This is a genomic window from Pseudomonas sp. VE 267-6A (assembly GCF_024126555.1).
Taxonomy (GTDB): Bacteria; Pseudomonadota; Gammaproteobacteria; order Pseudomonadales; family Pseudomonadaceae; genus Aquipseudomonas; species Aquipseudomonas palmensis.
In genome coordinates this window covers 283,303-332,183 of record NZ_JAMYBY010000003.1, presented here as the reverse complement: position 1 = coordinate 332,183, position 48,881 = coordinate 283,303, and the positions used below count along the sequence as shown (strand labels likewise).

General features: G+C 59.1%; 55 protein-coding genes, 4 tRNA genes and 1 rRNA gene (1 of these 60 running past the window's edge). 58 read left to right on the top strand and 2 right to left on the bottom strand.

Annotated elements, in window-relative coordinates:
- Positions 1-36 precede the first annotated feature (36 nt).
- The 51 genes from rrf to bfr all read left to right on the top strand — a co-directional run bounded on the left by rrf (position 37) and on the right by bfr (position 36,843).
- Positions 37-152: ribosomal RNA gene (rrf, locus tag NJH59_RS05085) — 5S ribosomal RNA — on the top strand.
- 168 nt (positions 153-320) lie between these two features.
- Positions 321-1,280, top strand: coding sequence for a bifunctional biotin--[acetyl-CoA-carboxylase] ligase/biotin operon repressor BirA (gene birA, locus NJH59_RS05080; protein WP_043861944.1), 960 nt, complete (start codon positions 321-323; stop codon positions 1,278-1,280).
- On the top strand, positions 1,270-2,016 hold the full coding sequence (locus tag NJH59_RS05075) for a pantothenate kinase (RefSeq protein WP_043861943.1): 747 nt from the start codon (positions 1,270-1,272) through the stop codon (positions 2,014-2,016). Before birA ends, NJH59_RS05075 begins: the two co-directional genes overlap by 11 nt.
- 7 nt (positions 2,017-2,023) lie before the next feature.
- On the top strand, positions 2,024-2,446 hold the full coding sequence (locus NJH59_RS05070) for a hypothetical protein (protein ID WP_043861942.1): 423 nt from the start codon (positions 2,024-2,026) through the stop codon (positions 2,444-2,446).
- A gap of 143 nt (positions 2,447-2,589) precedes the next feature.
- Positions 2,590-2,674: transfer RNA gene (locus NJH59_RS05065), tRNA-Tyr, on the top strand.
- A gap of 23 nt (positions 2,675-2,697) precedes the next feature.
- Positions 2,698-2,771, top strand: a tRNA-Gly gene (locus NJH59_RS05060).
- Positions 2,772-2,797: 26 nt separating this feature from the next.
- Positions 2,798-2,873: transfer RNA gene (locus NJH59_RS05055), tRNA-Thr, on the top strand.
- An 85-nt stretch (positions 2,874-2,958) separates the two neighbouring features.
- Complete coding sequence (gene tuf, locus NJH59_RS05050) at positions 2,959-4,152, top strand: elongation factor Tu (protein WP_253086476.1); 1,194 nt, start codon at positions 2,959-2,961, stop codon at positions 4,150-4,152.
- Positions 4,153-4,205: 53 nt separating this feature from the next.
- Positions 4,206-4,281, top strand: a tRNA-Trp gene (locus tag NJH59_RS05045).
- Between the two features lie 45 nt (positions 4,282-4,326).
- Positions 4,327-4,695 carry a preprotein translocase subunit SecE gene (gene secE, locus NJH59_RS05040; RefSeq protein ID WP_058540796.1) on the top strand — a complete coding sequence of 123 codons (369 nt, stop codon included), beginning with the start codon at positions 4,327-4,329 and terminating at the stop codon, positions 4,693-4,695.
- A gap of 9 nt (positions 4,696-4,704) precedes the next feature.
- Positions 4,705-5,238: a transcription termination/antitermination protein NusG gene (gene nusG, locus NJH59_RS05035; protein WP_043861939.1), complete on the top strand. Its 534-nt coding sequence runs from the start codon at positions 4,705-4,707 to the stop codon at positions 5,236-5,238.
- Between the two features lie 119 nt (positions 5,239-5,357).
- A complete protein-coding gene (rplK, locus tag NJH59_RS05030) occupies positions 5,358-5,789 on the top strand; it encodes a 50S ribosomal protein L11 (RefSeq protein ID WP_028944937.1) in 432 nt (143 codons plus the stop codon).
- Entirely contained in the window at positions 5,789-6,484 is a 696-nt protein-coding gene (rplA, locus tag NJH59_RS05025) for a 50S ribosomal protein L1 (protein ID WP_043861938.1), read from the top strand. The genes rplK and rplA overlap by 1 nt, the downstream gene beginning before the upstream one ends.
- Before the next feature lie 200 nt (positions 6,485-6,684).
- The gene (rplJ, locus tag NJH59_RS05020) at positions 6,685-7,185 is read left to right on the top strand and encodes a 50S ribosomal protein L10 (protein ID WP_043861937.1); all 501 of its coding nucleotides are present in this window, start codon (positions 6,685-6,687) and stop codon (positions 7,183-7,185) included.
- A gap of 78 nt (positions 7,186-7,263) precedes the next feature.
- Positions 7,264-7,629 (top strand): 50S ribosomal protein L7/L12, encoded by a 366-nt coding sequence (gene rplL, locus NJH59_RS05015; protein WP_043861936.1) that lies wholly within the window; start codon positions 7,264-7,266, stop codon positions 7,627-7,629.
- A 219-nt stretch (positions 7,630-7,848) separates the two neighbouring features.
- Positions 7,849-11,922 carry a DNA-directed RNA polymerase subunit beta gene (gene rpoB, locus NJH59_RS05010; protein ID WP_043861935.1) on the top strand — a complete coding sequence of 1,358 codons (4,074 nt, stop codon included), beginning with the start codon at positions 7,849-7,851 and terminating at the stop codon, positions 11,920-11,922.
- Positions 11,923-11,986: 64 nt separating this feature from the next.
- Positions 11,987-16,186, top strand: coding sequence for a DNA-directed RNA polymerase subunit beta' (gene rpoC / locus NJH59_RS05005; protein WP_054916698.1), 4,200 nt, complete (start codon positions 11,987-11,989; stop codon positions 16,184-16,186).
- Between the two features lie 203 nt (positions 16,187-16,389).
- The gene (gene rpsL / locus NJH59_RS05000) at positions 16,390-16,761 is read left to right on the top strand and encodes a 30S ribosomal protein S12 (RefSeq protein WP_003186084.1); all 372 of its coding nucleotides are present in this window, start codon (positions 16,390-16,392) and stop codon (positions 16,759-16,761) included.
- Positions 16,762-16,881: 120 nt separating this feature from the next.
- Positions 16,882-17,352, top strand: coding sequence for a 30S ribosomal protein S7 (rpsG, locus tag NJH59_RS04995; protein WP_008089143.1), 471 nt, complete (start codon positions 16,882-16,884; stop codon positions 17,350-17,352).
- 30 nt (positions 17,353-17,382) lie between these two features.
- A complete protein-coding gene (gene fusA / locus NJH59_RS04990) occupies positions 17,383-19,530 on the top strand; it encodes an elongation factor G (RefSeq protein ID WP_043861933.1) in 2,148 nt (715 codons plus the stop codon).
- A 30-nt stretch (positions 19,531-19,560) separates the two neighbouring features.
- Positions 19,561-20,754 (top strand): elongation factor Tu, encoded by a 1,194-nt coding sequence (tuf, locus tag NJH59_RS04985; RefSeq protein WP_043861932.1) that lies wholly within the window; start codon positions 19,561-19,563, stop codon positions 20,752-20,754.
- A gap of 143 nt (positions 20,755-20,897) precedes the next feature.
- Positions 20,898-21,209, top strand: coding sequence for a 30S ribosomal protein S10 (gene rpsJ / locus NJH59_RS04980; RefSeq protein ID WP_003186070.1), 312 nt, complete (start codon positions 20,898-20,900; stop codon positions 21,207-21,209).
- Positions 21,210-21,290: 81 nt separating this feature from the next.
- A complete protein-coding gene (gene rplC / locus NJH59_RS04975) occupies positions 21,291-21,926 on the top strand; it encodes a 50S ribosomal protein L3 (RefSeq protein WP_043861931.1) in 636 nt (211 codons plus the stop codon).
- 12 nt (positions 21,927-21,938) lie between these two features.
- Positions 21,939-22,541 (top strand): 50S ribosomal protein L4, encoded by a 603-nt coding sequence (rplD, locus tag NJH59_RS04970; protein WP_010220305.1) that lies wholly within the window; start codon positions 21,939-21,941, stop codon positions 22,539-22,541.
- Positions 22,538-22,837 carry a 50S ribosomal protein L23 gene (gene rplW / locus NJH59_RS04965; RefSeq protein WP_009397515.1) on the top strand — a complete coding sequence of 100 codons (300 nt, stop codon included), beginning with the start codon at positions 22,538-22,540 and terminating at the stop codon, positions 22,835-22,837. The genes rplD and rplW overlap by 4 nt, the downstream gene beginning before the upstream one ends.
- Before the next feature lie 14 nt (positions 22,838-22,851).
- Entirely contained in the window at positions 22,852-23,676 is an 825-nt protein-coding gene (gene rplB / locus NJH59_RS04960; RefSeq protein WP_078481646.1) for a 50S ribosomal protein L2, read from the top strand.
- A gap of 16 nt (positions 23,677-23,692) precedes the next feature.
- The gene (gene rpsS / locus NJH59_RS04955) at positions 23,693-23,968 is read left to right on the top strand and encodes a 30S ribosomal protein S19 (RefSeq protein ID WP_002555486.1); all 276 of its coding nucleotides are present in this window, start codon (positions 23,693-23,695) and stop codon (positions 23,966-23,968) included.
- Positions 23,969-23,979: 11 nt separating this feature from the next.
- A complete protein-coding gene (rplV, locus tag NJH59_RS04950; protein WP_003103908.1) occupies positions 23,980-24,312 on the top strand; it encodes a 50S ribosomal protein L22 in 333 nt (110 codons plus the stop codon).
- A gap of 13 nt (positions 24,313-24,325) precedes the next feature.
- Positions 24,326-25,012 carry a 30S ribosomal protein S3 gene (gene rpsC, locus NJH59_RS04945; protein ID WP_010220308.1) on the top strand — a complete coding sequence of 229 codons (687 nt, stop codon included), beginning with the start codon at positions 24,326-24,328 and terminating at the stop codon, positions 25,010-25,012.
- Positions 25,013-25,024: 12 nt separating this feature from the next.
- Positions 25,025-25,438, top strand: a complete 414-nt coding sequence (rplP, locus tag NJH59_RS04940) for a 50S ribosomal protein L16 (protein WP_003255479.1) — start codon at positions 25,025-25,027, stop codon at positions 25,436-25,438.
- The gene (gene rpmC, locus NJH59_RS04935; RefSeq protein WP_002555481.1) at positions 25,438-25,629 is read left to right on the top strand and encodes a 50S ribosomal protein L29; all 192 of its coding nucleotides are present in this window, start codon (positions 25,438-25,440) and stop codon (positions 25,627-25,629) included. Before rplP ends, rpmC begins: the two co-directional genes overlap by 1 nt.
- Positions 25,630-25,631: 2 nt before the next feature.
- Positions 25,632-25,898 (top strand): 30S ribosomal protein S17, encoded by a 267-nt coding sequence (gene rpsQ / locus NJH59_RS04930; RefSeq protein ID WP_008374160.1) that lies wholly within the window; start codon positions 25,632-25,634, stop codon positions 25,896-25,898.
- 23 nt (positions 25,899-25,921) lie between these two features.
- On the top strand, positions 25,922-26,290 hold the full coding sequence (gene rplN, locus NJH59_RS04925; protein WP_002555479.1) for a 50S ribosomal protein L14: 369 nt from the start codon (positions 25,922-25,924) through the stop codon (positions 26,288-26,290).
- Positions 26,291-26,301: 11 nt separating this feature from the next.
- Positions 26,302-26,616 carry a 50S ribosomal protein L24 gene (rplX, locus tag NJH59_RS04920; protein ID WP_008374158.1) on the top strand — a complete coding sequence of 105 codons (315 nt, stop codon included), beginning with the start codon at positions 26,302-26,304 and terminating at the stop codon, positions 26,614-26,616.
- Between the two features lie 20 nt (positions 26,617-26,636).
- Entirely contained in the window at positions 26,637-27,176 is a 540-nt protein-coding gene (rplE, locus tag NJH59_RS04915; RefSeq protein ID WP_043861930.1) for a 50S ribosomal protein L5, read from the top strand.
- Between the two features lie 13 nt (positions 27,177-27,189).
- A complete protein-coding gene (gene rpsN, locus NJH59_RS04910; protein WP_043861929.1) occupies positions 27,190-27,495 on the top strand; it encodes a 30S ribosomal protein S14 in 306 nt (101 codons plus the stop codon).
- A gap of 208 nt (positions 27,496-27,703) precedes the next feature.
- Positions 27,704-28,096: a 30S ribosomal protein S8 gene (gene rpsH, locus NJH59_RS04905; RefSeq protein WP_010220313.1), complete on the top strand. Its 393-nt coding sequence runs from the start codon at positions 27,704-27,706 to the stop codon at positions 28,094-28,096.
- 12 nt (positions 28,097-28,108) lie between these two features.
- Positions 28,109-28,642 carry a 50S ribosomal protein L6 gene (gene rplF, locus NJH59_RS04900; protein ID WP_043861928.1) on the top strand — a complete coding sequence of 178 codons (534 nt, stop codon included), beginning with the start codon at positions 28,109-28,111 and terminating at the stop codon, positions 28,640-28,642.
- Positions 28,643-28,652: 10 nt separating this feature from the next.
- Positions 28,653-29,003 carry a 50S ribosomal protein L18 gene (gene rplR, locus NJH59_RS04895; RefSeq protein WP_043861927.1) on the top strand — a complete coding sequence of 117 codons (351 nt, stop codon included), beginning with the start codon at positions 28,653-28,655 and terminating at the stop codon, positions 29,001-29,003.
- A gap of 3 nt (positions 29,004-29,006) precedes the next feature.
- Positions 29,007-29,507 (top strand): 30S ribosomal protein S5, encoded by a 501-nt coding sequence (rpsE, locus tag NJH59_RS04890; RefSeq protein ID WP_043861926.1) that lies wholly within the window; start codon positions 29,007-29,009, stop codon positions 29,505-29,507.
- A 2-nt stretch (positions 29,508-29,509) separates the two neighbouring features.
- Entirely contained in the window at positions 29,510-29,686 is a 177-nt protein-coding gene (rpmD, locus tag NJH59_RS04885) for a 50S ribosomal protein L30 (protein WP_010220317.1), read from the top strand.
- 3 nt (positions 29,687-29,689) lie between these two features.
- Positions 29,690-30,124, top strand: coding sequence for a 50S ribosomal protein L15 (gene rplO, locus NJH59_RS04880; protein ID WP_010220318.1), 435 nt, complete (start codon positions 29,690-29,692; stop codon positions 30,122-30,124).
- Positions 30,125-31,456: a preprotein translocase subunit SecY gene (gene secY, locus NJH59_RS04875; protein ID WP_043861925.1), complete on the top strand. Its 1,332-nt coding sequence runs from the start codon at positions 30,125-30,127 to the stop codon at positions 31,454-31,456. It begins immediately after the preceding gene.
- Positions 31,457-31,484: 28 nt separating this feature from the next.
- Positions 31,485-31,601 carry a 50S ribosomal protein L36 gene (gene rpmJ / locus NJH59_RS04870; protein ID WP_002555468.1) on the top strand — a complete coding sequence of 39 codons (117 nt, stop codon included), beginning with the start codon at positions 31,485-31,487 and terminating at the stop codon, positions 31,599-31,601.
- A gap of 131 nt (positions 31,602-31,732) precedes the next feature.
- Positions 31,733-32,089, top strand: coding sequence for a 30S ribosomal protein S13 (rpsM, locus tag NJH59_RS04865; RefSeq protein ID WP_043861924.1), 357 nt, complete (start codon positions 31,733-31,735; stop codon positions 32,087-32,089).
- Positions 32,090-32,119: 30 nt separating this feature from the next.
- Positions 32,120-32,509: a 30S ribosomal protein S11 gene (gene rpsK, locus NJH59_RS04860; RefSeq protein WP_002555466.1), complete on the top strand. Its 390-nt coding sequence runs from the start codon at positions 32,120-32,122 to the stop codon at positions 32,507-32,509.
- 15 nt (positions 32,510-32,524) lie between these two features.
- A complete protein-coding gene (rpsD, locus tag NJH59_RS04855; protein ID WP_043861923.1) occupies positions 32,525-33,145 on the top strand; it encodes a 30S ribosomal protein S4 in 621 nt (206 codons plus the stop codon).
- A 22-nt stretch (positions 33,146-33,167) separates the two neighbouring features.
- Positions 33,168-34,169: a DNA-directed RNA polymerase subunit alpha gene (rpoA, locus tag NJH59_RS04850; RefSeq protein WP_003186012.1), complete on the top strand. Its 1,002-nt coding sequence runs from the start codon at positions 33,168-33,170 to the stop codon at positions 34,167-34,169.
- A 43-nt stretch (positions 34,170-34,212) separates the two neighbouring features.
- Positions 34,213-34,599 (top strand): 50S ribosomal protein L17, encoded by a 387-nt coding sequence (gene rplQ / locus NJH59_RS04845; RefSeq protein ID WP_002555463.1) that lies wholly within the window; start codon positions 34,213-34,215, stop codon positions 34,597-34,599.
- A gap of 175 nt (positions 34,600-34,774) precedes the next feature.
- Positions 34,775-36,223, top strand: a complete 1,449-nt coding sequence (locus NJH59_RS04840; protein ID WP_078481647.1) for a catalase — start codon at positions 34,775-34,777, stop codon at positions 36,221-36,223.
- Positions 36,224-36,378: 155 nt separating this feature from the next.
- Entirely contained in the window at positions 36,379-36,843 is a 465-nt protein-coding gene (gene bfr, locus NJH59_RS04835; RefSeq protein ID WP_043861921.1) for a bacterioferritin, read from the top strand.
- A gap of 99 nt (positions 36,844-36,942) precedes the next feature.
- Here the strand turns inward: bfr and uvrA are convergent, their stop codons facing one another.
- Complete coding sequence (uvrA, locus tag NJH59_RS04830; RefSeq protein WP_043861920.1) at positions 36,943-39,777, bottom strand: excinuclease ABC subunit UvrA; 2,835 nt, start codon at positions 39,775-39,777, stop codon at positions 36,943-36,945.
- Between the two features lie 129 nt (positions 39,778-39,906).
- On the opposite strand from uvrA, the gene NJH59_RS04825 reads away from it, so the two are divergent.
- Both NJH59_RS04825 and NJH59_RS04820 read left to right on the top strand, forming a co-directional pair.
- Entirely contained in the window at positions 39,907-41,301 is a 1,395-nt protein-coding gene (locus NJH59_RS04825; protein WP_054916437.1) for an MFS transporter, read from the top strand.
- Between the two features lie 9 nt (positions 41,302-41,310).
- Positions 41,311-41,826, top strand: coding sequence for a single-stranded DNA-binding protein (locus NJH59_RS04820; protein ID WP_043861918.1), 516 nt, complete (start codon positions 41,311-41,313; stop codon positions 41,824-41,826).
- 174 nt (positions 41,827-42,000) lie between these two features.
- On the opposite strand, the gene NJH59_RS04815 is transcribed toward NJH59_RS04820, so the two are convergent.
- Positions 42,001-42,573 carry a hypothetical protein gene (locus NJH59_RS04815; RefSeq protein ID WP_123753530.1) on the bottom strand — a complete coding sequence of 191 codons (573 nt, stop codon included), beginning with the start codon at positions 42,571-42,573 and terminating at the stop codon, positions 42,001-42,003.
- A gap of 193 nt (positions 42,574-42,766) precedes the next feature.
- Between NJH59_RS04815 and fdnG the strand changes: the two genes are divergently transcribed.
- From fdnG to selA, 5 genes are all read left to right on the top strand, one after another.
- Entirely contained in the window at positions 42,767-45,832 is a 3,066-nt protein-coding gene (gene fdnG, locus NJH59_RS04810) for a formate dehydrogenase-N subunit alpha (protein WP_253086475.1), read from the top strand.
- Positions 45,832-46,779 (top strand): formate dehydrogenase subunit beta, encoded by a 948-nt coding sequence (gene fdxH, locus NJH59_RS04805; RefSeq protein ID WP_043861915.1) that lies wholly within the window; start codon positions 45,832-45,834, stop codon positions 46,777-46,779. Before fdnG ends, fdxH begins: the two co-directional genes overlap by 1 nt.
- Positions 46,776-47,429 carry a formate dehydrogenase subunit gamma gene (locus tag NJH59_RS04800; protein WP_088514373.1) on the top strand — a complete coding sequence of 218 codons (654 nt, stop codon included), beginning with the start codon at positions 46,776-46,778 and terminating at the stop codon, positions 47,427-47,429. Before fdxH ends, NJH59_RS04800 begins: the two co-directional genes overlap by 4 nt.
- Complete coding sequence (gene fdhE / locus NJH59_RS04795; RefSeq protein WP_253086474.1) at positions 47,426-48,346, top strand: formate dehydrogenase accessory protein FdhE; 921 nt, start codon at positions 47,426-47,428, stop codon at positions 48,344-48,346. Before NJH59_RS04800 ends, fdhE begins: the two co-directional genes overlap by 4 nt.
- 103 nt (positions 48,347-48,449) lie before the next feature.
- Positions 48,450-48,881 carry the beginning of an L-seryl-tRNA(Sec) selenium transferase gene (gene selA, locus NJH59_RS04790; protein ID WP_054916432.1) on the top strand. 993 nt of this gene lie beyond the right edge of the window, so 432 of the gene's 1,425 nt are visible here — the first part of the coding sequence; its start codon is at positions 48,450-48,452; its stop codon lies off the right edge, out of view.

Sequence of the window (48,881 nt, the reverse complement as noted above, 5' to 3'; positions counted from 1 at the left end):
GGAGTGTCTGAACAAGACCTTCTGGCAACAGAATTTCTTGACGACCATAGAGCATTGGAACCACCTGATCCCATCCCGAACTCAGTAGTGAAACGATGCATCGCCGATGGTAGTGTGGGGTTTCCCCATGTGAGAGTAGGTCATCGTCAAGATTAAATTCCGAAACCCCTATCTGCATCTGCAGGTAGGGGTTTTGTCTTTTTGGGCCGAAAAAAGCTGCGATCACGCAGCTATTTCTCCGTAAGGACGCGTCCTACAACAGGTATGCAATCCTTCAGCGCATAGCTATCATGCGTGCCTCATTGTGAGTCGAGATTGGCATGCTGAAGTTGTTGAAACTCCTCAAGGATGGTCGATTCCATTCCGGCGAGGCCTTGGGTGCTGCCCTGGGCATCAGCCGCAGCGCCGTGTGGAAGCAATTGCAGCATCTCGAGGCTGAATTGAGTCTGCCGGTGTACAAGGTGCGAGGGCGGGGCTACAGATTGGCTGCGCCCTTGTCGCTGTTGGACGTCAGCGCCATCGAGAGTGCCGGCACAGGCCGGCTCTGGCCAATGCACATCCATGAAGAGATTGACTCGACAAATGCCGAAGCGTTGCGCGCGATCAGTGCCGGTCGCCAGGCACCCTTTCTGGTTCTGGCTGAGCATCAGAGCGCAGGGCGCGGTCGCCGTGGCAGAAACTGGTCAAGCCCCTTTGCGCAGAATCTCTATTACAGCCTGGTGCTGCGTATCGACGGTGGCATGCGGCAACTGGAAGGCCTGAGCCTTGTGGTGGGTTTGGCGGTCATGCGTACCCTTCAGTCCGTCGGAGTGAATGCTGCGGGCTTGAAGTGGCCAAATGATGTGCTGGCCAACGGTCGCAAGATCGCAGGTATTCTTCTTGAGCTTGTGGGGGATCCCGCTGATGTCTGTCATGTGGTGCTGGGTATTGGCGTGAACGTGAATATGCAGACCAACAGCGAGGTCGATCAGGCATGGACATCCGTCCGGCTCGAGACAGGGCAGCAGGTTGATCGCAACCAGCTGGTTGCGCTGCTCAATGAGAATCTGCAGGTTTACCTGGAGCGACATCGTCAGTCGGGTTTTACCGACTTGCAGGCGGAGTGGGAGCAAGGGCACCTGTGGCAGGGGTGTGCAGTATCGTTGATAGCCGGCGTCACCAGGGTCGACGGCGTTGTGCTCGGTATCGATCGTCAGGGCGCGCTGCGTCTTCAGGTCGAAGGTGTTGAGAAGAGCTTTAGTGGTGGTGAGCTCAGTTTGAGGTTACGCGATGATTCTTGAGCTCGATTGCGGTAACAGTTTTATCAAGTGGCGGGTTATCCGTACCGACGCATCGGTTGTTGGCGGCGGCATCGTCGATACCAACCAGGCGCTGATCGAGGCTGTTGAGGCGCTTGCGGGCGATACCCCGGCCCGTTGCCGCCTGGTCAGTGTGCGTACAGAAGAAGAGACCGATCATCTTGGTGATGCCCTGGTGAAGGCGTTCGGGCTGTCGATAGTGCGCGCGCGCTCGGCAACTGCATTGGCCGGGGTTACCAATGGCTATGACGATTACGAGCGTCTTGGGCTCGATCGGTGGCTGGCTTTGCTTGGCGGGTACCATCTGGCCAGAAGGGCATGCGTGGTCATTGATCTGGGGACTGCTGTCACATCGGATTTCGTATCGGCGCAGGGGGAACACCTGGGAGGTTTCATCTGCCCTGGGATGCCATTGATGCGCAATCAATTGCGTACCCATACCCGGCGTATCCGCTATGACGACGAGTCCGCCGAGCGTGCATTGTCGAGTCTGCAGCCTGGGCGCTCTACCGTCGAGGCGGTAGAGCGCGGCTGTACGCTCATGCTGCATGGATTTGTGTTGACTCAGCTCGAGCAGGCGCGCTCATTGTGGGGTGAGGATTTTACCCTGTTCATTACCGGTGGCGACGCAGGCCTGTTGCACCAGGTGGTACCGCAAGCCCGAATCGTTCCCGACCTGGTGTTCGTAGGCCTGGCGATGGCCTGTCCGCTGGAGTGAGGTGTGTATGCGCTGGTTGTTTCTGTTATTGCTGGTCCTCAATGTCGTCTACTACGTCTGGCACCAGCAGGAGGCACCGTTGAGGGCGAAAGAGGTGACATCGCTGTCGCTCTACAAGGGAAGTCAGCAGGGTATTCGTCTACTCAGCGAGTCTCGCGAGGCGCCATCGCAGAAGGACGATGAGTGTCTCTACCTTGGGGCATTGGCTAGCCCCGAGCTACTGAATAGCCTTCGTCAGCGTCTGATCAGCCTGGATATCCGGGCGCGCAAGGTAGTGGGGAGGCTGCCCGACAGTCAGGGGTGGTGGCTGCAGATAGCGCCTGAAAGCCGTCGCTTGCTGGACGCAACGGTGCTCGCCGGACTTTCCCATGATTTCAAAGACTTAAAAGATAAAATAATGTTGTGCGAAGGCGTTGCAACTATCGAATAGTTTGCATAGAATGGCGCCCGCTCCACAGCGATGACCACTAGGTGGTAACGCAGTGAAGCAGTTGTCAAAGTAGCTAACCTCAAGATTTTAATGAGAAAAAGCTTGACAGCAGGACGGCAAGAGTAGAAAATGCCGGCCACATTGGAGGGGTTCCCGAGCGGCCAAAGGGATCAGACTGTAAATCTGACGTCTACGACTTCGAAGGTTCGAATCCTTCTCCCTCCACCAGTTTAGCGAGAGCTGCAAGCTCCGCGGGTATAGTTTAGTGGTAGAACCTCAGCCTTCCAAGCTGATGATGCGGGTTCGATTCCCGCTACCCGCTCCAGGTTTGCTGTTGTTGCACAGTGTTACGCTCTTGTAGCTCAGTTGGTAGAGCACACCCTTGGTAAGGGTGAGGTCAGCGGTTCAAATCCGCTCAAGAGCTCCATATGACAAGGCAGATATGAAAATATCTGCCTTTGTTTTAATGGTCGGTTTGATCTGCTTATTACTTCTACCGGGGGACAGTCTCGATGGCTAAGGAAAAGTTCGAACGTAACAAGCCGCACGTGAACGTCGGCACCATTGGTCACGTTGACCATGGTAAGACGACGTTGACCGCCGCGCTGACTCGCGTTTGCTCCGAGGTTTTCGGTTCTGCCAAGGTTGACTTCGACAAGATCGACAGCGCCCCGGAAGAAAAAGCACGTGGCATCACCATCAATACTGCGCACGTCGAGTATGACTCGAACATTCGTCACTATGCGCACGTTGACTGCCCGGGCCACGCCGACTATGTAAAAAACATGATTACCGGTGCTGCTCAGATGGATGGCGCGATCCTGGTTTGCTCGGCCGCTGATGGTCCGATGCCGCAAACCCGTGAGCACATCCTGCTGTCCCGTCAGGTTGGCGTTCCGTACATCGTGGTCTTCCTGAACAAGGCTGACCTGGTAGACGACGCTGAGCTGCTGGAGCTGGTCGAGATGGAAGTTCGCGACCTGCTGTCCACCTATGATTTCCCAGGCGACGATACCCCGATCATCATCGGTTCGGCTCGTATGGCGCTGGAAGGCAAAGACGACAACGAAATGGGCACCACCGCTGTCAAGAAGCTGGTTGAGACTCTGGATACCTACATCCCAGAGCCTGAGCGCGCTATCGACAAGCCGTTCCTGATGCCAATCGAAGACGTATTCTCGATCTCGGGTCGTGGTACCGTTGTTACCGGTCGTATCGAGCGTGGCATCGTCCGCGTTCAAGACGCCCTGGAAATCGTTGGTCTGCGTGACACCACCACCACCACCTGCACCGGTGTTGAGATGTTCCGCAAGCTGCTGGACGAAGGTCGTGCTGGCGAGAACTGCGGCGTGCTGCTGCGCGGCACCAAGCGTGACGACGTTGAGCGTGGCCAGGTTCTGGTCAAGCCAGGTTCGGTCAAGCCGCACACCAAGTTCACCGCAGAAGTCTATGTTCTGAGCAAGGAAGAAGGCGGCCGTCACACTCCGTTCTTCAAAGGCTACCGTCCACAGTTCTACTTCCGTACTACTGACGTGACTGGTAACTGCGAGCTGCCAGAAGGCGTTGAAATGGTAATGCCGGGTGACAACATCCAGATGACTGTCACTCTGATCAAGACCATCGCGATGGAAGACGGTCTGCGCTTCGCTATCCGTGAAGGCGGTCGTACCGTCGGTGCGGGTGTAGTAGCAAAGGTTATTGAATAAGTAGTTGATTTCTCTCGATCAGGCCGGCATAATGGTCGGCCTGATAAGCTTTTAGGTCAGTAGCTCAATTGGCAGAGCGACGGTCTCCAAAACCGTAGGTTGGGGGTTCGATTCCCTCCTGACCTGCCAGATTCACCTTGTGTGTCTGGCTTTCTTTTCACAGGATCCTCCTAGATGACTCCCAAGTCTGAAGCCCAAGACTCTCGTTTTGATCTGCTCAAGTGGCTGGCTGTTGTCGCTTTGGTGGTGGTAGGCGTGGTCGGAAATCAATATTACTCCGCTTCGCCGATTCTGTATCGCGTTATTGCACTCCTCGCTCTTGCTGCTGTTGCTGGCTTTGTTGCCTTGCAGACTGCAAAGGGCAAGTCGTTCTTTGCGCTGGCAAAGGAAGCTCGCACCGAGATTCGTAAAGTCGTATGGCCAACCCGCCAAGAGACCATGCAGACCACCCTTATTGTGGTGGCTGTTGTCCTGGTCATGGCGCTGCTGTTGTGGGGGCTCGATTCCCTGCTCGGCTGGTTGATTTCCTTGATTGTTGGCTAAGGGTGTCCTGTGGCTAAGCGTTGGTATGTTGTGCATGCTTACTCGGGTTACGAGAAGCATGTGATGCGCTCGCTCATCGAGCGCGTAAAGCTGGCTGGCATGGAAGATGGCTTCGGCGAGATTCTGGTCCCCACTGAAGAAGTGGTTGAAATGCGCAATGGCCAGAAGCGCAAAAGCGAGCGTAAGTTCTTCCCGGGCTACGTGCTGGTTCAGATGGACATGAACGAAGGGACTTGGCACTTGGTCAAGGACACCCCTCGCGTCATGGGCTTCATTGGTGGTACCGCAGACAAGCCTGCACCCATCACCGATAAAGAAGCCGAGGCCATTCTGCGTCGCGTTGCCGATGGCAGCGACAAGCCGAAGCCGAAAACGCTGTTCGAACCAGGTGAAGTGGTTCGTGTTGTAGACGGTCCGTTTGCTGATTTCAACGGCACGGTCGAAGAGGTTAACTACGAGAAGAGCCGGCTCCAGGTAGCGGTGCTCATCTTCGGTCGCTCTACTCCGGTGGAGCTTGAGTTCAGCCAGGTCGAAAAGGTCTAGCAGAACGACGCATCCCATACCCCGCAGCCCTATGTGCTGCGGGGTTTTGTCGTCACTGGGATAAAACGCAAGTAATCCGGGGAGCCATCTGGCGCTTGTACCCGATATTGGAGTAGCTCATGGCTAAGAAGATTCAGGCTTACATCAAGCTGCAAGTAAAGGCCGGCCAGGCCAACCCAAGTCCACCCGTCGGCCCAGCACTGGGTCAACACGGTGTGAACATCATGGAATTCTGCAAGGCCTTCAACGCCCGTACCCAGGGTCAAGAAGCCGGCCTGCCGACTCCTGTGATCATCACTGTATACAGTGACCGTAGCTTCACTTTCGAAACCAAAAGCACCCCTGCTTCGGTTCTGCTGAAGAAAGCAGCTGGCCTGACCAGCGGTTCTGCGCGTCCGAACACCGTCAAAGTCGGTACTGTGACCCGTGCTCAGCTGGAAGAGATCGCAAAAACCAAAAATGCTGATCTGACCGCTGCTGACATGGAAGCGGCCGTGCGTACCATCGCCGGTTCCGCTCGCAGCATGGGCCTCAACGTGGAGGGTGTGTAATGGCTAAGCTGACCAAGCGCCAAAAGGCTATCGCTTCGAAAATCGAAGCGGGCAAAGTCTACAACTTCGAAGAAGCAGCAGTGCTGCTGGCCGAACTGTCTACCGTGAAGTTCAGCGAGTCCTTCGACGTAGCCGTTAACCTGGGCGTTGACCCACGTAAATCCGACCAGGTCGTTCGTAGCGCTACCGTGCTGCCACACGGCACTGGCAAGACCGTACGTGTTGCCGTGTTCACCCAGGGTCCAGCTGCCGAGGCCGCTCTGGCTGCCGGCGCTGACCGTGTAGGCATGGACGATCTGGCTGCCGAAATGAAAGGCGGCGACCTGAACTATGACGTCGTTATTGCCTCCCCGGACGCAATGCGTGTTGTAGGTCAGCTGGGTCAGGTTCTGGGTCCTCGCGGCCTGATGCCTAACCCTAAAGTTGGCACCGTAACTCCAGACGTAGCCACCGCGGTCAAAAACGCCAAGGCTGGTCAGGTTCGCTACCGTACCGACAAAAACGGCATCATCCACACTTCCGTTGGCAAGATCGGCTTTGAAGCCGTCAAGCTGAAGGAAAACGTTGAAGCCCTGATCGCTGATCTGAAGCGTATCAAGCCAGCTTCCTCGAAAGGTATCTACGTCAAGCGCGTTACCCTGAGCACCACCATGGGCCCAGGTCTGGTAATCGATCAAGGTTCCCTGAACGCGTAAGACCGCGATGGGCGCGAGCAATTGCGCCCGTCAGCAAAAATTGGGGTCCCTGCCTGGCGGGGGCTATCCAAGACCGTAGGCGGCGCAAGCCTTAAACCTCAAGCCTACGCAGATGGTGCCCCTGATTCCTTACCGAGTCAGACACCAAAACGACATTCGGCTTCGGCTGGATGAAACGGTAACAAGCAGGAGTTTTACCCGTGGCAATTAAACTCGAAGACAAGAAGGCCATCGTCGCTGAAGTCAACGAGGCTGCCAAAGTCGCTCTGTCCGCTGTCGTGGCTGATGCCCGTGGTGTGACTGTAGGCGCAATGACCGGACTCCGTAAAGAGGCTCGTGAAGCTGGCGTTTACGTACGTGTTGTACGTAACACCCTGCTCAAGCGCGCTGTTGCCGACACTGAATTCAGTGTCCTCAACGACGTGTTCACCGGCCCTACCCTGATCGCGTTCTCCAACGAACACCCGGGCGCTGCTGCTCGTCTGTTCGCTGAGTTCGCCAAGGGTCAGAGCAAGTTCGAGATCAAGGCAGCTGCGTTCGACGGCAAGTTCCTTGCCGCAAACCAGATCGACGTGTTGGCTTCCCTGCCGACCCGCGACGAGGCCATTGCGAAGCTGATGAGCGTGATCCAAGGCGCGACCAGCAAGCTGGCTCGTACTCTGGCAGCCGTTCGCGACCAGAAAGAAGCTGCTGCTGCCTAAGGCACCGCAAGCCCTTTCGAAATCATACGTTTAATTTGATGGCTGCGTAGGCTGTCACCCCAATACAGGATTTAAGTCATGTCTCTGACTAACGAGCAAATCATCGAAGCAATCGGCCAGAAAACCGTTCTGGAAGTTGTTGAGCTGATCAAAGCAATGGAAGAAACCTTCGGCGTTACCGCTGCTGTTGCCGCTGCTGGCCCAGCTGCTGCCGCTGCCGTTGTTGAAGAACAAACCGAGTTCAACGTTGTTCTGGTTGCCGCTGGCGACAAGAAAGTAAACGTGATCAAGGCTGTTCGTGAACTGACCGGCCTGGGCCTGAAAGAAGCCAAGGAAAAGGTTGATACCGCTCCTCAAGTCGTTGCTGAAGGCGTTTCGAAAGAAGCCGCTGACAAAGCCAAGGCTGACCTGGAAGCAGCAGGCGCTACCGTCGAACTGAAGTAATTTCGACTGTGCGTCTCCAGCCCGAGCGACAAGCGAAAGGCTGATGGCTGGTGGCTTTTGCCACCGGCCTTTTTCCGTTATTGGCAGCCGATCAGGTCGGCGCCGATGACGAGCGGTAACCACCGATGACGGTGGCGCAAACCATGGGGTTTGCACGATTTTCTGGCTGCTCCCGTCGGGAGAAGCCAAACAAGCAGGTGACCAAGCTGGGGAACGCTGATGGCTTACTCATACACTGAGAAAAAACGTATCCGCAAGGACTTTAGCAAGTTGCCGGACGTCATGGATGTGCCTTACCTCCTGGCCATCCAGCTGGATTCGTATCGTGAATTCTTGCAGGCGGGAGCGACTAAAGATCAGTTCCGCGACGTGGGCCTGCATGCGGCCTTCAAATCGGTTTTCCCGATCATCAGCTACTCCGGCAATGCTGCCCTGGAGTACGTTGGCTATCGTCTGGGCGAACCGGCCTTTGATGTCAAAGAATGCGTACTGCGCGGGGTAACCTACGCGGTACCGCTGCGCGTGAAAGTCCGCCTGATCATTTTCGACAAAGAATCGTCGAACAAAGCGATCAAGGACATCAAAGAGCAAGAAGTCTACATGGGTGAAATCCCCCTGATGACTGAAAACGGTACCTTCGTAATCAACGGTACCGAGCGTGTTATCGTTTCCCAGCTGCACCGCTCGCCAGGCGTGTTCTTCGACCACGACCGTGGCAAGACGCACAGCTCGGGCAAGCTGCTGTACTCGGCGCGGATCATTCCTTACCGCGGCTCGTGGCTGGACTTCGAATTCGATCCGAAAGACTGTGTATTCGTCCGTATCGACCGTCGTCGCAAGCTGCCGGCTTCCGTACTGCTGCGCGCGCTGGGCTACACCACCGAAGAAGTACTGAACGCGTTCTACACCACCAACGTATTCCACGTGGCGGGCGAAAAGCTCAGCCTGGAACTGGTGCCACAACGCCTGCGTGGTGAAATCGCGGTCATGGACATCCATGACGACAGCGGCAAGGTGATTGTCGAGCAGGGTCGTCGTATTACCGCTCGCCACATCAACCAGCTGGAAAAGGCTGGTGTCAAATCCCTGGACGTGCCGCTGGAATACGTTCTGGGCCGCACCACCGCCAAGGCGATCGTGCACCCGGCTACCGGTGAAATCCTGGCCGAATGCAACACCGAGCTGACCACCGAAGCACTGGTGAAGATCGCCAAGGCTCAGGTCGTTCGCATCGAGACCCTGTACACCAACGACATCGACTGCGGTCCGTTCATCTCGGATACCCTGAAGATCGACTCCACCAGCAACCAACTGGAAGCGCTGGTCGAGATCTATCGCATGATGCGTCCTGGCGAGCCGCCAACCAAGGATGCCGCAGAGACCCTGTTCAACAACCTGTTCTTCAGCGCCGAGCGTTACGACCTGTCGGCCGTTGGTCGCATGAAGTTCAACCGTCGTATCGGTCGTACCGAGATCGAAGGTTCGGGCGTACTGAGCAAGGAAGATATCGTCGAGGTCCTCAAGACCCTGGTCGACATCCGTAACGGCAAAGGCATCGTCGACGACATCGACCACCTGGGTAACCGTCGCGTGCGCTGTGTCGGCGAAATGGCCGAGAACCAGTTCCGCGTTGGCCTGGTGCGTGTAGAGCGCGCGGTCAAAGAGCGTCTGTCGATGGCTGAAAGCGAAGGCCTGATGCCGCAAGACCTGATCAACGCCAAGCCGGTAGCGGCGGCGGTGAAGGAGTTCTTCGGTTCGAGCCAGCTGTCCCAGTTCATGGACCAGAACAACCCGCTGTCCGAGATCACCCACAAGCGTCGTGTCTCGGCACTCGGCCCTGGTGGTCTGACCCGTGAGCGCGCAGGCTTCGAAGTCCGTGACGTACACCCGACCCACTACGGCCGCGTGTGCCCGATCGAGACCCCTGAAGGTCCGAACATCGGTCTGATCAACTCCCTGGCGGCCTATGCCCGCACCAACCAGTACGGCTTCCTCGAGAGCCCGTACCGCGTGGTGAAAGAGGGTGTGGTTACCGACGACATCGTGTTCCTGTCGGCGATCGAAGAAGCTGATCACGTCATCGCACAGGCTTCGGCCACGATGGACGCGAAGAAGCAGCTGATCGACGAGCTGGTAGCGGTCCGTCACCTGAACGAATTCACCGTCAAGGCGCCGGAAGACGTCACCCTGATGGACGTCTCGCCAAAGCAGGTAGTTTCTGTTGCCGCGTCGCTGATTCCGTTCCTCGAGCACGACGACGCCAACCGTGCGTTGATGGGTTCGAACATGCAGCGTCAGGCTGTACCGACTCTGCGCGCCGACAAGCCGCTGGTAGGTACCGGCATGGAGCGCAACGTTGCGCGTGACTCCGGCGTTTGCGTCGTGGCTCGTCGTGGTGGTGTGATCGATTCCGTCGACGCCAGCCGTATCGTGGTGCGTGTTGCAGATGACGAAGTTGAAACCGGCGAAGCTGGTGTCGACATCTACAACCTGACCAAGTACACCCGCTCGAACCAGAACACCTGCATCAACCAGCGTCCGCTGGTGAGCAAGGGTGATGTGGTTCAGCGTAGCGACATCATGGCCGACGGCCCGTCCACCGACATGGGTGAGCTGGCTCTGGGTCAGAACATGCGCATCGCGTTCATGGCGTGGAACGGCTTCAACTTCGAAGACTCCATCTGCCTGTCCGAGCGTGTGGTTCAGGAAGATCGCTTCACCACGATCCACATCCAGGAACTGACCTGTGTGGCCCGTGACACCAAGCTTGGCCCAGAGGAAATCACCGCGGACATCCCGAACGTGGGTGAGGCTGCGCTGAACAAGCTGGACGAAGCCGGTATCGTCTACGTGGGTGCTGAAGTCGGCGCTGGCGACATTCTGGTCGGCAAGGTCACGCCAAAAGGCGAGACCCAGCTGACGCCAGAAGAAAAACTGCTGCGTGCGATCTTCGGCGAGAAGGCCAGCGACGTCAAAGACACCTCCCTGCGTGTGCCGACCGGCACCAAGGGTACTGTCATCGACGTACAGGTCTTCACTCGCGATGGCGTCGAGCGCGACAGCCGTGCGCTGTCCATCGAGAAGATGCAGCTGGACGAGATCCGCAAGGACCTGAACGAAGAGTTCCGCATCGTTGAAGGCGCAACCTTCGAACGTCTGCGCAGCGCCCTGAACGGTCAGGTCGTCGAAGGTGGTGCCGGCCTGAAGAAAGGTTCGGTCATCTCCAACGAAGTGCTGGACGGTCTGGAGCACGGCCAGTGGTTCAAACTGCGCATGGCCGAAGACGCGCTGAACGAGCAACTCGAGAAGGCCCAGGCCTACATCGTTGATCGTCGCCGTCTGCTGGACGACAAGTTCGAAGACAAGAAGCGCAAGCTGCAGCAGGGCGATGACCTGGCACCGGGCGTACTGAAGATCGTAAAGGTCTACCTGGCAATCCGTCGTCGCATCCAGCCGGGCGACAAGATGGCCGGTCGTCACGGTAACAAGGGTGTGGTCTCCGTGATCATGCCGGTCGAAGACATGCCGCACGACGCCAACGGTACGCCGGTGGACGTGGTACTCAACCCGTTGGGTGTACCTTCGCGTATGAACGTCGGTCAGATCCTCGAAACCCACCTGGGCCTGGCGGCCAAGGGCCTGGGCGAGAAGATCAACCGCATGCTCGAAGAGCAGCGCAAGGTCATCGAGCTGCGCAAGTTCCTCACCGAGATCTACAACGAGATCGGTGGTCGTCAAGAAAGCCTGGAAGACTTCTCCGACCAGGAAATCCTCGACCTGGCGAAGAACCTCAAAGGCGGTGTGCCAATGGCCACTCCAGTCTTCGACGGTGCCAAGGAAAGCGAAATCAAGGCCATGCTGAAACTGGCAGACATGCCGGAAAGCGGTCAGATGCAGCTGTTCGACGGTCGTACCGGCAACAAGTTCGAGCGTCCAGTGACCGTTGGTTACATGTACATGCTCAAGCTGAACCACTTGGTGGACGACAAGATGCACGCGCGTTCCACTGGTTCTTACAGCCTGGTTACCCAGCAGCCGCTGGGTGGTAAGGCGCAGTTCGGTGGTCAGCGTTTCGGGGAGATGGAAGTGTGGGCGCTGGAAGCATACGGCGCGGCATACACCCTGCAAGAAATGCTCACAGTGAAGTCGGACGATGTGAACGGTCGGACCAAGATGTACAAGAACATCGTGGACGGCGATCACCGTATGGAGCCGGGCATGCCCGAGTCCTTCAACGTGTTGATCAAAGAGATTCGTTCGCTCGGTATCGATATCGATCTGGAAACCGAATAACACGTGACGCGAATCGGGAGCGCGGCTGAAAAGCCCGCTCCCTGCTCCGCCAGGAGGAAAGGCCTTGAAAGACCTACTGAATTTGCTGAAAAACCAGGGTCAAGTCGAAGAGTTCGACGCCATCCGTATCGGATTGGCCTCGCCTGAGATGATCCGTTCGTGGTCGTTCGGTGAAGTAAAAAAGCCGGAAACCATCAACTACCGTACGTTCAAGCCTGAGCGTGACGGCCTGTTCTGCGCCAAGATCTTTGGCCCAGTCAAGGACTACGAGTGCCTGTGCGGCAAGTACAAGCGCCTGAAGCACCGTGGCGTGATCTGCGAGAAGTGCGGTGTTGAAGTCGCGCTGGCAAAAGTTCGTCGTGAGCGCATGGCGCACATCGAGCTGGCCTCGCCTGTTGCCCACATCTGGTTCCTGAAGTCGCTGCCGTCGCGTATCGGCCTGCTGATGGACATGACCCTGCGTGATATCGAGCGCGTTCTCTATTTCGAGAGCTATGTCGTTATCGACCCGGGCATGACCACCCTGGAAAAAGGTCAGCTGCTGAACGACGAGCAGTACTTCGAAGCGCTGGAAGAGTTCGGCGATGACTTCGACGCCCGCATGGGTGCCGAGGCCGTCCGCGAACTGCTGCACGCTATCGACCTGGAGCACGAGATTGGCCGCCTGCGCGAAGAGATTCCGCAGACCAACTCGGAAACCAAGATCAAGAAGCTGTCCAAGCGACTGAAGCTGATGGAGGCCTTCCAGGGCTCGGGCAACCTGCCTGAGTGGATGGTCCTGACCGTTCTGCCGGTTCTGCCGCCAGACCTGCGTCCACTGGTTCCGCTGGATGGCGGTCGTTTCGCGACCTCCGACCTGAACGACCTGTACCGTCGGGTGATCAACCGTAACAACCGTCTGAAGCGCCTGCTCGACCTGTCTGCGCCTGACATCATCGTGCGCAACGAAAAGCGCATGCTGCAGGAAGCGGTCGACGCACTGCTCGACAACGGCCGTCGCGGCCGCGCCATCACCGGCTCGAACAAGCGTCCTCTGAAATCCCTGGCCGACATGATCAAGGGTAAGCAAGGTCGTTTCCGTCAGAACCTGCTCGGTAAGCGCGTTGACTACTCGGGTCGTTCGGTAATTACCGTAGGTCCGACCCTGCGTCTGCACCAGTGCGGTCTGCCGAAGAAAATGGCCCTCGAGCTGTTCAAGCCGTTCATTTTCGGCAAGCTGGAAATGCGTGGTCTGGCGACCACCATCAAGGCTGCCAAGAAGATGGTCGAGCGCGAGTTGCCAGAGGTGTGGGACGTTCTTGCCGAAGTGATTCGCGAACACCCCGTACTGCTCAACCGTGCACCGACCCTTCACCGTCTGGGTATCCAGGCGTTCGAGCCGGTACTGATCGAAGGCAAGGCCATCCAGCTGCACCCGCTGGTCTGTGCCGCGTACAACGCCGACTTCGACGGTGACCAGATGGCCGTGCACGTGCCGCTGACGCTGGAAGCCCAGCTCGAAGCGCGCGCGCTGATGATGTCGACCAACAACATCCTGTCGCCAGCCAACGGTGAGCCGATCATCGTTCCTTCGCAGGACGTTGTACTGGGTCTGTACTACATGACCCGCGAAGCCATCAATGCCAAGGGCGAAGGTCGCGTATTCGCCGACCTGCAGGAAGTCGACCGCGTATTCCGCGCCGGCGAAGCGGCCCTGCACGCCAAGATCAAGGTTCGTATCAACGAAACCGTGAACGATCGTGATGGCGGCAGCGTCAAGAACACCCGCATCGTCGACACCACTGTCGGCCGTGCACTGCTGTTCCAGGTTGTACCGCCAGGTCTGTCGTACGACGTGGTCAACCAGCCGATGAAGAAAAAGGCGATCTCCAAGCTGATCAACCAGTGCTACCGCGTGGTTGGTCTGAAAGAGACCGTCATCTTCGCTGACCAGCTGATGTACACCGGTTTTGCCTACTCGACCATCTCCGGCGTTTCCATCGGTGTTAACGACTTCGTTATCCCGGATGAAAAAGCCCGCATCATCGGTGCTGCCACCGACGAAGTGAAAGAGATCGAGAGCCAGTACGCCTCCGGCCTGGTAACCCAGGGCGAGAAGTACAACAAGGTCATCGACCTGTGGTCCAAGGCGAACGACGAAGTGTCCAAGGCGATGATGGCCAACCTCTCGAAAGAGAAGGTCATCGACCGCGAAGGCAACGAAGTCGAGCAGGAGTCCTTCAACTCGATGTACATGATGGCTGACTCCGGTGCCCGGGGTTCGGCAGCTCAGATTCGTCAGTTGGCCGGTATGCGTGGTCTGATGGCCAAGCCGGACGGCTCGATCATCGAGACGCCGATCACCGCGAACTTCCGCGAAGGTCTGAGCGTACTGCAGTACTTCATCTCGACTCACGGTGCGCGTAAGGGTCTTGCGGATACCGCGTTGAAAACCGCGAACTCCGGTTACCTGACCCGTCGTCTGGTAGACGTGGCGCAGGATCTGGTGGTTACCGAGATCGACTGTGGCACCGAGCAGGGTCTGGTCATGACCCCGCACATCGAAGGCGGCGACGTTGTAGAGCCGCTGGGTGAGCGCGTACTGGGTCGTGTAATCGCCCGTGACGTGTTCAAGCCTGGCACCGACGACGTCATCGTTCCGGCCGGTACCCTGGTCGACGAGAAGTGGGTCGAGTTCATCGAGCTGAACAGCATCGACGAAGTGATCGTGCGTTCGCCGATCAGCTGCGAAACCCGCTACGGCATCTGCGCCAAGTGCTACGGTCGCGACCTGGCTCGCGGTCACCAGGTGAACATCGGTGAAGCTGTCGGCGTTATCGCTGCACAGTCGATCGGTGAGCCGGGTACCCAGCTGACCATGCGTACGTTCCACATCGGTGGTGCTGCAAGCCGTACCTCGGCTGCCGACAGCGTCCAGGTGAAGAACGGCGGTATGGTTCGTCTGCACAACCTCAAGCAGGTTGAGCGTGCCGACGGCAACCTGGTTGCCGTATCGCGTTCCGGCGAGTTGGCGATTGCCGACGAGTTCGGTCGTGAGCGCGAGCGTTACAAGCTGCCTTACGGCGCCGTGATTTCGGTGAAGGAAGGCGACAAGGTCGACGCTGGCGCCATCGTCGCCAAGTGGGACCCGCACACCCACCCGATCGTTACCGAAATGAAAGGTACCGTGACCTTCGTGGGCATGGAAGAAGGCATCACGATCAAGCGTCAGACCGACGAATTGACCGGCCTGACCAACATCGAGGTTCTGGACGTCAAAGACCGTCCGGCTGCAGGCAAGGAAATCCGTCCTGCAATCAAGATGGTCGACGCCAGCGGCAAGGATCTGCTGTTGCCAGGTACCGACGTACCGGCTCAGTACTTCCTGCCAGCCAACGCCCTGGTCGGTGTGGCTGACGGTGCACAGATCGGTGTTGGTGACGTTATCGCGCGTATCCCGCAAGAAACGTCCAAGACCCGTGACATCACCGGTGGTCTGCCGCGCGTTGCCGACCTGTTCGAAGCGCGCCGTCCGAAAGAAGCCTCGATTCTGGCTGAAGTCAGCGGTACCATCGCCTTCGGTAAAGAGACCAAGGGCAAGCGCCGTCTGGTCATCACCCCGAACGATGGCAGCGATCCGTACGAAGAGCTGATTCCGAAGTGGCGTCACCTGAACGTCTTCGAAGGCGAACAAGTGAACCGCGGCGAAGTCATCTCGGACGGTCCTAGCGATCCGCACGACATCCTGCGTCTGCTGGGTGTTAGCGCGCTGGCCAAGTACATCGTCAACGAGATCCAGGACGTTTACCGTCTGCAAGGCGTGAAGATCAACGACAAGCACATCGAGACCATCCTGCGTCAGATGCTGCGTAAGGTCGAGATTGCCGAGTCGGGTGACTCCAGCTTCATCAAGGGCGACCAGATGGAACTGACCCAGGTACTGGTAGAGAACGAGCGCCTTGGCGCGGAAGACAAGTTTGTCTCCAAGTTCACTCGTGTACTGCTGGGTATCACCAAGGCCTCGCTGTCCACCGAATCGTTCATCTCGGCGGCTTCCTTCCAGGAAACCACCCGCGTACTGACCGAAGCGGCGGTAACCGGCAAGCGCGACTACCTGCGCGGCCTGAAAGAAAACGTGGTCGTGGGTCGTCTGATCCCGGCCGGTACCGGTCTGGCCTACCACAGCGAGCGCAAGCGTCGCCGTGATGCCGACAAGCCGTTGCGTGTTAGCGCCAGTGAAGTGGAAGCTGCACTGACCGAAGCGCTGAACTCCAGCGGCAACTAAAGCGTAGGGCCCTGGCGGCCCTCACCCGATCTTCGCGACATAATCTGTTGCGAAGGGGAGGGTGGGGGATGTCGGGGCCTTGCCTTGACGAGGGGCAAGATCCTCTTTAGACTCTTGTACCCCTAAATTTGGTGGGACTTCGTCCTGCCATTTTGCTTTTCTTGCAAGACAATAGCGTCGCAAGACAACAGTGGAGCTAGTAGATGGCAACTATCAACCAGCTGGTACGTCAGCCGCGTAAGCGTATCGTCGAGAAATCCGACGTTCCTGCGCTGCAGAACTGCCCGCAACGTCGTGGCGTGTGCACCCGTGTGTACACCACCACGCCGAAAAAACCTAACTCGGCACTGCGTAAAGTATGCCGTGTGCGTCTGACCAACGGTTTCGAGGTTTCCTCGTACATCGGTGGTGAAGGCCACAACCTGCAAGAGCACAGCGTGGTACTGATCCGCGGCGGTCGTGTAAAAGACTTGCCAGGTGTTCGTTACCACACCGTTCGCGGCTCCCTGGATACCTCCGGCGTCAAAGGTCGTAACCAAGGTCGTTCGAAGTACGGTACCAAGCGTCCGAAGTAATCGGCCGTTTGCAGCAATTTGCAGTTATCAATTTTATTGAGTCGATAAGAGTAAGGTCGGGCACGCAACCTCTGGGTTCCCTGTCCCGAGCTAACCTGAAGACCGTTTGAGGGCTTATCAATGCCAAGACGTCGTGTAGCAGCCAAGCGTGAGATTCTGGACGATCCAAAATACGGATCGCAGATTCTCGCCAAGTTCATGAACCACGTGATGGAAAGCGGCAAGAAGGCCGTTGCCGAGCGTATCGTTTACGGTGCGCTGGACAAGGTCAAAGAACGCAAGAACAGCGATCCCCTGGAAATCTTCGAGAAAGCTCTCGACGCCATCGCTCCGCTGGTCGAAGTGAAGTCGCGCCGTGTTGGCGGTGCTACTTACCAGGTTCCGGTCGAAGTTCGTCCGTCCCGTCGTAACGCCCTGGCAATGCGCTGGTTGGTAGACTACGCGCGCAAGCGCGGCGAGAAGTCTATGGCCCTGCGCCTGGCCGGCGAATTGCTGGATGCTGCTGAAGGCAAAGGTGCTGCAGTCAAGAAGCGTGAAGACGTACACCGTATGGCCGAAGCCAACAAAGCGTTCTCGCACTACCGCTTCTAATTCAGGCATCACTATTTTTGCGAGGGCTCTATGGCTCGTACTACACCAATCAACCGCTACCGTAACATTGGTATTTGCGCGCACGTTGACGCGGGCAAGACCACTACTACCGAGCGGATCCTGTTCTACACAGGCCTGAGCCACAAACTGGGCGAGGTGCATGATGGCGCCGCGACCACCGACTGGATGGTGCAGGAGCAGGAGCGGGGTATCACCATTACCTCCGCTGCTGTCACTACCTTCTGGAAAGGCTCCAAGGGTCAGTATGACAACTACCGCGTAAACGTCATCGATACCCCCGGCCACGTTGACTTCACCATTGAAGTTGAGCGTTCGCTGCGTGTACTCGACGGCGCTGTCGTTGTGTTCTGCGGTACCTCCGGCGTTGAGCCACAGTCCGAAACCGTATGGCGTCAAGCCAACAAGTACGGCGTTCCACGTGTTGTATACGTGAACAAGATGGACCGTGCCGGTGCCAACTTCCTGCGCGTCGTAGGTCAGATCAAGAACCGTCTGGGTCACACCCCGGTTCCTGTTCAGCTGGCCATCGGTTCGGAAGAGAACTTCCAGGGTCAGGTCGATCTGATCAAGATGAAGGCTATCTACTGGAACGAAGACGACAAAGGCACCACCTATCGCGAGGAAGAAATTCCTGCCGATATGCTGGAGCTGGCTCAAGAGTGGCGCTCCAACATGGTTGAAGCGGCTGCCGAGTCCAGCGAAGAGCTGATGAACAAGTACCTGGAAGGCGAAGAGCTGACCGTCGAAGAAATCAAGGCCGGTCTGCGCGCGCGTACCCTGGCCAGCGAGATCGTTCCGGCTGTCTGTGGTTCGTCGTTCAAGAACAAGGGCGTTCCCCTGGTTCTCGACGCCGTTATCGACTTCCTGCCTGCTCCTACCGAGATTCCTGCGATCAAGGGTATCCACCCTGACCTGATCGAGAAGCCAAAGGAAGAGCTGGTCGACGCCGATTACGACGAGCGTCATGCCGACGACAACGAGCCGTTCTCGGCTCTGGCGTTCAAGATTGCCACCGACCCGTTCGTTGGTACTCTGACTTTTGTCCGTGTTTACTCGGGTATGCTGCAGTCCGGCGACTCCGTGATCAACTCGGTCAAGGGCAAGAAAGAGCGCGTTGGTCGTATGGTGCAGATGCACGCCAACCAGCGTGAAGAAATCAAGGAAGTACTGGCCGGCGACATCGCTGCTCTGATCGGCATGAAGGACGTCACCACTGGTGACACCCTGTGCAACGCCGACAAGCCGATCATCCTCGAGCGTATGGACTTCCCTGAGCCTGTGATTTCGGTAGCTGTCGAGCCGAAAACCAAGCAGGACCAGGAAAAGATGGGTATCGCACTGGGCAAGCTGGCTCAGGAAGACCCGTCGTTCCGCGTCAAGACCGACGAAGAAACCGGCCAGACCATCATCTCGGGTATGGGCGAGCTTCACCTGGACATCCTCGTTGACCGCATGAAGCGCGAATTCAACGTCGAAGCCAACATCGGTAAGCCGCAGGTTTCCTATCGCGAGCAGATCACCAAAGACAACGTCGAAATCGAAGGCAAGTTCGTTCGTCAGTCCGGTGGTCGCGGTCAGTTCGGTCACTGCTGGATCCGCTTCTCGCAGCCAGACGTGGACGCACACGGCAACATCACCGAAGGCCTGGTTTTCACCAACGAGGTTGTGGGTGGTGTGGTTCCGAAGGAATACATCCCGGCGATCCAGAAGGGTATCGAAGAGCAGATGAAGAACGGCATCGTTGCCGGCTATCCGCTGATCGGCCTGAAGGCAACCGTGTTTGATGGTTCCTACCACGACGTCGACTCTAACGAGATGGCGTTCAAGGTGGCGGCCTCCATGGCGACCAAGCAACTCGCAGCCAAAGGCGGCGGTAAGGTGCTTGAGCCGATCATGAAGGTAGAAGTTGTGACCCCTGAGGACTACATGGGTGACGTGATGGGTGACCTGAACCGTCGTCGTGGTCTGATCCAGGGTATGGAAGATTCGGTGTCCGGCAAGGTTGTCCGTGCTGAAGTTCCGCTCGGAGAGATGTTCGGTTATGCGACCGACGTTCGTTCCATGTCCCAGGGTCGCGCGAGCTACTCCATGGAATTCTCCAAATACGCTGAGGCTCCGTCGAACATCGTCGAAGCGCTCGTTAAAAAACAAGGCTGATTCAGTCCTTTAGGCTAGGAGTTAATTGTCGTGGCTAAAGAAAAATTTGATCGTTCCCTTCCGCACGTCAACGTTGGCACCATCGGTCACGTTGACCACGGTAAAACCACTCTGACCGCAGCTCTGACTCGCGTCTGCTCCGAAGTTTTCGGTTCCGCAGTCGTTGAATTCGACAAGATCGACAGCGCTCCAGAAGAGAAAGCTCGCGGTATCACCATCAACACCGCTCACGTTGAGTACAACTCGACCATTCGTCACTACGCTCACGTCGACTGCCCAGGTCACGCTGACTACGTGAAGAACATGATCACCGGTGCTGCCCAGATGGACGGCGCGATCCTGGTTTGCTCGGCTGCCGATGGTCCGATGCCACAAACCCGTGAGCACATCCTGCTGTCCCGTCAGGTTGGCGTTCCGTACATCGTGGTCTTCCTGAACAAGGCTGACCTGGTAGACGACGCTGAGCTGCTGGAGCTGGTCGAGATGGAAGTTCGCGACCTGCTGTCCACCTATGATTTCCCAGGCGACGATACCCCGATCATCATCGGTTCGGCTCGTATGGCGCTGGAAGGCAAAGACGACAACGAAATGGGCACCACCGCTGTCAAGAAGCTGGTTGAGACTCTGGATACCTACATCCCAGAGCCTGAGCGCGCTATCGACAAGCCGTTCCTGATGCCAATCGAAGACGTATTCTCGATCTCGGGTCGTGGTACCGTTGTTACCGGTCGTATCGAGCGTGGCATCGTCCGCGTTCAAGACGCCCTGGAAATCGTTGGTCTGCGTGACACCACCACCACCACCTGCACCGGTGTTGAGATGTTCCGCAAGCTGCTGGACGAAGGTCGTGCTGGCGAGAACTGCGGCGTGCTGCTGCGCGGCACCAAGCGTGACGACGTTGAGCGTGGCCAGGTTCTGGTCAAGCCAGGTTCGGTCAAGCCGCACACCAAGTTCACCGCAGAAGTCTATGTTCTGAGCAAGGAAGAAGGCGGCCGTCACACTCCGTTCTTCAAAGGCTACCGTCCACAGTTCTACTTCCGTACTACTGACGTGACTGGTAACTGCGAGCTGCCAGAAGGCGTTGAAATGGTAATGCCGGGTGACAACATCCAGATGACTGTCACTCTGATCAAGACCATCGCGATGGAAGACGGTCTGCGCTTCGCTATCCGTGAAGGCGGTCGTACCGTCGGCGCCGGCGTCGTAGCCAAAATCATCGAGTAATCGTTGATCGTTTAGAAAGGCCCCCGCTTTTGCGGGGGCTTTTTTATTGGGTTGACACTCAGTGGGGGTGTCTATAGAATCACGCCTCCTTTTAACGGGCGTAGTGCGCCCGGTGGGAATAGCAGCCTGGAGTCTGAAATCCAATGCAAAATCAGCAAATCCGTATCAGGTTGAAGGCTTTTGACCATCGCCTGATCGACCAATCCACCCAGGAAATCGTGGAAACCGCGAAACGTACTGGTGCTCAAGTGCGTGGTCCAATTCCACTGCCTACCCGTAAAGAGCGGTTCACCGTTCTGGTCTCCCCGCACGTCAACAAAGACGCGCGTGACCAGTACGAGATCCGTACTCATAAGCGCGTACTGGACATCGTCCAGCCAACGGATAAAACCGTTGATGCTCTTATGAAGCTCGATCTTGCGGCAGGCGTGGAAGTGCAGATCAGCCTCGGCTAAGACTCGGGTCTTAGTCGTGTAACGCTCTGAAATGGGCGGCCATAGCGGGTGAAAGCCCCGTACACTCATGAGGTTTACAACATGACTATTGGTGTAGTCGGTCGTAAATGCGGTATGACCCGTATTTTCACCGAAGAAGGTGTCTCCATTCCGGTCACGGTCATTGAGATCGAGCCGAATCGCGTCACCCAGTTCAAAACCGAAGAAACTGATGGCTATCGCGCAGTGCAAGTCACTGTTGGCGAGCGTCGCGCTTCGCGTGTGACTGCTGCTCAAGCAGGTCACTTCGCTAAAGCGAACGTTGCCGCTGGTCGCGGTGTCTGGGAATTCCGTCTTGAAGAAGGCGAGTACCAGGCTGGCGACTTGATCAATGCAGAAATCTTCGCTGCTGGCCAAATGGTAGACGTTACCGGTCAGTCGAAAGGTAAAGGCTTTGCCGGTACCATCAAGCGTTGGAATTTCCGCGGTCAAGACAATACCCACGGTAACTCCGTTTCCCACCGCGTCCCGGGCTCTATCGGCCAGTGCCAGACTCCTGGTCGTGTATTCAAGGGCAAAAAAATGTCCGGTCACATGGGCGCCGAGCGCGTGACCGTTCAGTCCCTCGAAGTAGTGCGCGTCGACGCTGAACGCAATCTGTTGCTGGTCAAGGGTGCCGTTCCTGGCGCTACTGGCGGCAATCTGGTTGTGCGTCCGGCTGCCAAGGCTCGCGGTTAAGGGGAAGCTGACATGCAACTAAATGTAAATGACGCTCAAGCGATCGAAGTTTCCGAACTGACTTTCGGCGGCGAATTCAACGAGACGCTGGTACACCAAGCAGTCGTGGCCTACATGGCCGGCGGCCGTCAGGGCACCAAGCAGCAGAAAACCCGTTCCGACGTTGCTGGTGGCGGCAAGCGCCCATGGCGTCAGAAAGGCACTGGCCGCGCTCGTGCCGGTACTATCCGTAGCCCAATCTGGCGTGGCGGCGGTACCACTTTCGCAGCTCGTCCTCAAGACCACTCGCAGAAGCTCAACAAGAAGATGTACCGCGCAGCAATGCGTTCCATCCTCGCCGAGCTGGTGCGTACCGACCGTCTGGTCGTGGTTCAGGACTTCGCTGTTGAAGCACCGAAAACCAAAGACCTGCTGAACAAACTGAACGGCATGGGTCTGAGCGACGTACTGATCGTTTCTGATGCTGTTGATCAGAATCTGTACCTGGCTGCTCGCAACCTGCCGCACGTCGACGTACGTGACGTACAGGGTTCCGATCCGGTCAGTCTGATCGCATACGACAAGGTGTTGATCACCGTGTCGGCCGTGAAGAAATTCGAGGAGCTGCTGGGATGAACCAGGAACGCGTATTTAAAGTTCTACTTGGCCCGCACGTTTCCGAGAAGGCCACGGTTCTGGCTGACAAGAAAGGCCAGTTCGTTTTCAAGGTTGCTACCGACGCAACCAAGCTGGAAATCAAGAAGGCCGTCGAAAGCCTGTTCAGCGTGAAAGTGGAAAGCGTGACTACCCTGAACGTTCTGGGTAAGACCAAGCGTACCGCTCGCGGTCTGGGCAAGCGTAATGACTGGAAGAAGGCGATCATCTCCCTTCAACCCGGCCAAGATCTCGATTTCAGCAGCAGTGCTGAGTAAGGAAGGGGTGCATCATGGCAATCGTTAAATGCAAACCGACTTCCCCTGGCCGCCGTTTCGTGGTCAAGGTGGTCAACAAGGAGCTGCATAAAGGCGCTCCTCACGCACCGCTGCTCGAGAAGAAATCGAAGTCTGGTGGTCGTAACAACAATGGCCGCATCACTACGCGTCACGTAGGTGGTGGTCATAAGCAGCATTACCGTATGGTCGACTTCCGTCGCAACGACAAGGACGGCATCGTCGCCACTGTCGAGCGTATCGAATACGACCCGAACCGTACTGCTCACATCGCACTGCTCTGCTACGCAGACGGCGAGCGCCGCTACATCATCGCCCCTAAAGGCGTGAGTGCTGGCGACCAGCTGATCGCAGGTGCTCTGGCTCCAATCAAGCCAGGCAACTCCCTGCAACTGCGCAACATTCCAGTGGGTAGCACCATTCACGGCATCGAACTGAAGCCGGGCAAAGGTGCACAGATCGCTCGTTCCGCTGGTGCTTCGGCTCAGCTGATCGCTCGCGAAGGTGTCTATGTGACCCTGCGTCTGCGCTCTGGTGAAATGCGTAAAGTCCTGGCTGAGTGCCGTGCGACCCTGGGCGAAGTCTCGAACTCCGAGCACAGCCTGCGTTCGCTGGGTAAAGCTGGTGCCAAACGCTGGCGTGGCGTTCGCCCAACCGTTCGTGGTGTTGCCATGAACCCGGTTGACCACCCACATGGTGGTGGTGAAGGTCGTACCTCCGGTGGTCGTCATCCGGTATCGCCATGGGGCTTCCCGACTAAGGGCGCGAAGACTCGTGGTAATAAGCGTACCGACAAAATGATCGTCCGTCGTCGCAAGTAAATAGAGGGATACGACAGTGCCACGTTCTCTGAAAAAAGGTCCTTTTATCGATCTTCACCTACTGAAGAAGATCGAAGTGGCGGCGGAAAAGAACGATCGCAAACCAGTTAAGACCTGGTCGCGCCGTTCGATGATCCTGCCACAAATGGTCGGTCTGACCATCGCGGTACACAACGGTCGCCAACACGTCCCAGTTCTCGTGAACGAAGACATGGTCGGCCATAAACTGGGCGAGTTCGCCGGTACCCGCACCTACCGCGGGCACGTGGCTGACAAGAAAGCCAAGCGTTAAGGGGTAAGGAAATGGAAGTAGCCGCTAAGTTGTCGGGCGCTCGCATCTCCGCCCAGAAAGCCCGCTTGGTCGCCGACCAGATCCGCGGGAAGAAGGTGGGCGAAGCGCTCAACCTGTTGGCCTTCAGCAGCAAAAAAGCCGCTGAAATCATGAAGAAAGTCCTCGAGTCGGCCGTAGCCAACGCCGAGCATAACGAAGGCGCAGACGTTGATGACCTGAAGGTCTCCACCGTTTTCGTCAACGAAGGGCGTTCGCTGAAGCGCATCATGCCGCGTGCCAAAGGCCGCGCTGATCGCATCGTCAAGCGGTCTTGCCATATCACTGTCAAGGTTGCGGACAAGTAACGGAGTCGATCAGATGGGTCAGAAAGTACATCCCACTGGCATTCGCCTGGGAATCGTCAAGGAGCACACCTCCGTCTGGTACGCAGACGGTCGGACTTATGCGGACTATTTGCTCGCAGATCTGAATGTGCGTGAGTACCTCCAAGACAAACTAAAAAGCGCGTCCGTTAGCCGTATCGATATCCATCGTCCGGCTCAAACTGCACGCATCACCATCCACACCGCTCGTCCAGGTATCGTTATCGGGAAGAAAGGTGAAGATGTTGAGAAACTGCGTCAGGACCTGACCAAGCAAATGGGTGTGCCTGTGCACATCAATATCGAAGAGATCCGCAAGCCGGAACTCGACGGTATGCTGGTAGCTCAGAGCGTAGCTCAGCAGCTGGAGCGTCGTGTGATGTTCCGTCGCGCCATGAAGCGCGCCGTACAGAACGCCATGCGTATTGGTGCCAAGGGCATCAAGATCCAGGTGAGCGGTCGTCTCGGCGGTGCTGAAATCGCACGTACTGAATGGTATCGCGAAGGTCGTGTGCCACTGCACACCCTGCGTGCCGACATCGACTATGCCACTTACGAAGCTCACACCACTTACGGTGTGATCGGTGTGAAGGTTTGGATTTTCAAAGGCGAAGTTATTGGTGGTCGCCAAGAAGAACTGAAACCACAAGCACCAGCGCCTCGTAAAAAAGCTGCTAAGTAAGGGGTACGCCAAATGTTGCAACCAAAGCGTACAAAATTCCGCAAGCAGATGACTGGCCACAACCGTGGTCTGGCACTGCGCGGTAGCAAAGTCAGCTTCGGCGAGTTTGCTCTGAAAGCTGTTGCTCGCGGTCGTCTCACCGCTCGCCAGATCGAATCGGCACGTCGTGCCCTGACCCGTCACGTAAAACGTGGCGGCAAGATCTGGATCCGTGTATTCCCGGACAAGCCGATCTCCAAGAAGCCTCTCGAAGTGCGGATGGGTAAAGGTAAGGGTTCCGTGGAGTACTGGGTTGCCCAGATCCAGCCAGGCAAGGTCCTGTACGAGATCGAGGGTGTTTCTGAAGAGCTGGCGCGTGAGGCATTCGCCTTGGCGGCTGCAAAGCTGCCTCTCGCCACCTCCTTTGTTAAGCGGACGGTGATGTGATGAAAGCGAATGAACTTCGTGAAAAATCAGCACAGCAGCTGAACGAGCAACTGCTCGGCTTGCTGCGCGACCAGTTCAATCTGCGTATGCAGAAGGCAACTGGCCAGTTGGGGCAGTCGCACCTGCTCTCGCAAGTTAAGCGTGACATCGCTCGCGTGAAAACTGTGCTCAACCAGCAGGCAGGTAAGTGATCATGGCTGAAGCTGAAAAAACCGTCCGTACGCTGACTGGCCGTGTCGTCAGCGACAAGATGGACAAAACCATCACCGTACTGATCGAGCGTCGCGTAAAGCACCCGATCTACGGTAAATACGTTAAGCGTTCGACTAAGCTGCACGCGCACGACGAAACCAACCAGTGCCACATCGGCGACAAGGTCTCCATCCGCGAGACTCGTCCGCTGGCCAAGACCAAGTCCTGGGCACTGGTTGAAGTTCTCGAACGCGCTGTTGAAGTCTAAGGGCTAGGGGTCGGAGAAATTTTATGATTCAGACTCAATCCATGCTCGATGTGGCCGATAACAGCGGCGCTCGTCGCGTCATGTGCATCAAGGTGCTCGGCGGTTCGCACCGTCGCTACGCCGGTATCGGTGACATCATCAAGGTAACCGTCAAGGAAGCAATTCCTCGCGGTAAAGTGAAGAAAGGCCAGGTGATGACTGCTGTTGTAGTCCGCACTCGCCACGGTGTCCGTCGTGCTGACGGCTCCATCATCCGCTTTGATGGCAATGCTGCTGTTCTGCTGAACAACAAGCAAGAGCCGATCGGCACCCGTATCTTTGGGCCAGTGACCCGTGAACTTCGTACTGAGAAGTTCATGAAGATCGTCTCGCTCGCCCCAGAAGTGCTGTAAGGAGATCCGACATGCAAAAGATTCGTCGTGACGACGAGATCATCGTGATCGCCGGCAAAGACAAAGGTAAGCGCGGTAAGGTGCTCAAGGTTCTCGCTGACGACCGTCTGGTCGTTGGTGGGATCAACCTGGTGAAGCGTCATACCAAGCCTAACCCTATGTCGGGCGTACAAGGCGGTATCGTCGAGAAAGAAGCGCCACTGCACGCTTCCAACGTCGCCATCTTCAACGGCGAAACCAACAAGGCTGACCGCGTTGGTTTCAAAGTAGAAGAAGGCAAAAAAATTCGTGTCTTCAAGTCGACCCAAAAAGCGGTTGATGCTTGAACACTGCTAGGTAGAAGACCATGGCACGACTGAAAGAGATTTACCGGAAGGAAATTGCTCCCAAGCTTAAGGAAGAACTTAAGCTGGCGAACGTGATGGAAGTTCCGCGCGTTACCAAGATCACCCTGAACATGGGTCTGGGCGAAGCTGTCGGCGACAAGAAAGTCATCGAGCACGCTGTAGCTGACCTCGAGAAGATCACCGGTCAAAAAGCCGTTGTGACTTTCGCTCGGAAATCCATCGCGGGCTTCAAAGTCCGTGAGGGCTGGCCGATCGGCGTCAAAGTCACTCTGCGCCGTGATCGTATGTACGAATTCCTGGACCGCCTGCTGGCGATCTCCCTGCCTCGGGTTCGCGACTTCCGCGGCCTGAATGCCAAGTCCTTCGACGGTCGTGGCAACTACAGCATGGGCGTGAAAGAGCAGATCATCTTCCCGGAAATCGACTACGACAAGATCGATGCTCTGCGCGGTCTGGACATTACCCTGACCACCACTGCTCGTACGGATGACGAAGGTCGCGCTCTGCTGCGCGCTTTCAAATTCCCGTTCCGCAACTGATTGGAGTAGGAAAATGGCCAAGAAGAGCATGAAAAACCGCGAGCTGAAGCGTCAGCTCACGGTTGCTAAATACGCCAAGAAGCGTGCTGAGCTCAAAGCTACCATCGTTAATCTGAATGCAACTCCAGAAGAACGTTGGGCAGCCTCGATCGCTCTGCAGAAGCAGCCACGTGACGCAAGCGCCTCGCGCATGCGTAACCGCTGCCGCATCACCGGTCGTCCACACGGCGTTTACCGCAAGTTCGGCCTCGGCCGTAACAAGCTGCGTGAAGCAGCAATGCGCGGTGACGTTCCAGGTCTGGTCAAAGCCAGCTGGTAAGACGTACCGGCAGGGCCCTGGCGGCGGGGGAGTGATCTTCCGACCGCCGGTGATCTTGCAACGAAACAAGCCCCTTATGGGGCTTGTTTCGTTTCTGGGATGTGTCTAGAATGACCGGCTCACCTGAGCCCGGGTTTTTTGCCCGTTGTGTTCAGGTGACTGTAGTAGCCGAAAGGCTAATTTTTCTTGTATCAGGAGCGTCTAGCCCATGAGTATGCAGGACCCGTTAGCGGACATGCTAACTCGAATCCGTAATGCCCAGATGGCTGAAAAGTCCGTCGTAAGCATGCCGTCCTCGACCCTGAAGGTGGCTGTAGCCAAAGTTCTGAAAGACGAAGGTTACATCGCGGGTTATCAGGTCAGCAGTGAAGTCAAACCTTCGCTGTCCATCGAGCTGAAATACTTCGAAGGCCGTCCGGTCATCGAGGAAGTCAAGCGCGTAAGTCGTCCAGGCCTGCGTCAGTACAAGTCCGTCGAAGAACTGCCGAAAGTACGTGGCGGTCTGGGCGTGTCTATCGTCTCCACCAACAAAGGTGTGATGACTGATCGTGCTGCGCGCGCTGCCGGTGTCGGCGGCGAAGTACTCTGCACAGTGTTCTAAGGGGGGATAAGCATGTCTCGCGTCGCTAAGAACCCCGTTAAGCTGCCAGCCGGTGTCGAAGTCAAATTCGTCGGCCAACAGCTTTCGGTGAAGGGTGCCAAGGGCACTCTCGAACTGAACGTTCACTCGTCCGTTGAAGTTGTTGAAGAAGCTGGTGAGCTGCGTTTCGCTGCTCGCAACGGCGACCAACAAACTCGCGCAATGGCCGGCACTACCCGTGCACTCGTGAACAACATGGTCCAGGGCGTAAGCCAAGGCTTCGAGCGCAAGCTCCAGCTGGTCGGTGTTGGTTACAAGGCGCAAGCCAAGGGCACCGTGCTGAACCTGGCGCTCGGCTTCTCGCACCCAGTGGATTATGAACTGCCTGAGGGCATCACCGCTGAGACCCCTAGCCAGACCGACATCCTGATCAAGGGTATCGACAAGCAGCTGGTAGGTCAGGTGGCCGCTGAAATCCGCGACTTCCGTCCACCAGAGCCGTACAAAGGCAAGGGTGTGCGTTACGCGGACGAAGTCGTCCGTCGTAAAGAAGCCAAGAAGAAGTAGGGCATAGCAAATGACCGACAAAAAAGTTACTCGACTGCGTCGCGCTCGCAAAGCACGCCTGAAAATGCACGAACTCGAAGTCGTGCGTCTCTGCGTGTTCCGCTCCTCGCAGCACATCTATGCCCAGGTCATTTCGGCCGACGGCAGCAAAGTCCTGGCCAGCGCCTCGACTTTGGACAAAGACCTGCGTGATGGCGCCACTGGCAACATCGACGCGGCCACTAAGGTTGGCAAGCTGGTAGCTGAGCGCGCGAAAGCCGCCGGTGTATCTCAAGTTGCCTTTGACCGTTCTGGCTTCAAGTACCACGGCCGCGTTAAAGCGCTGGCAGATGGTGCTCGTGAAGGCGGACTGGAGTTCTAAGTTATGTCAAATAACGATCAAAAGCGCGACGAAGGCTACATCGAGAAGCTGGTTCAAGTTAACCGCGTAGCCAAAACCGTAAAAGGCGGCCGTATCTTCACCTTCACCGCGTTGACCGTGGTAGGTGATGGCAAGGGTCGCGTTGGTTTCGGCCGTGGCAAATCGCGCGAAGTACCTGCTGCGATCCAGAAAGCCATGGAAGCTGCCCGTCGCAACATGATTCAGGTAGACCTGAACGGCACCACTCTGCAGTACGCCACCAAGTCCGCCCACGGCGCTTCGAAGGTGTACATGCAGCCTGCTTCCGACGGTACCGGTATCATCGCCGGTGGCGCGATGCGTGCTGTCCTGGAAGTTGCTGGCGTTCAGAACGTCCTGGCCAAGTGCTACGGCTCGACCAACCCAGTGAACGTGGTTCATGCCACTTTCAAGGGTCTGAAGGCTATGCAATCTCCTGAATCCATTGCTGCCAAGCGCGGCAAGAGCGTCGAGGAGATCCGCTGATCATGGCTACCGTCAAAGTAACGCTGATCAAAAGCACCGCCGGCCGTCTCCCTAACCACAAACTGTGTGTTAAGGGTCTGGGTCTGCGCCGCATCGGTCACACTGTAGAAGTCCTGGATACTCCCGAGAATCGCGGGATGATCAACAAGGCTTACTACATGCTGCGCGTCGAGGGTTAATCGATGAAACTCAATGATCTGAGTCCAGCGCCGGGTTCCCGTCGCGAGAAGCATCGTCCGGGTCGTGGTATCGGTAGTGGTTTGGGCAAGACCGGTGGCCGCGGCCACAAAGGTCAGACCTCCCGCTCCGGTGGCACCATCGCTCCAGGCTTTGAAGGCGGTCAACAGCCGCTGCACCGTCGTCTGCCGAAATTCGGCTTCGTTTCCCTGAAAGCCATGGACCGCGCAGAAGTGCGTCTGTCCGAGCTGGCCAAAGTGGAAGGCGACGTTGTCACCGTGCAATCCTTGAAGGATGCCAACGTGATTAACCAAAACGTACAGCGTGTGAAAATCATGCTGTCCGGCGAAGTTACTCGCGCGGTCACCATCAAGGGTATCGCAGCCACCAAAGGTGCGCGTGCGGCTATCGAAGCAGCTGGCGGCAAGTTCGAGGAATAAATGGCTAAGCAAGGTGCTCTCTCTTCGCTCGGTAAAGGCGGGATGTCTGAACTTTGGGCTCGTCTGCGTTTTCTGTTTCTGGCGATCATCGTCTATCGGATAGGCGCACACATCCCAGTTCCAGGCATCAACCCGGACCGGCTGGCGGAACTGTTTCGACAGAATGAGGGGACCATTCTTAGCTTGTTCAACATGTTTTCCGGCGGCGCGCTGGAACGGATGAGCATCTTTGCACTGGGGATCATGCCGTACATTTCGGCATCGATCATCATGCAGCTGATGACCGCCGTCAGCCCGCAGCTGGAGCAGTTGAAGAAGGAAGGTGAAGCTGGCCGTCGCAAGATCAGCCAGTACACCCGCTACGGCACCGTTATCCTGGCGCTGGTCCAGGCTGTTGGCATGTCCATCGGCCTGGCCGGTCAGGGTGTAGCGTTTTCTGCTGACTTTGGCTTCCATTTCGTCGCGGTCTCCACGTTTGTGGCGGGTGCGATGTTCATGATGTGGCTGGGTGAGCAAATCACGGAGCGCGGTGTAGGCAACGGTATCTCGATGTTGATTTTCGCAGGTATCGTCGCCGGTCTTCCGAGAGCAATCGGGCAGTCTTTCGAGTCTGCACGTACGGGCGATATCAACATTTTCGCTCTGGTCGCTATCGGTTTGCTGGCAGTAGCGATTATCGGTTTTGTGGTGTTCATTGAGCGTGGTCAGCGTCGAATCGCCGTTCACTACGCCAAGCGTCAGCAGGGCCGCAAGGTCTTCGCTGCGCAGACTAGCCACTTGCCGCTGAAGGTGAACATGGCCGGGGTCATCCCAGCCATCTTCGCAAGCAGCATTTTGCTGTTCCCGGCTTCGCTGGGTGCCTGGTTTGGTCAGTCTGAAGGTATGGGCTGGCTGCAGGACATCTCGCAGTCGATCGCTCCTGGTCAGCCGTTGAATATTCTGCTGTTTAGTGCAGGGATTATTTTCTTCTGCTTCTTCTATACGGCGTTGATGTTCAATCCGAAAGACGTAGCGGAAAACCTGAAGAAGTCCGGTGCCTTTATTCCGGGCATCCGTCCAGGCGAGCAGTCGGCGCGCTACATTGATGGCGTTCTGACCCGCTTGACCATGTTCGGTGCTCTTTATATGACGGCCGTGTGTCTGTTGCCCCAGTTCCTGGTGGTAGCGGCAAACGTTCCGTTCTACCTTGGCGGGACCTCGTTGCTGATTGTGGTAGTGGTTGTGATGGACTTCATGTCCCAAGTACAATCGCACCTCGTTTCGCACCAGTACGAATCCCTGATGAAGAAAGCCAACCTGAAAGGCTACGGTGGCAGCGGAATGCTGCGCTGAGAGACCCTTAAGGTTCGAGGAGTTGGTGATGAAAGTTCGTGCATCGGTGAAAAAGCTGTGCCGTAACTGCAAAATTATTCGCCGCGAAGGTGTTGTGCGAGTGATTTGCAGCGCGGAACCACGTCACAAGCAGCGCCAAGGCTGAGTGTGATCTGTGCTTCAAACCCAGCAGCTAGTGCGCTGCTGGGTTGATTATTTGTTTCTACAGCGATATTATCTCGCGCCCTATTTCTTGGCTTCCGGGGCGTAGGTAGCTGTCAATTGGAGTCCCACTGAATGGCCCGTATTGCAGGCGTTAACATTCCAGATAACAAGCACACTGTTATCTCGCTGACCTACATCTATGGTGTCGGTCGCACAACTGCACAGAAAATCTGTGCAGACACTGGGGTCAACCCAGCCGTGAAGATCAAAGATCTGAGCGACGAGCAGATTGAACAGCTGCGTAGCGAAGTTGCGAAGTTCACCACTGAAGGTGACCTGCGTCGCGACATCAACATGAAAATCAAGCGGTTGATGGACCTGGGTTGCTACCGCGGCCTGCGTCATCGTCGGGGTCTGCCAGTACGCGGTCAGCGTACCAAGACCAACGCGCGTACCCGTAAAGGTCCGCGTAAGCCGATCCGCAAGTAATCGCACCAGCGAATCGACAGGAATATAGACATGGCAAAACCTGCTGCTCGTCCTCGTAAAAAAGTTAAAAAGACAGTGGTTGATGGCATCGCCCACATCCATGCGTCCTTTAACAACACCATCGTGACCATTACCGATCGTCAAGGTAACGCCCTGTCCTGGGCTACCTCCGGCGGTTCGGGTTTCCGCGGTTCCCGCAAGTCCACCCCGTTCGCTGCTCAAGTAGCTGCTGAGCGTGCTGGTCAAGCTGCGCTGGAATATGGTCTGAAGAACCTCGACGTCAACGTCAAGGGTCCAGGTCCAGGTCGTGAGTCCGCTGTTCGTGCTCTGAACGGCTGTGGCTACAAGATCGCCAGCATCACCGACGTGACGCCAATCCCGCATAACGGGTGCCGTCCGCCGAAGAAGCGCCGCGTGTAATCAGGAGACAGATAAATGGCACGTTACATTGGTCCAAAATGCAAACTGTCTCGTCGTGAAGGCACCGATCTGTTCCTGAAGAGCGGCGTTCGCGCTCTGGAATCGAAGTGCAACATCGAAGCAGCCCCAGGTATTCACGGTCAGCGCCGCGGTCGTCAGTCCGACTACGGCACCCAGCTGCGTGAAAAGCAAAAAGTCCGTCGTATCTACGGCGTGCTCGAGCGTCAGTTCAGCGGTTACTACAAGCAAGCGGCCTCCTCGAAGGGCGCTACTGGTGAGAACCTGCTGCAACTGCTCGAATGCCGTCTGGATAACGTCGTTTATCGTATGGGCTTTGGCGCTACTCGTGCCGAATCCCGTCAGCTGGTTTCGCACAAAGCGATCAGCGTTAACGGCAAGACTGTAAACGTTCCGTCCTACCAAGTTCGTCCGGGTGACGTGGTCGCGGTTCGCGAGAAGTCGCTGAACCAGCTGCGCATTGTTCAAGCCCTTGAACTGTGCGCCCAGCGTGGCCGCGTTGAGTGGGTAGATGTAGACACCGCGAAGAAGTCGGGCGTTTTCAAGAACGTTCCTGCTCGCAGTGATCTGTCTGCCGACATCAACGAAAGCCTGATTGTCGAGCTCTACTCCAAGTAAGGGCTAGAAAATAGGTGCATCCATGCAGATTTCGGTAAATGAGTTCCTGACGCCCCGCCACATCGATGTGCAGGTCGTCAGTCCAACCCGCGCTAAAATCACTCTCGAGCCTCTCGAGCGTGGTTTTGGCCATACCCTGGGCAACGCGCTGCGCCGCATCCTGTTGTCCTCCATGCCTGGCTGTGCAGTAGTCGAGGCCGAGATCGACGGTGTACTCCACGAGTACTCCGCCATCGAAGGTGTTCAGGAAGACGTCATTGAAATCCTGTTGAACCTGAAAGGCCTGGCTATCAAACTGCACGGTCGTGACGAAGTTACGCTGACCTTGTCGAAGAAGGGTTCGGGGGTGGTTACCGCTGCCGATATTCAGCTGGATCATGATGTCGAGATCGTTAACCCCGATCACGTAATCGCTAACCTGGCGTCCAATGGCGCCTTGAACATGAAGCTCACCGTAGCTCGTGGTCGTGGTTATGAACCGGCCGATTCGCGTCAGAGCGATGAAGACGAAAGCCGCAGCATTGGTCGCTTGCAGCTCGACTCTTCGTTCAGCCCGGTTCGCCGTATCGCATACGTGGTGGAAAACGCCCGTGTCGAGCAGCGTACTAACCTGGACAAGCTGGTTATTGATCTGGAAACCAACGGTACTCTGGATCCTGAAGAGGCAATCCGTCGTGCTGCAACCATCCTGCAACAGCAGTTGGCTGCATTCGTCGACCTCAAGGGTGACAGCGAACCAGTGGTAGTCGAACAGGAAGACGAGATCGATCCGATCCTGCTTCGTCCGGTTGACGATCTGGAATTGACCGTGCGTTCGGCCAACTGCCTTAAGGCGGAGAACATTTACTACATCGGCGACCTGATTCAGCGTACCGAAGTAGAACTGTTGAAGACTCCGAACCTGGGCAAGAAATCCTTGACCGAAATCAAGGACGTTCTGGCCTCCCGTGGTCTGTCCCTCGGCATGCGCCTCGACAACTGGCCGCCTGCAAGTCTTAAGAAGGACGACAAGGCGACTGCCTGATCGTCGTAATCACCGAACGTAGTGTTTGGTAAGGAATGAACCCATGCGTCATCGTAAAAGTGGACGTCACCTGAGCCGTACCAGCTCTCACCGTAAGGCCATGTTCCAGAACATGGCGGTGTCGCTGTTCGAGCACGAGCTGATCAAAACTACTCTGCCAAAAGCCAAGGAACTGCGCCGCGTTGCCGAGCCGCTGATCACCCTGGCCAAGGAAGACAGCGTTGCTAACCGTCGTCTGGCTTTCGACCGTACCCGTTCGAAAGAAATCGTCGGTAAGCTGTTCAACGATCTGGGCAAGCGCTATGCCACCCGTCAGGGCGGCTACCTGCGTATCCTCAAGTGCGGTTTCCGCGCTGGCGATAACGCACCTATGGCGTACGTCGAGCTGGTTGATCGTCCTGTTGGTGGCTCGGTTGAAGCTGCTGAGTAAGGCGAACAGTCTGTAACAAGGAACCGGGCCCAGTGCCCGGTTTTTTGTTTCTGCGTGAATTGAAATAATCTATTGATCTCAGTCATGTAATGAATTTGATGGTGTCATGTTCCTGGTCGATACTTCTGCCTACGCCGATTAGCCGGCCGCAAAAGTCTGATTAAGGAGAGAGTGCATGAGCCAGAACAAAACGCTGACCACCGCCAGTGGCGCGCCGGTCGCCGACAACCAGAACTCGCGTTCGGCAGGCCCGCGGGGTCCGTTGTTGCTGGAAGACTTCCACCTGATTGAAAAGCTTGCGCACTTCAACCGCGAGAACATCCCTGAGCGCCGTGTACACGCCAAGGGGTCGGGTGCCTATGGCACGTTCACCGTCAGCCGTGATATCACCCAGTACACCTGCGCCAAGCTGTTCAGCAGCGTCGGCAAGCAGACCGAGACCTTCCTGCGTTTCTCCACAGTGGGTGGCGAGCGGGGTTCGGCCGATACCGAGCGTGACCCTCGCGGTTTTGCACTCAAGTTCTACACCGAGGAAGGCAACTGGGACATCGTGGGCAACAACACGCCGGTGTTCTTCATCCGTGATCCGTTGAAGTTCCCGGACTTCATCCACACCCAGAAGCGCCTGCCTCAAAGCAACCTGAAAAGCCCGCAGATGATGTGGGACTTCTGGTCGCATTCGCCCGAATCGCTGCACCAGGTCACCATCCTGTTCTCCGACCGCGGCATCCCGGATGGCTACCGTCACATGCACGGTTTTGGCAGCCACACCTACAGCCTGATCAACGCACAGGGCCAGCGTACCTGGGTCAAGTGGCACTTCAAGACCAAGCAGGGCATCAAGAACCTGGCGCCTGCCGAGGCGGCCCGCCTGGCCGGTACCGACCCGGATTACGCCCAGCGCGACCTGTTCGAAGCAATCGAGCGCGGTGACTTCCCGAAATGGAGCGTGTGCATCCAGGTAATGAGCGAAGCCGAGGCCGCCAGCCGTGCCGAGAACCCGTTCGACGTGACCAAGACCTGGTCGCAGAAGGACTATCCGCTGATCGAGGTGGGCGAACTGGAGCTCAACCGCAACCCGCTCAACTACTTTGCCGAAGTCGAGCAGGCCGCGTTCGGCCCCAGCAACATGATCCCGGGTGTGGGGCTGTCGCCAGACCGCATGCTGCAGGGCCGCGTATTCGCCTACGCAGACGCTCACCGTTACCGTGTGGGTACCAACCACCAGCAACTGCCGGTAAACGCCCCACGCAGCCCGGTGAACAGCTACCAGCGCGATGGTTCGATGGCCTTTGGCAGCAACGGCGGCGCGGCGCCCAACTACGAGCCCAACAGCTACGCCGACGCACCCAAGCAGGCCCCGCAGTACGCTGAGCCTGCACTGGCCCTCGGTGGTGCAGCAGACCGTTACGATCATCGTGAAGACACCGACTACTACAGCCATGCCGGTGCGCTGTTCCGCCTGATGAACGATGAGCAGAAGGCCCTGCTGATCGCCAACATCGCCGGCACCATGGCCAGCGTCTCGCGCGATGTCGTGGATCGTCAGCTGCAGCACTTCTTCAAGGCCGATCCGGCCTACGGAGGGGGAATCGCAAAGGCATTGGGTCTCAATCTGGCCTAAGTCGAAGTGATAAGAAGAACCGCCCTCATCTGGGCGGTTTTTCAATGCAATTGACTACTGTTTACCCACTTTTTTAGCGGTTTTAGCGCAATTTGCAGTGACCTTACAGTCATCCTGGTTCAAACTATGGCTTTCACACAGGGAGAGTCAGGGCAATGCAAGGTCACCCGGACGTAATCGATTATCTCAACACGTTGCTGACGGGCGAACTGGCGGCACGTGACCAATACTTCATCCACTCGCGCATGTACGAAGACTGGGGCTTCAGCAAGCTCTACGAGCGAATCAACCACGAGATGGAAGAAGAGGCACAACACGCCGACGCCCTGATGCGCCGCATTCTCATGCTCGAAGGCACCCCGCGCATGCGCCCGGACGACCTGGACATCGGCACCACCGTGCCCGAGATGATCGCCGCCGACCTGCGCCTTGAGTACAAGGTGCGCGCTGCGCTGTGCAAAGGCATCGAGCTGTGCGAGCTGCACAAGGACTACGTCAGCCGTGACATCCTGCGCGTGCAGTTGGCCGACACCGAAGAAGATCACACCTACTGGCTGGAGAAGCAGCAGGGTCTGATCAAGTCGCTGGGCCTGGAGAACTACCTGCAATCGCAGATGTAATCCGCCGCGCAACGAAAAAGGCCATCGGGGCGTACCCGATGGCCTTTTTTTGTGCCCGCATGCCGCTGTGCAGGAGCCGGCAAGGCCGGCTCCTGCAGTTCAGGCCCGGTCGCGCGCCAGCAGCGGCTTGAGGTAATACCCCGTGTGCGACTGCTTCATCTCGGCCAGCTCCTCCGGCGTGCCGCAGGCGATGATCTGTCCGCCCTTGGAGCCGCCTTCCGGCCCAAGGTCCACCAGCCAGTCGGCGGTCTTGATCACGTCCAGGTTGTGCTCGATCACCACCACGGTGTTGCCGTGGTCACGCAGGCGATGCAGCACGTCCAGCAGTTGCTGGATATCGGCAAAGTGCAGGCCAGTGGTCGGCTCATCGAGGATGTACAGCGTCTTGCCGGTATCGCGCTTGGACAGCTCGCGTGACAGCTTGACCCGCTGCGCCTCACCACCGGACAGCGTGGTCGCCGACTGGCCCAGCTTGATGTACGACAGGCCCACGTCCATCAGCGTCTGCAGTTTGCGCGCCAGTGCCGGCACCGCATCGAAGAACTCGCGGGCTTCCTCGATGGTCATTTCCAGCACCTCGTGGATGTTCTTGCCCTTGTACTTGATCTCCAGCGTTTCGCGGTTGTAGCGCTTGCTCTTGCACACGTCGCACGGCACGTAGATGTCGGGCAGGAAGTGCATCTCGACCTTGATCAGGCCATCGCCCTGGCACGCCTCGCAGCGCCCGCCCTTGACGTTGAACGAGAAACGCCCCGGCCCGTAGCCGCGCGAGCGCGACTCCGGCACGCCGCTGAACAGCTCGCGGATCGGCGTGAACAGCCCGGTGTAGGTCGCCGGGTTGGAGCGCGGTGTACGCCCGATCGGGCTCTGGTCGATGTCCACCACCTTGTCCAGGTGCTGCAGGCCATCGCAGCTGTCGTGGGCCGCAGCTTCCAGCGTGCTGGCACCATTGAGCGCGGTTGCCGCCAGCGGGAACAGGGTGTTGTTGATCAGCGTGGACTTGCCCGAACCGGACACGCCGGTCACGCAGGTCAGCAGGCCGATCGGGATCTCCAGGTCGACGTTCTGCAGGTTGTTGCCGCGTGCGCCCTTGAGCTTGAGCGACAGCTTCTTGTTGCGCGGGGTGCGCTTGGCCGGCACGGCGATCTTCACGCGGCCCGACAGGTACTTGCCGGTCAGCGAGTCCGGGTGCGCCATCACCTCGGCCGGGGTGCCCTCGGCCACGATCTGGCCGCCATGCACGCCCGCGCCCGGGCCGATATCCACCACGTAGTCGGCCATGCGGATGGCGTCCTCGTCGTGCTCCACCACGATCACCGTGTTGCCGATGTCGCGCAGGTGGTTGAGGGTGCCCAGCAGGCGATCGTTGTCGCGCTGGTGCAGGCCGATGGATGGCTCGTCGAGAATGTACATCACCCCCACCAGGCCGGCGCCGATCTGGCTGGCCAGGCGGATACGCTGGGCCTCGCCGCCCGACAGGGTATCGGCGCTGCGATCCAGCGTCAGGTAGTCCAGGCCCACATTCACCAGAAACTGCAGGCGTTCGCAGATTTCCTTGAGGATCTTGTCGGCGATCTCGCCACGGCGCCCGGTCAGCTTGAGGCCGCCGAAGTAGTCGCTGGCATCGCCGATCGGCAGGTTGGTAACCGCCGGCAGGGTCTTCTCGCCCACCCACACATGGCGCGCCTCGCGGCGCAGGCGGGTGCCGCGGCAGTCGGGGCAGGGCTGGGTGCTGAGGAACTTGGCCAGCTCTTCACGCACGGTGGCCGATTCGGTCTCGCGGTAGCGCCGCTCCAGGTTCGGCACGATGCCCTCGAAGGGGTGCGAGCGCTTGACGATATCGCCCCGGTCGTTGAGGTACTTGAAGTCGACGTTGTGCTTGCCACTGCCGTTCAGGATCACCTTCTGCTGGTCGGCCGGCAGCTCGTTGAACGGCACCTCCAGGCTGAACCCGTAATGCGCGGCCAGCGAGCCGAGCATCTGGAAGTAATACACATTGCGCCGGTCCCAGCCGCGAATCGCGCCCTCGGCCAGGGTCAGCTCGCCGTTGACCAGGCGCTTGATGTCGAAGAACTGCTTCACGCCCAGGCCGTCGCAGGTCGGGCAGGCGCCGGCCGGGTTGTTGAAGGAGAACAGCTTGGGCTCCAGCTCGCTGATCGCGTGGCCGCAGATCGGGCAGGCGAAGCGCGCCGAGAAGATCATTTCTTCACCCGGCTCGTCGTCCATCGGCGCCACCAGGGCGATGCCATCGGCCAGCTTAAGGGCTGTTTCGAACGATTCGGCCAGGCGCTGCTGCAGGTCGTCGCGCACCTTGAAGCGGTCGACCACCACATCGATGCTGTGCTTCTTCTGCTTGTCGAGCTTGGGCAACTCGTCCAGCTCGTACAGCTTGCCGTTGACCCGTGCGCGCACGAAGCCCTGGGCACGCAGCTCTTCGAACACCGCCAGGTGCTCGCCCTTGCGCTCGCGAATCACCGGAGCCAGCAGCATCAGCTTGCTGCCCTCGGGCTGGGCCAGCACCAGGTCGACCATCTGGCTGACAGTCTGGGCTTCGAGCGGGATGTCGTGGTCGGGGCAGCGTGGGGTGCCCACACGGGCATACAGCAGGCGCAGGTAATCGTAGATCTCGGTGATGGTACCCACGGTCGAGCGCGGGTTGTGCGAGGTCGACTTCTGCTCGATCGAGATGGCCGGCGACAGCCCCTCGATGGTGTCGACGTCTGGCTTTTCCATCATCGACAGGAACTGGCGGGCATACGCCGACAGCGATTCCACGTAGCGACGCTGGCCTTCGGCGTAGAGGGTGTCGAACGCCAGCGATGACTTGCCGGACCCGGACAGACCGGTGATGACGATCAGTTTGTCCCGGGGCAGGGTCAGGTCGATGTTCTTAAGGTTGTGGGTACGTGCCCCACGTATCAGGATCTTGTCCACTGCGGCCTCGCTTGGCGGGCATAAACGGAGGAGTATACGGCGCGCTGCCACCACGCGGCAAAGCGTCGCGTATATGCCGTTAACCGATCCGACTGGTAGAATCGCCGCCGGTTCACACGAGGTTTATCCATGCACGATCCCCACAGCGAACGCATGAGCGGCAGCGAGACCCGCGCCGCAGGCGGCCTGGCCCTGGTGTTCGCCTTCCGTATGCTGGGCATGTTCATGGTGCTGCCGGTACTGGCCACCTATGGCATGGACCTGGCGGGCGCCACGCCGGCGCTCATCGGCCTGGCCATCGGTGCCTATGGCCTGACCCAGGCCGTATTGCAGATTCCGTTCGGGGTCATTTCCGACCGCATCGGCCGTCGGCCGGTGATCTACCTGGGGCTGGTGATCTTTGCCCTGGGCAGCGTGCTGGCAGCGCAGGCCGACTCGATCTGGGGCGTGATCGCCGGGCGCATCCTGCAGGGTGCGGGCGCCATCTCCGCGGCAGTCATGGCGTTGCTCTCGGACCTCACCCGCGAACAGCACCGCACCAAGGCCATGGCCATGATCGGCATGAGCATCGGCCTGTCGTTCGCCGTGGCGATGGTCGTGGGGCCTCTGGTAACGCGGGCCTTCGGCCTGTCGGGGTTGTTCCTGGCCACCGCGGCGATGGCGGTGGTGGGCATCGGCCTGATCGCCTTCGTGGTGCCGGCCTCCAACGGCCCGCTGGCGCACCGCGAGTCGGGCGTGGCCAAGCAGGCCCTGGGGCCGACCCTGCGTCACCCCGACCTGCTGCGCCTGGACGTCGGCATCTTCGTGCTGCACGCCATCCTCATGGCCAGCTTCGTCGCCTTGCCGCTGGCGTTCGTGGAGCGTGGCGGGTTGCCGAAAGAGGAGCACTGGTGGGTCTACCTCACCGCCTTGCTGGTTTCATTCTTCGCAATGATTCCGTTCATCATCTACGGTGAAAAAAAGCGCAAGATGAAACGTGTCCTGCTCGGCGCGGTCAGTGTGCTCATGCTCACAGAGCTGTTTTTCTGGGAGCTGGGCAACAGCCTGCAGTCACTGGTGATCGGCACGGTGATCTTCTTCACCGCCTTCAACCTGCTCGAAGCCTCGTTGCCTTCGCTGATCAGCAAGGTGTCGCCGGCCGGTGGCAAGGGCACGGCGATGGGGGTGTATTCCACCAGCCAGTTCCTGGGGGCGGCGCTGGGCGGGATCATGGGTGGCTGGTTGTTCCAGCATGGCGGCTTGAGCGTGGTTTTCCTGGGGTGCGCAGGCCTCTGTGCCCTTTGGTTGGCCATAGCTGTTACTATGCGCGAACCACCTTACGTGACGAGCCTGCGCTTGCCGTTGTCGCCAGAAGCGATGCGCGAAGCGGGCTTGACCGAGCGCCTCAAGGCCGTGCCGGGTGTGACCGACGCAGTGGTGGTGGCAGAGGAAGCCGCCATCTATATCAAACTGGATACACAAATTTTGGATCGTACGGCCCTGGAGCTGCTGGTAAACCCGGCGCCCGCGGCGTGCCAAGCCTAGGAGAACGTTATGGCCCGTGGGGTTAACAAAGTCATTTTGGTCGGCACTTGCGGCCAGGACCCTGAAGTTCGCCACCTGCCCAACGGCAACGCGGTGACCAACCTCAGCCTGGCCACCAGCGAGCAGTGGACCGACAAGCAGACCGGCCAGAAGGTCGAGCGTACCGAGTGGCACCGTGTGTCGATGTTCGGCAAGGTTGCCGAGATTGCCGGCGAGTACCTGCGCAAGGGTTCGCAGGTGTACATCGAGGGCAAGCTGCAGACCCGCGAGTGGGAAAAGGACGGCATCAAGCGTTACACCACCGAGATCATCGTCGACATGCAGGGCACCATGCAGCTGCTGGGTGGTCGTCCGCAGAACCAGGACGGTTCGCAGCAGGGTGGCAACAACTACAACCAGGCCCCGCGTCAGCAGGCGCCTCAGCAGCGTCCGCAGCAGGCCCCTCAGCAGCGCCCTGCGCCGCAACAGCCTGCGCCGCAGCCGGCTGCCGACTTCGACAGCTTCGATGACGACATCCCGTTCTGAGCCCTGGCCAACGCCGCGCTTCAAGACAAACGCCCGATGCACTGCATCGGCCGTTTTGCGTTCTGGGGAAACCTCGGTGGGCGGTGGCCCTGACACGCTTGCGATGTTCAGCGTACGTGCGGGCCTCGCGGTACCTCTAGCGGGGCGCCAGGAGGTGAAGCGGCCCGTGAGCACTCACGCCGCGGCCACGCCTTGGCCCACCAGCCCCGCCAGTGCATTGAGCATCGGTGCGCGATACTCCACGTCCTTCTCGTTCCAGTACACATGACCGGCCGGCAGGTCGACATTGAAGAAGCTTTCGTAGTAGCTGCCTGGCGCCGAATCCGAACGGTCGTTGCCGAACACCTTCAGGCGCACCGCACCCGCTTCAAGCCCGGTGTCCGCCTGGTGCAGCGCAATCACGCTGAAGCGCTCGCCGACCGCCCCGGGGCCATCGATCAGCTCGATTTCATACAGCTGTGCCAGCGCCTCGATGAACCGCTCGGTCTCCAGGCCCAGCGACGAGATCTCGAGCCCGTCGCTGTAGAAGTGCGCCTGTATCACGTTCATCTCGCCATCGAACCCCGGCTGCACGTCGCGCCGCAGCCGCGCCCGCACACCCACCGAGTACCCGGCGAACGCGGCACGCAGGTCAAAGTGGTAGTGCACGTCATCCTGCATCAGGTGCTGCACCTGAAACACGCAGTCCACAAAACCTTCTTCGCCAAACTGCTCCAGCAGCGGCAACCCGTTCTTGTCCAATTGCATCATGCAGTCCCTTGGCGATGGTGGTCAGGCTGGCGATTATGCACCCGTTGCACGCATCGATAATCCGTTTTAATGGTGCTTGGCCCGATCTTGGCTAGAGTGAATATTGACGACCACCCAGTGGCCGCCACCGTGACTGTTCACGAGACGCCGGCAATGCTCCGCGCGTCCACCACCTGATCAGGAGTGCACGATGGATCTCAACCGTCGGCAATTTTTCAAGGTCGCCGCCATCGGCCTTGGAGGTTCGAGCCTGGCGGCGCTGGGCATGGCCCCCGCGCCGGCCTTCGCCGAACAGATACGCCACTTCAAGCTGGCCCACACCAAGGAAACCCGCAACACCTGCCCCTACTGCTCGGTCGGCTGCGGCCTGATCCTGTACAGCCAGGGCGATGCGGGCAAGAACGTGGCGCAGAGCATCATCCACGTCGAAGGCGACGCCGATCACCCGGTCAACCGCGGCACCCTGTGCCCCAAAGGTGCAGGCCTGCTGGACTTCATCCACAGCCCCAGCCGCCTGCAGTACCCGCAGGTACGCAAGCCGGGCAGCAACGAGTGGACGCGCGTCAGCTGGGATGAGGCCATGGACCGCGTGGCCGAGCTGGTCAAGGCCGACCGCGACGCCAACTTCATCGAGAAGAACGCCCAGGGCCAGACCGTCAACCGCTGGCTCAGCACCGGGTTCCTCGCGGCCTCGGCGGCTTCCAGCGAAGCCGGCTACCTGACCCACAAGGTCATTCGCAGTTTGGGCATGCTGGGGTTCGACAACCAGGCGCGTGTCTGACACGGCCCGACGGTGGCAAGTCTTGCCCCGACGTACGGCCGTGGTGCCATGACCAATCACTGGACCGATATCGCCAACGCGAACCTGATTCTGGTGATGGGCGGCAACGCAGCAGAAGCGCACCCGTGCGGTTTCAAATGGGTGACCGAAGCCAAGGTGCACAACCAGGCGCGGCTGATCGTGGTCGACCCACGGTTTACCCGTACCGCCTCGGTGGCCGATTACTACGCGCCGATTCGCACCGGCAGCGACATCGCCTTCATGGGCGGCCTGATCAACTATCTGCTCAGCACTGACCAGATCCAGCACGAGTACGTGCGCAACTACACCGACGTGTCGTTCATCGTCAAAGCCGGCTTCGGCTTCGAGGACGGGCTGTTCAGTGGCTACGATGCGGCCAAGCGTACCTATGCCGACAAGTCCGGTTGGGGCTACGAACTGGGTGAAGACGGTTTCGCCAAGGTCGACCCGACCCTGCAGGACCCGCGCTGCGTCTACCAGCTGATGAAGCAGCACTACAGCCGCTACACCCCGGAGCTCGCCAGCATGACCTGCGGCATGCCCCAGGCCAGCATGCAGAAGATCTGGGAAGAGATCGCCACCTGCTCCACACCCGGCAAGACCATGACCATCCTCTATGCCCTGGGCTGGACCCAGCATTCGATCGGCGCGCAGATCATCCGCAGCGCGGCGATGGTGCAACTGCTGCTGGGCAACGTCGGCATGCCGGGTGGCGGGGTCAACGCCCTGCGCGGGCACTCCAACATCCAGGGCCTGACCGACCTGGGCCTGCTGTCCAACTCCTTGCCGGGCTACCTGACCCTGCCCGGTGATGCCGAGCAGGACTACGACGGCTACATCGCCAAACGCACCCTCAAGCCGCTGCGCCCAGGGCAGCTGTCGTACTGGCAGAACTACGGCAAGTTCCACGTCAGTCTGATGAAGGCCTGGTATGGCGCCAACGCCACTGCCGAGAACCACTGGGGCTACGACTGGCTGCCCAAGCTCGACATCCCAGGCTACGACGTGCTCAAGATGTTCGACATGATGGGCAGGGGCGAGGTGCACGGCTACATGTGCCAGGGCTTCAACCCGATTGCCGCGCTGCCCGACAAGAACCGCGTCACTGCCGCGCTCAGCAAGCTCAAGTGGCTGGTGGTGATGGACCCGCTGGCCACCGAAACCTCGGAGTTCTGGCGCAACGCAGGGCCGTACAACGACGTCAGCACGGCCGACATCGCCACCGAGGTCATCCGCCTGCCCACCACCTGCTTCGCCGAGGAGGACGGTTCGCTGGTCAACAGCAGCCGCTGGCTGCAGTGGCACTGGAAGGGCGCCGACGGCCCGGGGGAAACCCGAACCGACGTGCGCATCATGAGCGACCTGTTCCTGCGCCTGCGTGAACGCTACCGCGCCGAGGGTGGCGCGTTTGCCGAACCGCTGCTCAACCTCAGTTGGCCGTACAAGGTCGCCGATGAACCCTCCCCCGAGGAGCTGGCCAGGGAGCTCAATGGCATGGCCGTGACCGATCAGGTCGATGCCACCGGCGCCGCGCTCAAGGGCGGCCAGCAACTGTCGGGGTTCGCCCAGCTCAAGGACGATGGCAGTACCGCGTCCGGCTGCTGGATCTTCTGCGGCAGCTGGACCGAGCAGGGCAACCAGATGGCTCGGCGCGACAACAGCGACCCGTATGGCATGAAGCAGAACCTGGGCTGGGCCTGGGCCTGGCCGATGAACCGGCGAATCCTCTACAACCGTGCCTCGGCCACCCCGCAAGGCCAGCCCTGGGACCCGAAAAAACGCCTGGTATGGTGGAACGGCAAGGCCTGGACCGGCACCGACACCCCGGACTACAAGGCCGACGTGCCCCCCGAGGCGGGCATGAACCCGTTCATCATGAACCCCGAAGGGGTGGCCCGGTTCTTCGCCGTCGACAAGATGGCCGAAGGCCCGTTCCCCGAGCACTACGAACCCTTCGAGACGCCGATCGGGATCAACCCGCTGCACCCCACCAACAAGAAGGCCACCAGCAACCCGGCCGGACGCATCTTCGACTCGGTGTGGGACACCCTCGGCCAGGCCAAGGACTACCCCTACGCGGCCACCACCTACCGGCTGACCGAGCACTTTCACTTCTGGAGCAAGCATGCGCGCCTGAACGCCATCGCCCAGCCCGAGCAGTTCGTCGAGATCGGTGAAGTGCTGGCGCAGCAGAAGGGTATCCAGGCCGGCGACCGGGTGCGGGTGAGTTGCAAGCGTGGGCATATCGAGGCGGTGGCGGTCGTCACCAAGCGGATTCGTCCGCTGCAGGTCAACAACCAGACCGTGCACCAGGTCGGTATCCCGCTGCACTGGGGCTTCACCGGGCTGACGCGGCATGGCTACCTGACCAACACCCTGGTGCCGTTCCTCGGCGATGGCAATACACAGACCCCGGAATCGAAGTCGTTCCTGGTCAACGTGGAGAAAATCTGATGGCCAGCCAAGACATCATTGCCCGTTCGGCCACCACCACGCTGCCCCCCTCGGTGCGCCAGCAGGAGCAGGTCGCCAAGCTGATCGACACCACCAAGTGCATCGGCTGCAAGGCCTGCCAGGTGGCGTGTTCGGAATGGAACGAGCTGCGCGACGAGGTGGGTCACAACCACGGCACCTATGACAACCCGCAGGACCTCAGTGCTGAAAGCTGGACGCTGATGCGCTTCACCGAGCACGAGACCGCCGACGGCAACCTGGAGTGGCTGATCCGCAAGGACGGCTGCATGCACTGCGCCGACCCCGGCTGCCTCAAGGCCTGTCCCAGCCCGGGGGCGATCATCAAGCACGCCAACGGCATCGTCGACTTCAACCAGGACCACTGCATCGGCTGCGGCTACTGCATCACCGGCTGCCCGTTCAACATCCCGCGCATCTCGCAGAAGGACCACAAGGCCTACAAGTGCACCCTGTGTTCCGACCGCGTGGCCGTGGGGCTGGAGCCGGCCTGCGTGAAGACCTGTCCCACCGGCGCCATCGTGTTCGGCAGCAAGACCGACATGCAGGAGCACGCCGCCGAACGCATCGTCGACCTCAAGTCGCGGGGCTTCGAGCATGCCGGCCTGTACGACCCGGACGGCGTGGGTGGCACCCATGTGATGTACGTGCTGCACCACGCCGACACGCCGCGCGTGTACGCGGGGCTGCCCGACAACCCGGTGATCAGCCCGCTGGTCGGGCTGTGGAAGGGCGTGAGCAAACCGCTGGCGCTGCTGGCCATGGGTGCGGCGGTGCTGGCCGGGTTCTTCCACTACGTACGCATCGGCCCGCAGCGGGTCGAGGAAGAGGATGACGAGCATCCTGACACCAGCGTGCATCAGGTCGACCCGTCGGTGCATGTGTATGACCCGGGCAAGCCCACCGCACCAGGGGAGCAACGGCCATGAAGCACAAGCCGATACTGCGTTACACCGCCAACGAGCGCACCAACCACTGGCTGGTGGCGATCCTGTTCTTCATGGCGGCACTGTCGGGGCTGGCGCTGTTTCACCCGGCGCTGTTCTGGCTCAGCCACCTGTTCGGCGGCGGGCCGTGGACACGCATCCTGCACCCGTTCATGGGCGTGCTGATGTTCGTGCTGTTCCTGGGGCTGGTGCTGCGCTTCTGGCGGGCCAACTTCATCACCGCCACCGACCGGCAGTGGCTGCGCCGGGTCGACCGGGTGATCCGCAACGAGGAGGAGGGCGTACCACCGGTGGGCAAGTACAACGCCGGGCAGAAGCTGCTGTTCTGGACCCTGCTGGCGTGCATGCTGGTGCTGCTGGTGAGTGGCGTGGTGATCTGGCGTGCCTACTTCAGCGCGTACTTCGGTATCGACACCATTCGCCTGGCCACCCTGCTGCATGCCCTGGCCGGCTTCGTGCTGGTGCTGAGCATCATCGTGCACATCTATGCCGGCATCTGGATCAAGGGCTCGGTCAGCGCCATGCTGCATGGCTGGGTCAGCCGCGCGTGGGCGCGCAAGCACCATGCGCTATGGTACCGGGAGGTCACTCGGGACGAGCGGCCCGACACGCACAAAGGAGCCAAGCCTTGAGTACCGTGATGGAACCCGATCAGATCCAGGCGTCGGCCAGTTCGCCGCCGTTTCTGCACCCGCCACCGCCCCAGCTGTTTGCGCTGCGTGCCGAACGCCTCGACCTGCTGGCCGAGGGGCATGCGCTGGGCGACTACCTGCGCTTCGTGGCCGGGTTGTGCCGCGTGCAGCAGGGGTTGCTGGACAACCCGCCGACAGCGGCCATGCCCGACCCGCAGCGCCTGCAGCTGTGCGTGACCCACGGCCTGGCGCCACTGGCCGCCGACAGCCTGGTGCGCGAGGGCGCCTGGCAGGGCTGGCTGGATGCCCTGTTGCAACGCTACGAGGCGTCTTCGCCGCTGGCGCATCAGGCCCAGACGCAATTGCGCGAGGCCGGGGCAGGGCAGCGCATGGTGTGGGCGCTGGCACTGCTGGGCGGGCAGTACAGCGCGGTGCCGGCGGCGCTGGTGCCGTTTCTGGGGGCCGCGCTGCAGGCGGCGTGGAGCCATTGGCTGCTGGCCATGCCCGGCGTCGAACTCAAGCCCGGCGACAGCCTGGGGCAGTGCCCGGCATGTGGTTCGCCGGCGATGGCGGGGGTAATCCGCCACCGCGGCAAGTACAACGGCCTGCGCTACCTGGTGTGTGCGTTGTGTGCCTGTGAATGGCATGCGGTGCGGGTCAAGTGCGTGTATTGCGAGCAAAGCAAGGGCTTGCAGTACTTCAGCCTGGAGGATGACCGCCATGTCGCCGGGCAGGCGCCGTTGCGGGCCGAATGCTGCCTCGAATGCCACAGTTACCTGAAGCTGGTCTACCTTGAAAGCGATGCGCAATCGGAGGCCCTGTCGGCAGACCTGGCCAGCCTGGCACTGGACATGCGCCTGGATCAGGAGGGGTACCAGCGCCTGGCGCCGAACCTGTTGCTGGCCCCGGGCCTGTAGGGCCGGCCTTGCGCGAAGGGCGCACTACACTGTGGGATCCGACCCTGCGCGGTGTTCCATTCGCCGGCAAGGCCGGCTCCTACATAGGCCGGAGCGTTTTTGCATGTCCTCCAACGTCACTCAGTGCACCCACCGTCTACCCTCCATCGACACCCTCCTGCGCAGCCCTGCCTGCGTTCCCCTGGTGGACCGCTACGGCCGCGACGCCGTGCTCGCCACCTTGCGCCAACTGCTCGATGACCTGCGCGAGCCCGCCCGCCACGGCCAGCTCGGCGCTGCCGAACTGGCCCCCGAGGTGCTCGCCGGCCGCACCAACGAACGCCTCGCCGCCCGGCACCGCAGCCACATCCGCCGGGTGTTCAACCTCACCGGCACCGTGCTGCACACCAACCTGGGCCGCGCGCTGCTGCCCGAAGCCGCCATCGAGGCTGTCCAGCTTGCCGCGCGCCACCCCCTCAACCTCGAGTTCGACCTGGACAGCGGCAAGCGCGGCGACCGTGACGACCTGATCGAAGGCCTGATCCGCGAGCTCACC

Coding starts and splice junctions, on each gene's coding strand:
- rpsE (WP_043861926.1), top strand. CDS start 29,007: ATGTCAAATAACGATCAAAAGCGCGACGAAGGCTACATCGAGAAGCTG.
- rplP (WP_003255479.1), top strand. CDS start 25,025: ATGTTGCAACCAAAGCGTACAAAATTCCGCAAGCAGATGACTGGCCAC.
- rplC (WP_043861931.1), top strand. CDS start 21,291: ATGACTATTGGTGTAGTCGGTCGTAAATGCGGTATGACCCGTATTTTC.
- rplL (WP_043861936.1), top strand. CDS start 7,264: ATGTCTCTGACTAACGAGCAAATCATCGAAGCAATCGGCCAGAAAACC.
- rplB (WP_078481646.1), top strand. CDS start 22,852: ATGGCAATCGTTAAATGCAAACCGACTTCCCCTGGCCGCCGTTTCGTG.
- rpsH (WP_010220313.1), top strand. CDS start 27,704: ATGAGTATGCAGGACCCGTTAGCGGACATGCTAACTCGAATCCGTAAT.
- rplO (WP_010220318.1), top strand. CDS start 29,690: ATGAAACTCAATGATCTGAGTCCAGCGCCGGGTTCCCGTCGCGAGAAG.
- rplF (WP_043861928.1), top strand. CDS start 28,109: ATGTCTCGCGTCGCTAAGAACCCCGTTAAGCTGCCAGCCGGTGTCGAA.
- rpsQ (WP_008374160.1), top strand. CDS start 25,632: ATGGCTGAAGCTGAAAAAACCGTCCGTACGCTGACTGGCCGTGTCGTC.
- rplV (WP_003103908.1), top strand. CDS start 23,980: ATGGAAGTAGCCGCTAAGTTGTCGGGCGCTCGCATCTCCGCCCAGAAA.
- rplK (WP_028944937.1), top strand. CDS start 5,358: ATGGCTAAGAAGATTCAGGCTTACATCAAGCTGCAAGTAAAGGCCGGC.
- NJH59_RS04825 (WP_054916437.1), top strand. CDS start 39,907: ATGCACGATCCCCACAGCGAACGCATGAGCGGCAGCGAGACCCGCGCC.
- rpsN (WP_043861929.1), top strand. CDS start 27,190: ATGGCCAAGAAGAGCATGAAAAACCGCGAGCTGAAGCGTCAGCTCACG.
- rpsM (WP_043861924.1), top strand. CDS start 31,733: ATGGCCCGTATTGCAGGCGTTAACATTCCAGATAACAAGCACACTGTT.
- rpsJ (WP_003186070.1), top strand. CDS start 20,898: ATGCAAAATCAGCAAATCCGTATCAGGTTGAAGGCTTTTGACCATCGC.
- rplQ (WP_002555463.1), top strand. CDS start 34,213: ATGCGTCATCGTAAAAGTGGACGTCACCTGAGCCGTACCAGCTCTCAC.
- secE (WP_058540796.1), top strand. CDS start 4,327: ATGACTCCCAAGTCTGAAGCCCAAGACTCTCGTTTTGATCTGCTCAAG.
- rplA (WP_043861938.1), top strand. CDS start 5,789: ATGGCTAAGCTGACCAAGCGCCAAAAGGCTATCGCTTCGAAAATCGAA.
- rpsD (WP_043861923.1), top strand. CDS start 32,525: ATGGCACGTTACATTGGTCCAAAATGCAAACTGTCTCGTCGTGAAGGC.
- secY (WP_043861925.1), top strand. CDS start 30,125: ATGGCTAAGCAAGGTGCTCTCTCTTCGCTCGGTAAAGGCGGGATGTCT.
- fdxH (WP_043861915.1), top strand. CDS start 45,832: ATGGCCAGCCAAGACATCATTGCCCGTTCGGCCACCACCACGCTGCCC.
- fusA (WP_043861933.1), top strand. CDS start 17,383: ATGGCTCGTACTACACCAATCAACCGCTACCGTAACATTGGTATTTGC.
- rpmC (WP_002555481.1), top strand. CDS start 25,438: ATGAAAGCGAATGAACTTCGTGAAAAATCAGCACAGCAGCTGAACGAG.
- rpmD (WP_010220317.1), top strand. CDS start 29,510: ATGGCTACCGTCAAAGTAACGCTGATCAAAAGCACCGCCGGCCGTCTC.
- rpmJ (WP_002555468.1), top strand. CDS start 31,485: ATGAAAGTTCGTGCATCGGTGAAAAAGCTGTGCCGTAACTGCAAAATT.
- rplX (WP_008374158.1), top strand. CDS start 26,302: ATGCAAAAGATTCGTCGTGACGACGAGATCATCGTGATCGCCGGCAAA.
- bfr (WP_043861921.1), top strand. CDS start 36,379: ATGCAAGGTCACCCGGACGTAATCGATTATCTCAACACGTTGCTGACG.
- NJH59_RS04800 (WP_088514373.1), top strand. CDS start 46,776: ATGAAGCACAAGCCGATACTGCGTTACACCGCCAACGAGCGCACCAAC.
- birA (WP_043861944.1), top strand. CDS start 321: ATGCTGAAGTTGTTGAAACTCCTCAAGGATGGTCGATTCCATTCCGGC.
- rplD (WP_010220305.1), top strand. CDS start 21,939: ATGCAACTAAATGTAAATGACGCTCAAGCGATCGAAGTTTCCGAACTG.
- rplW (WP_009397515.1), top strand. CDS start 22,538: ATGAACCAGGAACGCGTATTTAAAGTTCTACTTGGCCCGCACGTTTCC.
- rpoB (WP_043861935.1), top strand. CDS start 7,849: ATGGCTTACTCATACACTGAGAAAAAACGTATCCGCAAGGACTTTAGC.
- rplR (WP_043861927.1), top strand. CDS start 28,653: ATGACCGACAAAAAAGTTACTCGACTGCGTCGCGCTCGCAAAGCACGC.
- NJH59_RS05075 (WP_043861943.1), top strand. CDS start 1,270: ATGATTCTTGAGCTCGATTGCGGTAACAGTTTTATCAAGTGGCGGGTT.
- NJH59_RS05070 (WP_043861942.1), top strand. CDS start 2,024: ATGCGCTGGTTGTTTCTGTTATTGCTGGTCCTCAATGTCGTCTACTAC.
- NJH59_RS04840 (WP_078481647.1), top strand. CDS start 34,775: ATGAGCCAGAACAAAACGCTGACCACCGCCAGTGGCGCGCCGGTCGCC.
- NJH59_RS04815 (WP_123753530.1), bottom strand. CDS start 42,573: ATGCAATTGGACAAGAACGGGTTGCCGCTGCTGGAGCAGTTTGGCGAA.
- rpsC (WP_010220308.1), top strand. CDS start 24,326: ATGGGTCAGAAAGTACATCCCACTGGCATTCGCCTGGGAATCGTCAAG.
- rpoA (WP_003186012.1), top strand. CDS start 33,168: ATGCAGATTTCGGTAAATGAGTTCCTGACGCCCCGCCACATCGATGTG.
- tuf (WP_253086476.1), top strand. CDS start 2,959: ATGGCTAAGGAAAAGTTCGAACGTAACAAGCCGCACGTGAACGTCGGC.
- rpsK (WP_002555466.1), top strand. CDS start 32,120: ATGGCAAAACCTGCTGCTCGTCCTCGTAAAAAAGTTAAAAAGACAGTG.
- NJH59_RS04820 (WP_043861918.1), top strand. CDS start 41,311: ATGGCCCGTGGGGTTAACAAAGTCATTTTGGTCGGCACTTGCGGCCAG.
- rpsG (WP_008089143.1), top strand. CDS start 16,882: ATGCCAAGACGTCGTGTAGCAGCCAAGCGTGAGATTCTGGACGATCCA.
- rpsL (WP_003186084.1), top strand. CDS start 16,390: ATGGCAACTATCAACCAGCTGGTACGTCAGCCGCGTAAGCGTATCGTC.
- rplN (WP_002555479.1), top strand. CDS start 25,922: ATGATTCAGACTCAATCCATGCTCGATGTGGCCGATAACAGCGGCGCT.
- rplE (WP_043861930.1), top strand. CDS start 26,637: ATGGCACGACTGAAAGAGATTTACCGGAAGGAAATTGCTCCCAAGCTT.